This window comes from Cohnella soli, assembly GCF_042655525.1.
Classification (GTDB): domain Bacteria; phylum Bacillota; class Bacilli; order Paenibacillales; family Paenibacillaceae; genus Cohnella; species Cohnella soli.
The window spans coordinates 57,672-115,342 of sequence record NZ_JBHSMI010000005.1 but is presented as its reverse complement, the minus strand read 5'-3'; the positions used below and the strand labels follow the sequence as shown (position 1 = coordinate 115,342).

At 51.9% G+C, this 57,671-nt stretch carries 51 protein-coding genes and 1 riboswitch (2 of these 52 cut by a window edge); of the genes, 44 read left to right on the top strand and 7 right to left on the bottom strand.

Features of this window, described 5'->3' with window-relative positions; translation table 11 throughout:
* The 34 genes from ACFPOF_RS03245 to ACFPOF_RS03080 all read left to right on the top strand — a co-directional run.
* On the top strand, positions 1-217 hold the final stretch of the coding sequence (locus ACFPOF_RS03245; protein ID WP_378129579.1) for a pyridoxal phosphate-dependent aminotransferase. Its footprint begins 842 nt before the window's first position; 217 of the gene's 1,059 nt are visible here — the last part of the coding sequence; the start codon falls outside the window, past its left edge; the stop codon is at positions 215-217.
* A gap of 108 nt (positions 218-325) precedes the next feature.
* On the top strand, positions 326-1,282 hold the full coding sequence (locus tag ACFPOF_RS03240) for a glycosyltransferase family 2 protein (RefSeq protein ID WP_378129577.1): 957 nt from the start codon (positions 326-328) through the stop codon (positions 1,280-1,282).
* A 22-nt stretch (positions 1,283-1,304) separates the two neighbouring features.
* Entirely contained in the window at positions 1,305-2,765 is a 1,461-nt protein-coding gene (locus ACFPOF_RS03235; protein WP_378129575.1) for a hypothetical protein, read from the top strand.
* Positions 2,762-4,093 carry a glycosyltransferase family 2 protein gene (locus ACFPOF_RS03230; protein WP_378129573.1) on the top strand — a complete coding sequence of 444 codons (1,332 nt, stop codon included), beginning with the start codon at positions 2,762-2,764 and terminating at the stop codon, positions 4,091-4,093. Before ACFPOF_RS03235 ends, ACFPOF_RS03230 begins: the two co-directional genes overlap by 4 nt.
* Before the next feature lie 30 nt (positions 4,094-4,123).
* Complete coding sequence (locus ACFPOF_RS03225) at positions 4,124-5,572, top strand: hypothetical protein (protein WP_378129571.1); 1,449 nt, start codon at positions 4,124-4,126, stop codon at positions 5,570-5,572.
* Between the two features lie 5 nt (positions 5,573-5,577).
* Positions 5,578-6,087 carry an acyltransferase gene (locus ACFPOF_RS03220; RefSeq protein WP_378129569.1) on the top strand — a complete coding sequence of 170 codons (510 nt, stop codon included), beginning with the start codon at positions 5,578-5,580 and terminating at the stop codon, positions 6,085-6,087.
* 18 nt (positions 6,088-6,105) lie between these two features.
* Entirely contained in the window at positions 6,106-7,113 is a 1,008-nt protein-coding gene (locus ACFPOF_RS03215; protein ID WP_378129567.1) for an NAD-dependent 4,6-dehydratase LegB, read from the top strand.
* An 18-nt stretch (positions 7,114-7,131) separates the two neighbouring features.
* Positions 7,132-8,316 carry a LegC family aminotransferase gene (locus ACFPOF_RS03210; RefSeq protein WP_378129565.1) on the top strand — a complete coding sequence of 395 codons (1,185 nt, stop codon included), beginning with the start codon at positions 7,132-7,134 and terminating at the stop codon, positions 8,314-8,316.
* Complete coding sequence (neuC, locus tag ACFPOF_RS03205; protein WP_378129563.1) at positions 8,316-9,482, top strand: UDP-N-acetylglucosamine 2-epimerase; 1,167 nt, start codon at positions 8,316-8,318, stop codon at positions 9,480-9,482. Before ACFPOF_RS03210 ends, neuC begins: the two co-directional genes overlap by 1 nt.
* An 8-nt stretch (positions 9,483-9,490) precedes the next feature.
* Positions 9,491-10,570 carry an N-acetylneuraminate synthase gene (neuB, locus tag ACFPOF_RS03200; protein WP_378129561.1) on the top strand — a complete coding sequence of 360 codons (1,080 nt, stop codon included), beginning with the start codon at positions 9,491-9,493 and terminating at the stop codon, positions 10,568-10,570.
* Between the two features lie 32 nt (positions 10,571-10,602).
* Positions 10,603-11,229: an acetyltransferase gene (locus ACFPOF_RS03195; RefSeq protein ID WP_378129559.1), complete on the top strand. Its 627-nt coding sequence runs from the start codon at positions 10,603-10,605 to the stop codon at positions 11,227-11,229.
* Positions 11,226-12,275 carry a nucleotidyltransferase family protein gene (locus ACFPOF_RS03190; protein ID WP_378129557.1) on the top strand — a complete coding sequence of 350 codons (1,050 nt, stop codon included), beginning with the start codon at positions 11,226-11,228 and terminating at the stop codon, positions 12,273-12,275. Before ACFPOF_RS03195 ends, ACFPOF_RS03190 begins: the two co-directional genes overlap by 4 nt.
* Positions 12,276-12,301: 26 nt before the next feature.
* Entirely contained in the window at positions 12,302-13,456 is a 1,155-nt protein-coding gene (locus tag ACFPOF_RS03185; protein WP_378129555.1) for an N-acetyl sugar amidotransferase, read from the top strand.
* A gap of 27 nt (positions 13,457-13,483) precedes the next feature.
* Positions 13,484-14,263, top strand: a complete 780-nt coding sequence (gene hisF, locus ACFPOF_RS03180) for an imidazole glycerol phosphate synthase subunit HisF (protein WP_378129554.1) — start codon at positions 13,484-13,486, stop codon at positions 14,261-14,263.
* Positions 14,263-14,904 (top strand): imidazole glycerol phosphate synthase subunit HisH, encoded by a 642-nt coding sequence (gene hisH / locus ACFPOF_RS03175; RefSeq protein WP_378129552.1) that lies wholly within the window; start codon positions 14,263-14,265, stop codon positions 14,902-14,904. Before hisF ends, hisH begins: the two co-directional genes overlap by 1 nt.
* Before the next feature lie 20 nt (positions 14,905-14,924).
* Complete coding sequence (locus ACFPOF_RS03170) at positions 14,925-15,638, top strand: acylneuraminate cytidylyltransferase family protein (RefSeq protein WP_378129550.1); 714 nt, start codon at positions 14,925-14,927, stop codon at positions 15,636-15,638.
* Positions 15,639-16,053: 415 nt separating this feature from the next.
* Positions 16,054-17,145: a hypothetical protein gene (locus tag ACFPOF_RS03165; protein ID WP_378129548.1), complete on the top strand. Its 1,092-nt coding sequence runs from the start codon at positions 16,054-16,056 to the stop codon at positions 17,143-17,145.
* Positions 17,146-17,163: 18 nt separating this feature from the next.
* Positions 17,164-18,330: a nucleotide sugar dehydrogenase gene (locus ACFPOF_RS03160; RefSeq protein WP_378129546.1), complete on the top strand. Its 1,167-nt coding sequence runs from the start codon at positions 17,164-17,166 to the stop codon at positions 18,328-18,330.
* 158 nt (positions 18,331-18,488) lie between these two features.
* Positions 18,489-18,686: a cold shock domain-containing protein gene (locus ACFPOF_RS03155; protein ID WP_209745463.1), complete on the top strand. Its 198-nt coding sequence runs from the start codon at positions 18,489-18,491 to the stop codon at positions 18,684-18,686.
* Positions 18,687-18,918: 232 nt separating this feature from the next.
* Positions 18,919-19,479, top strand: coding sequence for a ribosome hibernation-promoting factor, HPF/YfiA family (gene hpf / locus ACFPOF_RS03150; RefSeq protein ID WP_378129544.1), 561 nt, complete (start codon positions 18,919-18,921; stop codon positions 19,477-19,479).
* A gap of 179 nt (positions 19,480-19,658) precedes the next feature.
* The gene (rfbG, locus tag ACFPOF_RS03145) at positions 19,659-20,738 is read left to right on the top strand and encodes a CDP-glucose 4,6-dehydratase (RefSeq protein ID WP_378129542.1); all 1,080 of its coding nucleotides are present in this window, start codon (positions 19,659-19,661) and stop codon (positions 20,736-20,738) included.
* Entirely contained in the window at positions 20,735-22,348 is a 1,614-nt protein-coding gene (gene rfbH / locus ACFPOF_RS03140; protein ID WP_378129540.1) for a lipopolysaccharide biosynthesis protein RfbH, read from the top strand. Before rfbG ends, rfbH begins: the two co-directional genes overlap by 4 nt.
* 134 nt (positions 22,349-22,482) lie before the next feature.
* Complete coding sequence (locus tag ACFPOF_RS03135; RefSeq protein ID WP_378129538.1) at positions 22,483-22,824, top strand: hypothetical protein; 342 nt, start codon at positions 22,483-22,485, stop codon at positions 22,822-22,824.
* A gap of 154 nt (positions 22,825-22,978) precedes the next feature.
* Positions 22,979-25,495 carry a preprotein translocase subunit SecA gene (gene secA, locus ACFPOF_RS03130; RefSeq protein WP_378129536.1) on the top strand — a complete coding sequence of 839 codons (2,517 nt, stop codon included), beginning with the start codon at positions 22,979-22,981 and terminating at the stop codon, positions 25,493-25,495.
* A 198-nt stretch (positions 25,496-25,693) separates the two neighbouring features.
* Positions 25,694-26,813 (top strand): peptide chain release factor 2 gene (gene prfB, locus ACFPOF_RS03125; RefSeq protein WP_378129534.1). Its coding sequence is split into 2 segments (ribosomal slippage): positions 25,694-25,771 and positions 25,773-26,813, totalling 1,119 coding nucleotides; the frame shifts between segments, so codons are not numbered across the junction.
* Positions 26,814-27,002: 189 nt separating this feature from the next.
* Positions 27,003-27,896 carry a YitT family protein gene (locus ACFPOF_RS03120; RefSeq protein ID WP_378129646.1) on the top strand — a complete coding sequence of 298 codons (894 nt, stop codon included), beginning with the start codon at positions 27,003-27,005 and terminating at the stop codon, positions 27,894-27,896.
* Between the two features lie 273 nt (positions 27,897-28,169).
* Positions 28,170-29,222 carry an N-acetyl-gamma-glutamyl-phosphate reductase gene (argC, locus tag ACFPOF_RS03115; RefSeq protein WP_378129532.1) on the top strand — a complete coding sequence of 351 codons (1,053 nt, stop codon included), beginning with the start codon at positions 28,170-28,172 and terminating at the stop codon, positions 29,220-29,222.
* 27 nt (positions 29,223-29,249) lie between these two features.
* Positions 29,250-30,479 (top strand): bifunctional glutamate N-acetyltransferase/amino-acid acetyltransferase ArgJ, encoded by a 1,230-nt coding sequence (gene argJ / locus ACFPOF_RS03110; RefSeq protein ID WP_378129530.1) that lies wholly within the window; start codon positions 29,250-29,252, stop codon positions 30,477-30,479.
* 12 nt (positions 30,480-30,491) lie between these two features.
* Positions 30,492-31,283 carry an acetylglutamate kinase gene (gene argB / locus ACFPOF_RS03105; protein ID WP_378129528.1) on the top strand — a complete coding sequence of 264 codons (792 nt, stop codon included), beginning with the start codon at positions 30,492-30,494 and terminating at the stop codon, positions 31,281-31,283.
* Between the two features lie 20 nt (positions 31,284-31,303).
* Positions 31,304-32,488, top strand: coding sequence for an acetylornithine transaminase (locus ACFPOF_RS03100; protein WP_378129526.1), 1,185 nt, complete (start codon positions 31,304-31,306; stop codon positions 32,486-32,488).
* Between the two features lie 220 nt (positions 32,489-32,708).
* On the top strand, positions 32,709-33,668 hold the full coding sequence (gene argF / locus ACFPOF_RS03095) for an ornithine carbamoyltransferase (RefSeq protein WP_378129524.1): 960 nt from the start codon (positions 32,709-32,711) through the stop codon (positions 33,666-33,668).
* 382 nt (positions 33,669-34,050) lie between these two features.
* On the top strand, positions 34,051-35,292 hold the full coding sequence (locus ACFPOF_RS03090) for an argininosuccinate synthase (protein WP_378129522.1): 1,242 nt from the start codon (positions 34,051-34,053) through the stop codon (positions 35,290-35,292).
* Positions 35,293-35,427: 135 nt separating this feature from the next.
* On the top strand, positions 35,428-36,849 hold the full coding sequence (gene argH / locus ACFPOF_RS03085) for an argininosuccinate lyase (RefSeq protein ID WP_378129520.1): 1,422 nt from the start codon (positions 35,428-35,430) through the stop codon (positions 36,847-36,849).
* 150 nt (positions 36,850-36,999) lie between these two features.
* Entirely contained in the window at positions 37,000-38,325 is a 1,326-nt protein-coding gene (locus ACFPOF_RS03080; protein ID WP_378129518.1) for an outer membrane protein assembly factor BamB family protein, read from the top strand.
* Between the two features lie 115 nt (positions 38,326-38,440).
* Here ACFPOF_RS03080 and ACFPOF_RS03075 read toward each other — a convergent pair whose 3' ends face one another.
* Entirely contained in the window at positions 38,441-39,973 is a 1,533-nt protein-coding gene (locus ACFPOF_RS03075; RefSeq protein WP_378129516.1) for a VanW family protein, read from the bottom strand.
* Positions 39,974-40,220: 247 nt separating this feature from the next.
* Here ACFPOF_RS03075 and ftsE point away from each other — a divergent pair, with 247 nt between their 5' ends.
* The 7 genes from ftsE (at position 40,221) to ACFPOF_RS03040 (ending at position 47,180) form a co-directional block, all read left to right on the top strand.
* Positions 40,221-40,907, top strand: coding sequence for a cell division ATP-binding protein FtsE (gene ftsE, locus ACFPOF_RS03070; RefSeq protein WP_378129515.1), 687 nt, complete (start codon positions 40,221-40,223; stop codon positions 40,905-40,907).
* Positions 40,897-41,814, top strand: a complete 918-nt coding sequence (gene ftsX / locus ACFPOF_RS03065) for a permease-like cell division protein FtsX (protein ID WP_378129513.1) — start codon at positions 40,897-40,899, stop codon at positions 41,812-41,814. The genes ftsE and ftsX overlap by 11 nt, the downstream gene beginning before the upstream one ends.
* 64 nt (positions 41,815-41,878) lie before the next feature.
* Entirely contained in the window at positions 41,879-43,060 is a 1,182-nt protein-coding gene (locus ACFPOF_RS03060; protein WP_378129511.1) for a murein hydrolase activator EnvC family protein, read from the top strand.
* Between the two features lie 102 nt (positions 43,061-43,162).
* A complete protein-coding gene (locus ACFPOF_RS03055) occupies positions 43,163-44,635 on the top strand; it encodes a S41 family peptidase (protein WP_378129509.1) in 1,473 nt (490 codons plus the stop codon).
* A gap of 147 nt (positions 44,636-44,782) precedes the next feature.
* Positions 44,783-46,210, top strand: coding sequence for a PDZ domain-containing protein (locus ACFPOF_RS03050; protein WP_378129507.1), 1,428 nt, complete (start codon positions 44,783-44,785; stop codon positions 46,208-46,210).
* Positions 46,211-46,268: 58 nt separating this feature from the next.
* A riboswitch (guanidine-I (ykkC/yxkD leader) is annotated at positions 46,269-46,377 on the top strand.
* A 3-nt stretch (positions 46,378-46,380) separates the two neighbouring features.
* On the top strand, positions 46,381-46,863 hold the full coding sequence (locus tag ACFPOF_RS03045; RefSeq protein WP_378129505.1) for a DMT family transporter: 483 nt from the start codon (positions 46,381-46,383) through the stop codon (positions 46,861-46,863).
* The gene (locus ACFPOF_RS03040) at positions 46,863-47,180 is read left to right on the top strand and encodes a DMT family transporter (protein WP_378129503.1); all 318 of its coding nucleotides are present in this window, start codon (positions 46,863-46,865) and stop codon (positions 47,178-47,180) included. The genes ACFPOF_RS03045 and ACFPOF_RS03040 overlap by 1 nt, the downstream gene beginning before the upstream one ends.
* 8 nt (positions 47,181-47,188) lie before the next feature.
* Here the strand turns inward: ACFPOF_RS03040 and ACFPOF_RS03035 are convergent, their stop codons facing one another.
* The 4 genes from ACFPOF_RS03035 to ACFPOF_RS03020 form a co-directional block, all read right to left on the bottom strand.
* The gene (locus tag ACFPOF_RS03035) at positions 47,189-47,899 is read right to left on the bottom strand and encodes an SdpI family protein (RefSeq protein ID WP_378129501.1); all 711 of its coding nucleotides are present in this window, start codon (positions 47,897-47,899) and stop codon (positions 47,189-47,191) included.
* Between the two features lie 4 nt (positions 47,900-47,903).
* Complete coding sequence (locus ACFPOF_RS03030) at positions 47,904-48,170, bottom strand: autorepressor SdpR family transcription factor (protein ID WP_378129499.1); 267 nt, start codon at positions 48,168-48,170, stop codon at positions 47,904-47,906.
* Between the two features lie 199 nt (positions 48,171-48,369).
* Complete coding sequence (locus tag ACFPOF_RS03025) at positions 48,370-49,488, bottom strand: TFIIB-type zinc ribbon-containing protein (protein ID WP_378129497.1); 1,119 nt, start codon at positions 49,486-49,488, stop codon at positions 48,370-48,372.
* A 17-nt stretch (positions 49,489-49,505) separates the two neighbouring features.
* Positions 49,506-50,531: an SPFH domain-containing protein gene (locus ACFPOF_RS03020; protein WP_378129495.1), complete on the bottom strand. Its 1,026-nt coding sequence runs from the start codon at positions 50,529-50,531 to the stop codon at positions 49,506-49,508.
* A 189-nt stretch (positions 50,532-50,720) separates the two neighbouring features.
* Between ACFPOF_RS03020 and uvrB the strand changes: the two genes are divergently transcribed.
* The 3 genes from uvrB to uvrA all read left to right on the top strand — a co-directional run bounded on the left by uvrB (position 50,721) and on the right by uvrA (position 56,932).
* Positions 50,721-52,724: an excinuclease ABC subunit UvrB gene (uvrB, locus tag ACFPOF_RS03015; protein WP_378129493.1), complete on the top strand. Its 2,004-nt coding sequence runs from the start codon at positions 50,721-50,723 to the stop codon at positions 52,722-52,724.
* 184 nt (positions 52,725-52,908) lie between these two features.
* On the top strand, positions 52,909-53,898 hold the full coding sequence (locus tag ACFPOF_RS03010; RefSeq protein WP_378129491.1) for a diaminopimelate dehydrogenase: 990 nt from the start codon (positions 52,909-52,911) through the stop codon (positions 53,896-53,898).
* 178 nt (positions 53,899-54,076) lie between these two features.
* Positions 54,077-56,932, top strand: a complete 2,856-nt coding sequence (gene uvrA / locus ACFPOF_RS03005; RefSeq protein WP_378129489.1) for an excinuclease ABC subunit UvrA — start codon at positions 54,077-54,079, stop codon at positions 56,930-56,932.
* Positions 56,933-56,998: 66 nt separating this feature from the next.
* Here uvrA and ilvN read toward each other — a convergent pair whose 3' ends face one another.
* The gene (gene ilvN / locus ACFPOF_RS03000) at positions 56,999-57,475 is read right to left on the bottom strand and encodes an acetolactate synthase small subunit (RefSeq protein WP_378129487.1); all 477 of its coding nucleotides are present in this window, start codon (positions 57,473-57,475) and stop codon (positions 56,999-57,001) included.
* Positions 57,468-57,671 carry the 3' end of a biosynthetic-type acetolactate synthase large subunit gene (ilvB, locus tag ACFPOF_RS02995; RefSeq protein ID WP_378129485.1) on the bottom strand. The gene runs 1,578 nt beyond the window's last position, so 204 of the gene's 1,782 nt are visible here — the last part of the coding sequence; the start codon falls outside the window, past its right edge; the stop codon is at positions 57,468-57,470. The genes ilvN and ilvB overlap by 8 nt, the downstream gene beginning before the upstream one ends.

Here is a 57,671-nt window from a genome sequence, read left to right as displayed (position 1 = left end):
TGGCTACGAAGTACTGGCTTTGGAGGGAAACTTCCTTCTATTCAGGCCGAGGAAACATTCGGCAGATGTGGTCGCGTCGTTGAAGGAGCAGGGAGTGTGGATTCGAGACTACCGCTCCGGAATCCTGGCAGGCTATTTGCGTGTGTCAACCGGCAACATAGAATCGATGCGCACATTCTGGAACGCCTTTTCGATTGTGGATCAGGAAGGAAAGTAAGGAGGGCGTATTCATTTTTTGTTGTCGATAATGACAAGTCCAAGTGGGGGTGTGTGTCCTAAGGAGGGCATGGTATCCCCGCTTGCACATTTGTAGGAGGGAGTCCCCGTGAAGAAGATTTCTGTTATTATGCCTGTCTATAACGTAGAAGCCTATATTTGCAAGAGTCTGGAGAGCGTGGTTCACCAGACGTATCCGAACCTTGAGATCATCTGCGTCAACGATGGTTCGACCGACCGGTCGGGAGAAATTTGTGATGAGTACGCGCGGAGAGATTCGCGGGTAAAGGTCGTTCATCAAGCAAATCGGGGCTGCTCTAGTGCGATTAATGCTGGGCTTGACATAATGACGGGAGACTACGTTGGGTTTGTCGATCCGGATGATTGGGTAGAGCTTCATTTCTTTGAAGAAATGGTGAAGTTACTTGAAGATCATGATGTGGATTTTGTTTGCTCAGGGCGGTTTATTGCGACAGATAAGCAAAGTTCTCGAGTTGATAATAAAGCTGATTTCGTACCGGGTATAATCAAGCGGCAAGAGATCATGAGATATACGTTTATGCGAGATTCATATCGTGCTTTCGGGGCGTACTATTGGAATAAACTTTTTCGTGTGAATCTGTTTAATCCGACTAACGGAATTGAGAAAATTCGCTTTTGGGAAGAAGTAAGTGGCGGCGATGTACTTATGTTTATTGATTATGTAATGAAAGCGAACACAGCTTACTATTTTGATACGCCATATTATCATTATTACCAGCGGGAAGGTTCACTTGATCATGCCAAAGATTTAAGCAGTCGAAGCGATATTTTAAAGGTATATACTCGTATTATTGAGAAACTCGAGAACAGCGTGATCGAATTGGATCTTATCCAATGGGTCAAACGGTTCTATGTCTACCACGCTAGCTTGTTAGCAGAATTAGCAATGGAACTTCAAGAACAAGATAAGTTGAGACAAATGCAGAATGAAATGAATCGGTATTTAGCTGTTTATATGGATACGAATAGGGAGTTCCCCGACAGGCTTGAGAGAATAAATCGGTTATTAACTGCACACATTTGACACGCTTAAAGGGGTTGTAGTCATGTTTCTAAGTATGAAAAACAAAATACTTGCACTATTCGGTACCATCTCGGAGATGCTTGCAGAACTCGGGAAAATGAGCAATAAGAGTGGCGCAATCGAGGAATGTTCAGCGGCGCTGGCGGCTATCCTGAATCAATTGGATAAGGAAGAGTCGTCGCCGCCGCAGTCTAAACAAATGTTATTGGAAATTCAAGCGGCATTCGCAGCATTGTATGCGGATGGTTCACTTATTAACGATATTGCAATAAAGACGCTGGACAAGCAAGTGAAGGTGCTTCGGGAGACCGTGGCAGCAGAAATCAAACCGAAATTGAATATCGTGTTTTTCCCCTATAAAGCGTCCATGTGGGACAGCTTAGAATCCATCTATGAGGCAGCCGCCAAAGACTCGAATTGCGTAGCGAAGGTCGTTCCGATTCCTTATTATCAGCTATCCAACGACAATGCCTTCGGAACGTATGAGGGGGATTTTTTTCCGTCACACATTCCGATTACACATTATAATGCGTATAGCTTGGAAAATGAACAGCCGGACATTATCTATGTACATAATATTTACGATGAATATAACACCCTTACGCGAGTACACGAAATGTACTTCACGTCCAATTTGAAACAATATACCGAAATGTTAGTCTACGTTCCCTATCATGTTTCTTCATTTGTATTGCCGGTTGAAGGGGATCGCAGCATGGCATATGACATCCCGACCATCAAGAACGTGGACAAGGTGATCATTGTCAATGAGCCGTTGAAGCAAATGGCCATTCGCAGCGGTGTTCCTGAAGGAAAATTACTCGCGATGGGTTCGCCTAAATTAGACGCATTAAATAAAGCATTGAATACGGAGATTGAATACCCTTTGGAGTGGAGGGAGAGAATTGCAGGTAAAACCGTTTATTTAATAAATACGGAGGTCATGTTTTTTGCTTCCAACGTACACTTCCGTTTAGAATGGCTAACCCATTTTTTTAACATTCCACGAATAGACAATGACAGTATCATTATTTGGCGTCCACATCCGCTAACTCAGATTTCAGTCATGAAGTATTCGCCGAACCTGACAGAATATTATGTGAACTTAACCGATTCTATTCGGAACAAAGATCCCCTATATAAACACATTATTTTAGACGAGTCGGCAGATTATATTCCTGCTTTGATGGCTGCGGATGTCATGATTACACATGTGGGCTCTCTATTAATTTCTTATTTATTGACAGAGAAAAAAGTGCTCTTTTGGGGAGACAAGATGCCGGAAAATTCATTGGTCCCTAGTAATGCATTTTATTATGCTTTTAATCCAAACGAACCTTGGTACGAGCTTGTTAAGAGTTTTTCGGCCGGAAATGATCCATTAGCAGAAAATCGTAAAGGATTGGCATCTAAGATTTATGTCAATTCCGATGGATCGAGCGGTGCAAAAATCTATCAGGAAATAAAGGATTGCGTATTATGATTAAAGTCTCCGTAATAATGCCTGTCTTTAATGTGGAGAGCTATTTGAGAGAGTGTTTGGATAGTCTCGTCAGTCAGACATTGACCGAAATTGAAGTCATTTGCATCAATGATTGTTCGACCGATAGATCGCTTGAGATTCTGAATGAATATGCGACAAAAGATAACAGAATCATTATTATTAATAATAAAGAAAATATAGGGGCTGCAAAGTCAAGGAATATCGGGTTGCTTGAAGCCAAAGGAGAGTATTTGGCAATCCTTGACTCGGACGATTTTTGTGATATTCGCATGCTGGAAATCGCATATGGCAGATGCGTGGAAGAAAACGCGGATTTGGGAACATATGATTATGCGAAGTTTAATCATTCAACGAAAAGTACGATGGACTTATCAATGCCCCTACATTTTGCCAAACGTATAAGCAACCGCACTTTCAGTTTTGATCAGATGAGCGACTATGTGTTTCAATTAATTAATTGTGCGCCTTGGAATAAATTATATAAGAGAAGTTTCGTATTAGAGAGTGGGCTTGAATATCAAGATCTGCAAAATTCAAATGATACTTATTTTGGCTACATGATTTTAACAAAGGCTAAGAGAATTATCTATATAGAGACCGACACCCCGTTATATTACTATCGCTTCAACCTTCCTAATCAAATTACGAGCAATGTACATCGCAATCCGAAGTGTGTTCTGGAGGCGCTCGTTGCCATCCAAAAATCGTTGATTGAACAAGGGGCGTTTGAGAAGTACAAACGAAGCTTTCACTCGTGTGCGGTTGAACATTTTTACTATATGTTCGACAAGTCTAAAGACGATTCTAAAAGTGAATTGTATGAATTGGTTCGTCATGAGGGATTAAAAGCCTTAAACATGATGCATTGCCAAGAATCGGATTTCATAAGCAAATATGAGTTTAGAAGGTATCAATATTTTCTGAAAGAGCAATATGAGGTATCTCAACTAGGTTCTTTAATGAGAATTAACGAGTTGTTTGATTGTTTGAAAAGCGCCGGATATCACTACGGTCTATGGGGCTATGGATTATTCGGGAAGGCCTTCTTTCAAGCATGCCAAGAGCATGGATTCGAGTTGCGCTGCATCATTGATGAGGATGCCGGAAAAGCGGGGTTGCAGGTAGCCGGACTAACGGTAGAGCCATTCGAGAAAGCACGTGACAAAGTGAGCGCTGTAATCGTGCCGAATAGCCAATACAGCAAGAGTATCCATCGCGTACTTCGTCAATCCGATCGAGAAATTAAGTTGTTCGATGTGGATAGTTATCTGCGCTTAGGCTTAAAAATGGAAGATTGTATCTATTGATATAAGTGTCGAGAGGATGACGATTTGAGCATGAAATTCAAACTACCTGTCGAGGCTTTCGCGAAGTCAGCATCTGTGGTCATTTATGGAACGGGCGATGTAGCCAATCAATATATGGATCAAATAGAGGAGATGGGTGCCCAGGATCAGGTTGCTTATTTTGCCGATTCCTACCCATCGGATGTAGGAGTATTTAAAGGGAGACCGGTTCTTAGCCTGAAGCAATTGCAGGATCACCCCGATCGGGCGCAATGGACCTATATCGTGGCTTCGTACTTAAATGCACACTGTGTTGTCGACGAGTTGCGGAATTGCGGGGTGGCAGAAGAAAATATTGTGATGCCTGCCCCGGCGAGTATAGAGAGGGATAAGGCCTACTTCCCTCTGCATCGCGATTCTATACAGCACATCGTAATGTATCCGTATATAGAAGAAGAAACCATTCGTAAAGATATCATGACGCGATTGAATTGGTATCTGCCTAATTTAGCGGATCTGAAGATATTTATGCCAGAGCATCAAGTGCAGATTCAAGCATGGCGTGGACAGTTGGAAGCATGTGACCTTGTATTGGTATGGGATAAAGAGCGTCTCGGCGATGATGATCTTCAATCATGCAAGGTGAAGACGGCTTGCGTAGATCCGAAGTATACGGATACGCAAGAAATCTATGTATACGTCAGTTTGTATTACAGGACTACTAGCTATAATCAGCGGAAAGAATTCTTATCACAATCGATCAGCAATTTTGCCAGAATGCAGGAGCAGTTTAAAAAGTACGATTTGGCATATGTGTTTGGTTCAGGACCTTCTCTTGAGAAGGTATGGGACATGGAGTTTGAACCATCCGTTAAGATTATCTGCAATTCCATCATTAAGAATGCAAAATTAATCAATCGGCTGAATGCGGATATTTTTGTTTTTTCGGATGGATTATGGTTCAGTCATACTTCATTCGGAGCAGAGTTTAGACAATGTCTTATTGCGTTTCTTCAAAATAAAAATAGGTATTGTATCGTCCCGGAAATGTATGCACCGCTTCTATTGGCACATTTCCCGGATATTCGTGATCAGTTAATCGGCATCCCGGTATCAAGTTCATCAATGAATATCCCAACAACACAATCTTTCTCTGTTAAGCAGACGTACAATGTAATGACCAGGCTCGGAATCACAACAGCATCGTCGCTTGCGAAGTCTGTTTACATCTTGGGTTGCGATGGCAGAAGTAACGTCAATGATCTAGAATGGAAACATAGTAAGTCTGCTACCCTAGTTGTTGTTGAGAATGAAGACTTGCAAAAAGTGCATTCTTCTTCGTTAGTATCTCATGATCCTCCTGTGCAATACTCCGAAAGGCATCATCGTTTCATGGAGGAATTACTTCAACATGGGGAGAGGCAGGGAATCACCTATCGGTCGCTAGCCCCATCTTATATTCCAGCGTTGGCGAAACGGCAATTGAAATCGGAGGAGTGATATATATGATGAAGTTTTATCGTCGTTTAAGGCGTACCCTTCGAAAGAAATGGTGGACGAGGAAAGTTGCGCAGCGAGCGAGTAAGGTAGGAACTGATTTGACAGTGAACAACAAATCTAGCGTTACCCGCAATACATACCTAGGTAATAATGTGAATTTTAATGGAATGAGAATTACAGGTGGGGGCAAGGTAGTAATAGGTGATAACTTTCATTCAGGCGAAGAATGTTTATTCATTACTCAAAGCCACAATTATGATAATGGTAAAGCCATTCCTTATGATGAAACGCAAGTTGTTAAAGATATCCACATCGAAGATAATGTATGGCTAGGTAGCAGAGTAATCGTCTTAGGCGGCGTAAGAATCGGGGAGGGTGCAATCATCCAGGCGGGTAGCGTAGTCGTTTCGGATGTTCCCAAATATGCCATCTTCGGTGGCCATCCAGCTAGGTATTTTAAAAGCAGAGATATTGAACATTATGAAACGTTAAAAGCACAAAAGAAGTTTTTATGATTTAAGGGTGGGGTGGATATGACTCGAATTCGCAAGGTATTGGTAACCGGAGCTGACGGTTTTATCGGTTCTCACCTAACGGAAGAGCTTGTGCGTCGCGGCTATGACGTTCGTGCATTCGTCATGTATAATTCCTTCAATTCGTGGGGCTGGTTGGATCATGCCGCAGCGGACGTTCAGGGGAAGTTCGAGGTGTTCGCTGGAGACATTAGAGATCCACATGGCGTAAGCGAAGCAATGAAGGGCTGCGATGCGGTCCTTCACTTGGCCGCGCTCATCGCGATCCCGTATTCGTATCATTCTCCCGATACATATGTGGATACGAATATTAAAGGTACGCTGAATGTACTGCAAGCCGCCAGAAATCAAGGCGTGCGTAAAGTCGTACATACCTCCACCAGCGAGGTTTACGGAACCGCATTATACGTGCCCATCGATGAGAAGCATCCATTGCAAGGCCAATCGCCGTATTCGGCTTCCAAAATCGGTGCCGACCAAATGGCGCTGTCCTTTTACCGTTCGTTTGAACTGCCGGTCGGCATCATTCGGCCCTTTAATACATACGGACCTCGCCAATCTGCGCGGGCGGTTATTCCGACCATCATCACGCAGCTTGCCGCGGGCAAAGAAAGCATCCGACTCGGGGCGATTCACCCTACTCGGGATTTTAACTACGTAAAAGACACCGTGCGGGGCTTTATCCACATGCTGGAGTCGGATCAATGCATCGGCGAAGTGATCAATATCGGCAGCAACTTTGAAGTCTCGATCGAAGATACAGTCGCTTTTCTTCAAGAAATCTTGGGAACGGATGCGGAAATCGTCAGCGACGACGTTCGAATTCGCCCTTCGCTCAGCGAAGTGGAACGGCTGTGGGCGGACAATCGGAAGGCGAGCGAGCTGCTTAGCTGGCAGCCGGAGTTCGCGGGAGTAGAAGGCTTCAAACGGGGACTTCGGGAAACAGCGGAGTGGTTCGTCGATCCGATCAATCGAAGCGGTTATAAAGCGGGCATATACAATATTTAAGCGAAGGGGGACAAAGGCATGCCGGTTGAATCCGTTCAGATTGCGGATGCCGTTGTCACAGCGATTCGAGCTGCTGTAGAGGGGAACCCGCAGCGGCTCGCCTTGCATCAACCCGAATTCAAGGGCAATGAATGGAATTACGTGAAAGAATGTTTGGATACCGGTTGGGTATCTTCGGTTGGTAAGTATGTCGATCGTTTCGAGGAACAATTGGCAACTGTTACGGGATCCCAATATGCGGTTGCTGTCTCGAACGGTACAGCCGCGCTGCATATTGCATTACTATTGGCGGGAGTCGAAGCCGGCGATGAGGTACTGATCCCTTCGCTAACCTTCGTTGCAACCGCCAACGCGGTCTCTTATTGCGGAGCCATGCCTCATTTTGCGGACATTGCCGAATCGACTTTGGGGCTCGACCCCGAAGCATTGAAAAGCTATTTGAGGGACATTGCGGTGACGCGTGACGGATGCACCTATAATCGGATGAGCGGTCGACGGATGAGAGCGCTAGTCCCGATGCACACGTTCGGTCATCCTGTGGATTTGGAACCCCTTATCGAAGTGTGTGAACGGTATAAGCTCGTTCTTGTAGAAGATGCGGCAGAGTCGATTGGATCTAAGTACAAAGGGCGGCACACTGGAACGTTCGGGAAACTCGCCTCGCTTAGCTTTAACGGCAACAAAATCCTTACAACTGGGGGTGGCGGCGCGATCTTAACCCAAGACGAGTCGCTGGCCAAGAGAGCCAAACATCTGACGACTACCGCCAAGATTCCGCATGCTTGGCAATTTGAACACGATCAAATCGGCTTCAACTATCGGATGCCGAATTTGAATGCTGCATTAGGCTGCGCTCAATTGGAGCGGTTACCTTCGTTTCTTCATCGAAAGAGATTGCTCACGGAGAACTATAGACAAGCCATAGCGGATGTACCTCACATGAAGCTGTATACTGAGCAAGCTTTCGCAGAAAGCAACTACTGGCTCCAAACGATCATTCTGAATTCCCCCAATCTTGAATTACGGAATGAAATTTTGCGTCGGACGAATGAAAACGGGCTGATGACCCGTCCGGTTTGGACGCCGATGCATCAAATGAAAATCTACGCTAATTGCCCTGCGATGCCGCTTCCTGTTACTGAACAAATGGCGCAACGTATCATCAATTTACCGAGCAGTCCTATCTGCGCGGGTGACGAGTGATGAGAACGATCTGCGTTATAACGGGCTCTCGGGCGGAATATGGACTTCTTCATGGATTGATGAAAGAAATTCAAACGGATGACGACTTGCATCTTCAGATTGTGGCAACCGGCATGCATTTGTCTCCGGAGTTCGGATATACCTATCGCCAAATCGAAAATGATGGATTCGTAATCGATGCCAAAGTGGAAATGTTGCTGTCGAGCGATACTCCAACCGCTATCACGAAATCGATGGGGTTGGGATTGATCGGTTTTGCTGATGCGTTGTCTTCCTTAAGACCGGATTTAATCGTCGTGCTTGGCGATCGATATGAAATCATGGTTGCAGTGCAAGCCGCGATGATCGCAAACATCCCGGTAGCTCACCTTCACGGCGGAGAAAGCACGGAAGGAGCTATTGATGAAGCTATTCGCCATTCGATTACTAAGATGTCCCATCTGCATTTCACAGCAGCAGAACCTTATCGGCAACGGGTCATCCAACTCGGAGAACAACCGCAACGCGTATTTAACGTCGGGGCGATTGGTTTGGACAACATTCGTAATCTTCCGTTGCTCGGCAGGGAAGATTTCGAGGCGGCTATCGACTTTAGCTTGGGGCAAGGCGTGCCGTCCTTTCTAGTTACGTATCACCCACTTACTTTGTCAAAGCGATCCTCAGCCGAAATGATCGATGAATTGCTTTGCGCGCTGGACCGCTTCTCGGATGCACGCATCATCTTTACTAAGCCTAACGCGGATACGGACGGACGGATGATCTGCCAACGGATCGATCGCTATGTATCCGAACGATCGGATCGATGTGTTTCTTTCGTGTCAATGGGTCAACTCAAGTATTTGAGCGCAATCCGACATGTTGATGCGGTAATCGGAAACTCTTCCAGCGGGATTATCGAAGTGCCTCTATTCAAGAAACCGACGGTTGATATCGGGGATAGGCAGAAGGGCAGGTTGAAATCTTCGTCTGTAATTTCATGTGGTGAATCCGCGGACGAGATCGAAGCCGCGATTGGTGTTGCGCTATCCTCGGCATTTCAAGCTGAATTGCCGTATACGGCTTCCTTATTCGGTTCCGGGAACGTGGCGCCGCAAATCAAGGAAGTGATCAAATGTGTCGAGCTAGATCATATTACGGTGAAAAAATTTTATGATGTGGAACTGTGAGGATCAAGATGACCAATCGCGTGTATGTCATTGCCGAGATCGGCGTTAACCATAACGGTTCGCTGGAGCTGGCCAAACAATTGATTGAAAGGGCTGTCGAAGCGGGCGCCGATGCCGTGAAATTCCAAACGTTCAAGGCGGACAAGCTTGTGACTCCGGAGGCATCGAAAGCTCAATATCAGCGCGAAACGACGGACCGAGAGCAATCTCAACTCGACATGCTGAAGAAGCTGGAGTTGTCTGAAGCGGATCATCATGTCCTCATGGCGCAATGCGCAGAGCTTGGCATCGATTTTTTATCGACGCCGTTCGATGAGGATAGTTTGCATTTCTTGGCGCAACGCTGCAAATTAAGTCGATTAAAATTGCCGTCCGGTGAAATTACGAACGGTCCTCTGCTGCTGGCAGCCGCCAAAAGCGGACTGCCCATTTTCTTATCTACGGGCATGAGCACAATAAGCGAAGTGGAGCAAGCTCTGCAAGTGCTGGCTTTTGGCTACTTAAACTCTAATCTTGCTCCGGGAAAAGCGCATTTCGAATCGGCCTACGCTTCTCCAGAAGGACGACGGTTGCTGCAGGAAAAGGTCGTATTACTGCATTGTACGACCGAGTACCCTTGTCCGTTCGAAGAAGTGAATCTCCGTTCGATGGATACTCTGAGAGATGCATTTCAGCTATCCGTAGGCTATTCCGATCATACGGAAGGCATTGCCGTTTCCGTAGCCGCAGCTGCTCGGGGGGCAAGCGTTATCGAGAAGCATTTTACGTTAGACCGCAACATGGAGGGGCCTGATCACCGCTCTTCGATAGAACCGCAACAATTTCGAGAGATGGTTCAATCCATACGACAAATAGAGATAGCGATGGGTTCTCCGTATAAAGGACCGACGACATCTGAGCTCAAAAACAAGCCGATCGTTCGCAAAAGCCTCGTTGCCTCGGCACCTATAGCAGAAGGAGAACGTTTCACAGAGCGCAATATAACGATGAAACGCCCTGGATTGGGAATATCTCCTATGGAATACTGGGATTTGTTGAACAGAATTGCGTCTAGAAACTATCACGTTAATGAGCAAATCAGTCGATAAATAGAGTAAGACTTTCAGGATAGGTGAGCAGCATGTTGCCTGTTATTTTGATTGGCGGCGGGGGTCATGCGAAAGTTTGCATGGATGTATTAAGTTTATTAAACATTCAGGTGCTTGGATACGTAACCCCAGATGCCGCCCCCCCATCGTTGCCATTCGTGAGAATCGGTGACGACGAGGCAGTGCTTCATTATCCGGCGTCTTCGATTGCTTTAGTAAACGGTATTGGATTTCATCCGGAACACGAACGGAGGAAAAAGGCATACAGCACTTTTAAAGATAAGGGGTATTCCTTTTTGTCCATCGTTCATCCGTCAGCCGTCGTTGCGGAAGGCGTGCATTTGTCTGAAGGGGTGCAGATTATGGCCGGCGCTATCCTTCAACCCGGAACTCATATCGAAGAGAACACGATTGTGAATACAAGGGCTTCGGTGGATCATGATTGCCGGATCGGTCCGCATGTTCATCTAGCCCCTGGGTCTCTGCTATGCGGTGGAGTGACCGTTCAACAAGATGCATACATCGGAGCGGGCGCGACAATCATACAAGGAATTCGAATCCATGAGAAAAGCTTGATCGGAGCGGGTTCTGTTGTCGTTCGAGAGGTTCGTCCACATACGAAAGTATACGGGGTACCTGCCAGGGAGGTCACGAAATGAGTACGCTACAAAGCGTAATGGTAAGGCCGGAATCGACAATCCTTGAGGCTCTACAAGTGATCGAATCCGGCACGCTTCAAATCGCGTTGGTCGTGGATGATCGCAAAGTACTGTTGGGTACGATTACGGACGGGGATATTCGTCGCGGATTGCTGCGGGGAGAAAGTCTCAATTCCTCGGTGACGACAATCTTGAATAACAATCCGATTACCGCCAAGATGTCGGATAGCCACGATTATATTTTTTCACTCATGAAAAGAAAGCAATTACGGCAAATTCCGGTCGTCGATTATGAGGGCAGAGTCGTGAAGCTCGAACTGCTGGATCGCATTATCAGTACAGATAAACGCGACAACTGGGTCGTGCTCATGGCCGGAGGGCTGGGTTCACGTTTAGGAGCGTTGACGAAGGATACTCCTAAACCGCTTTTGAGAATCAACAACAAACCGATTTTGGAAATTATTCTCGAGAACTTTATTGCTTCGGGCTTTCATCGTTTCTATATTTCTATCAATTATAAATGGGAAATGATCCAAGATTATTTCGGAGACGGCTCCCGTTGGGGCGTCGAAATTCGCTACTTGCACGAGAAGGAGCGTTTGGGAACCGCAGGCTCCTTAAGTCTGATAAAGGACAAGCCGCAAGAATCGCTGCTTGTCATCAACGGAGACTTGCTGACCAAGGTCGATTTCCAGCATCTCCTGGACTACCATAACGATATGAATGCGATTGCGACAATGTGCGTGCGCGATTATGAGCTTCAGGTGCCCTACGGCGTGATCAAAGTGGATAGCAACAAGCTGACGGGCATCGAAGAGAAGCCGATTCAACGCTATTTTATTAACGGAGGCATATACGTTATCGACCCATCGGTGCTAGAATATATCCCATCCAACACGTTTTTTGATATGCCGACATTATTCGAGCAATTAATAGAAAAGAAGAGAAATACGATCGTTTTTCCGATTCGGGAATATTGGATCGATATTGGCCGACTAGACGATTTTGAAAGGGCAGCCGGGGAATTTGCCCAAGTGTTTGCTTAATTCAGTTGCGATGGAGGAATAGATTCATGAAACATGACGTGCTTAATAAGTACAAACTACCCCAAGATATCCGGTTTTGTAAGGAATGCACGATTTCCAACCAGCGTCCGCGGATTACGTTCGACGAGAACGGCGTTTGCAGCGCGTGCAATTACGCTAAGTATAAAAGAGCTCAGGTAGACTGGAACGCCCGTGAGAAAGAGCTGATCGAGCTGCTCGATCGTCATCGTAAGAACGATGGTTCTTATGATGTGATCGTACCATGCAGCGGAGGGAAGGACGGCGGTTTCGTCGCTCACCAACTGAAGTACAAGTACGGGATGAATCCGTTGACCGTCACGTGGGCGCCTCATCTTCCGACGGAAATCGGGCGCAGGAATCTGGATCGGTTTATCCAATCGGGCTTCGATAACGTCCTGGGTACGCCGAACGGCAAAGTTCATCGGCTGATGACCAAACTTTCTTTTCTTCATTTGGGTGATCCGTTCCAACCGTTTATCTACGGTCAGACGAACTTTCCGCTGAAAGTAGCAGTGCAAAATAACGTTTCCTTGATTATGTACGGTGAGAATGGAGAAGTCGAATACGGCGGCGACATGAAGAACGCTTTCCGGCCGACGCGCGAAATTCAAGACCATGACAAACACTACTTTTCGGGATTGCCGCCTGAGTTTTGGACAGAACACGGCGTTTCGGAAAAGGATATATATCCGTACAAAGCGCCTAGCTTTGAGTCCGTTTTGAAAAACAACACGGAGATTCATTTCTTCGGCTACTACAAGTTCTGGGACCCGCAAGAAAACTATTACTATTGCTCGGAGAATACCGGTTTCTCCGCGAATACGGAACGTTCCGAAGGTACGTATTCCAAATACGCGAGTCTCGATGATCGAGTGGATGGTTTCCACTACTTTTTGGGCTTCATAAAGTTCGGTATCGGACGCACGACTTCCGATACGGCGCACGAGATCAGAGACCAGAAGATTACGCGTGAAGAGGGGATCGCTCTCGTCAAAAAATACGACGGAGAATTTCCGGCGAAGTACTATAAGGACTTCCTCGAATATTGCGATATTACCGAAGATCAGTTCTGGGAAGTAATCGACAGTTGGCGCTCCGATCACATCTGGATGCAACAAGGCGGTGAATGGAAACTTCGCCGTACAGTATGGCAGCCGTAAACTGTTGCTACGAAGGGAATTGGCTTTATGGGCAAATTGCGTTTGGTCGCTCGAATGGACATTAAGGGTCCGAATTTAATAAAAGGCGTGCACCTGGAAGGTTTGCGCGTTGTCGGAGACCCGCAACAATTCGCGCGGAGGTATTATGAAGCGGGAATCGATGAAATCATTTATATGGATGCTGTCGCGAGTTTGTACGAAAGAAACAGCTTGTCGGACATTGTTTCTTACACGGCTCAAAATGTTTTCATCCCGATTACGGTGGGTGGAGGCATTCGATCGACGGATGACGCCAAGTCGCTGCTTCGAGCAGGAGCGGACAAAGTTGCCGTTAATACGGCGGCAACTCGTAACCCGCAGCTCATAAGCGATATTGCAACAACTTTCGGATCTCAGTGTATGGTTCTATCGATTGAAGCTAAGAAGCTAGCAGACCATAAATGGGAAGTTTATATCGAGAACGGCAGGGAACGCACGGGCCTCGACGTGGTGGAATGGGCGAAGCTGGGCGTAGAGCGCGGAGCGGGAGAAATATTGCTCACTTCGGTCGATCAAGAAGGAACTCGCAAAGGCTTCGATGTCGAATTGATTCGCGCGGTCAGCACCGCCGTACCGATTCCAGTCGTGGCAAGCGGCGGCATGGGGACGTTGGAACATTTGAAAGAGGCGGTAACGACGGGCAAGGCGGATGCGGTTGTTATGGCCGATGTTCTTCACTATAACCGAATAAGCATACGGGAAATCCGAAACTATGCGAGATCGAATGACCTCGCGGTCCGCCATGACGGCTGGTTGGAGACGTTGTAATGAAAAAAATAATGATTATTGATTACGACGCTGGAAATCTGTTAAGCGTTAAGAGAGCTTTGGAACATTGCGGAGCGGAAGTTTCGGTATCGGGAGATCCGGAAAAGATTCTGAAAGCCGATCGCGTCCTCTTACCGGGCGTAGGCGCATTCGGTAGCGCGATGAGCGCTTTGCGTGAGCGGGAGCTTGTCCCGTGCATTCGAAAATTTGCGGCCAGCGGGAAGCCGTTTCTAGGCATCTGCCTTGGGATGCAGCTCATGTTTGATGAGAGCGAGGAGTTCGGGCATCACGAAGGCCTAGGACTGATTCCTGGCCGAATCGTTCATATTCCCGATACGACGTCGGCAGGGCTTGGACATAAAATTCCGCATGTCGGATGGAATGGCTTGAAACACCCGGAAGGTGAAGAGGCGTGGAGTGGAACGGCGTTCGAGAAGCTTTCTTCGGACAGCCACGTTTATTTCGTACACTCCTTTATGGCATGTCCTGAGAATGAGGCGCACATCCTTGCGACGACAAGCTATAACGGTAGAAAGGTGGTCGCAGCGGTTAAGGATCGAAACCTGTATGGCTGCCAGTTTCATCCTGAAAAAAGCGGTCCGGTAGGCATTCAAATCATTCGCGATTTTTTAATGATCTAAAATAACGAGGGGGCAGCGCCGTGATCCATGGCAAACAAGTGCTCGCAGTCATCCCGGCGCGCGGAGGATCCAAAGGAGTCCCGGGCAAAAACATCAAGCCGCTTTCCGGCAAGCCGTTAATCGCTTGGGCGATTGAATGTGCTGCCCGTTCCCAATACATAGATCGTTGCATCATAAGCACGGAGAGTGAGGAAATCGCCGAGATATCAAGGAATTGGGGAGGCGATGTTCCATTTCTTCGCCCGGCAGAGCTTGCGCTTGACGATACGCCAGGCATAGCTCCGGTTCTCCATGCCATAGACGAATTGCCGGACTACGATATTGTCGTGCTTTTACAGCCTACATCGCCACTTCGGCAAACGGAAGATATCGACGGGTGTATAGAGAAGCTGGTCTCATCCGGCGTGTCTTCATGCGTCACGGTTACGCTTGCGGATAAGACCCCGCTTTGGATGTATCATTTGGACGAGAAGGGATCCATGAGACCGGTTTTGGAATCGAATGACAGATCTCTACCAAGACAGCAGTTGCCTCCGGTGTACGTGCTTAACGGAGCTGTTTACGCTGCAGAGGTACCCTGGGTTAGACAAACTGGTAAGTTACTGGATAACGGGACTGTTTCTTTCATAATGCCTCGCGCACGATCGCTCGACATTGATACCGAAGAAGATTTTTGGATTGTGGAGTTTCAAATGAATCCGCATAAAAAAAATGATGGGGCATCAAGGGAGTGATAGATGCATGTCAATTCTAACGTTTCCAAAAATGAATGGAATTAATATAAAAATGGTCATTTGGGATTTAGATGACACTTTCTGGGCTGGAACTAGTTTTTATTGACGATAACCATGGAAATCGTGAAGAAGTAAAGTTTTACTTGCCGGAAGTCCATGTAATGGGTCCTGAACAAATACCGGAAATAATATGTCATCCTGCGTTTCAGGGGAAAGATGATGTCGACCATTCGCGGCTTAAACAATATAAGTTGTTAGAAATGCGGTTCAAAGAGCAGACGAAATATACTTCGAACGAGCAATTCCTGAGGAATCGAATATTCAGGTAAGACTAGAGTTTGATTGCGGGCGGCTGTTGGATCGAATTCATGAAATGATTCATCGTACAAATCAATTAAATTACACGAAGAATCGTATGGAAAAGAATGATCTGTCTGAGCTTATTCAAGATCCAATGGTTCAATCGGCGTGTATACAAGTCAAAGACAATTTCGGGGATTATGGTATTGTTGGCTTTTTTGCAATGAAGAACAATCATCTTATCCATTTTTTGTTCTCATGCAGGGTACTTAATATAGGCGTTGAGCAATGGCTATATGCAAAACTCGGGTATCCTCAAGTCGAAGTAGAAGCTCCAATTGCAACTCCATTGCGGAGTAATTATACGCCAAATTGGATATGTGAAGTTGAACGTTTCTCGGAAAGCAATGAACAAACAGGTCCGACTTTAAAACGGAAATGCTTTATGCGCGGGGGGTGCGATCTCGACTCCATCGTTCATTATTTAAATAGTGATTATGATGTTGCGACAGAGTTCAATTATGTTTCAGAGAAAGGGTTTAATGCGCACAGAGATCATACGATGATTCTCCGCCAAGCCTTTATGCTGCCGAAGCATAAGATTGATTTTCTAATTGAGCACGTGCCGCAATACGATAGCAACACGTTCCACACAGGCCTAATGAACAGTCAATACGATTTTCTAATATACAGCGTCTTAATGGATTATACATTGGCGGTGTATCGCTATAAAGAGGATCAGGATCTCAAATTCGTAACTGAAGATTATAGCTTTTTGTATACAGATTCGGCCAACTGGGAACAAACCATTCTGGATAATAAAGGTAGAATAACAAAGTCTCATCTCCAATGGTTGAGTGAGAACTTCATTGGTACTCCGTACTCAGAGGAAGAATTCCGGGAAGGTCTTACCTGGCTTAGGAATACTGTTCCGGAAAATGTTCCAATTATTTTTTTAAATGGAAGCGAAGTTCCTATGGAACACGAATGGGAAGTAGATAGATATCTTCACCACCGTAAAATGAATCGTGTGCTGGAGGAATTTTGTAGTAAACATAATAGAGTTCATATTGCGGATGTCCGGAAAGTGGTAAAAGAAAGAGAAGACGTTACAAATAACATAAGACATTATAAGCGAGAGAAATATAAAGATATATCTTATGAAATTTTGAATATTTTGGAGCAATATAAAGTGAGAGAGAATTAGGTCAGATGGAGGTGTCACGTGAAAATTGCAGTCGCTGGGACGGGGTATGTCGGGCTCTCGAATGCTATTCTTTTGGCGCAGCATCACGAGGTTGTAGCCTTGGACATCGTTCCGGAGAAGGTGGAACTGATCAATAATCGGCGTTCTCCGATAATGGATCCCGAAATTGAGAATTACCTGTCTACAATCGAATTAAATCTGACGGCGACGCTAGACAGCGGCATCGCATACCAAGATGCGGACTATGTCATCATCTCCACACCAACCAATTATGATCCGGTGCACAATCACTTCGACACGACGAGCTTAGAGTCGGTTATCGCCGACGTGCTGGCGATCAATCCCAATGCTGTCATGGTGATCAAATCTACCGTTCCTGTCGGTTACACAGAGTCGGTGAAGAGGCAATTTGCGACGGATCATATCCTGTTCTCACCGGAATTTCTCCGAGAGGGTAAGGCGCTTTACGATAATCTACATCCTTCGCGCATTATCGTGGGCGAACAGTCGGAGCGAGCACGCGTATTTGCGAGTTTGCTCGCTGAGGGAGCGATTCGGAAGGATCCGCCCATTCTATTCACGGACTCGACAGAAGCAGAAGCGATCAAGTTGTTCGCGAATACGTACTTGGCTATGCGGGTTGCTTTTTTTAACGAGCTCGATTCTTATGCCGAGATTCGGGGATTGAATACGCGACAAATCATTGAGGGCATCGGATTCGACCCTCGTATCGGCAGTCAATACAACAACCCGTCGTTCGGATACGGAGGGTACTGCTTGCCGAAGGATACGAAGCAGTTGCTCGCGAATTACAAGGACGTTCCGCAGAACATCATGTCGGCAATTGTGGACGCCAACCGTACTCGCAAAGATCATGTCGCAGAGATGATCATGAATAGGCAGCCCAAGGTAGTCGGCATATACCGGCTGACGATGAAATTGGACTCGGACAACTTCCGCCAATCGGCCATTCAAGGGGTCATGAAGCGCATTAAGGCTAAGGGCACCGAGGTTGTCGTTTACGAGCCTGCATTACAAGAGTCGGACTTTTTCAATTCTCGAGTGCTGCGAGATTTAGATGAATTCAAACGAGTGTCAGATGTGATAGTAACGAATCGTGTGGTCGACGATCTACACGATGTGCTGGATAAAGTTTATACACGAGACTTGTTTAGCAGGGATTGACGGAACAGAGTCGCGTAGAATCGATAAACACCACAACCATGACACCGCTTTCAAAAAACCATTGACACCAAATATTCACAAATGTTATATTCGTCTTGTGGGCTGGGCATTATTGCTTATGTCTAACGTCATTTGAATATGAAGGGAATGTTTAACACATGCAAGGTAAAGTTAAATGGTTCAACGCAGAAAAAGGTTACGGATTCATCGAAACAGAGCAAGGTGGCGACGTGTTCGTTCACTTCTCCGCTATTCAAATGGACGGTTACAAATCGCTTGAAGAAGGCCAATCGGTAGAATTCGACATCGTGCAAGGCGCACGCGGCCCTCAAGCAGCTAACGTTACTAAAGCGTAATCATCCCGGCGGTATGCCGCCGAACAATCATACAAGTTGTGGGTTACTCGTCAAGACGATATTGCCACGCACCCCGGATTTCGATTCGGGGTTTTTATTTATTTTTAGCGGATTTTTGCCTGCTTTAGGCATATTCGTAAAATATTCAGATAATTCAAAATTATTATCGGAATGTTTTGAATGGGCGCTTCGGATGTGGTATCATTGAAGTACGCAAAAGGAGGAATGCCAGATGAAATACAACATCCGTGGTCAGCGTATGGAAGTGACTGATGCTCTTCGCGAGTACGTGGAGAAGAAACTTGGTCGTCTGGAAAGGTATTTTGAAGCTCCTCCCCAATCTGATGTCAACGTAACCCTCAGCGTGACGAAAGGTCACCAAGCTATCGAAGTTACGATCCCCCTCCCCGGAGCGATTTTGCGGGCCGAAGAGAAAAGGGAAGACATGTACGCGTCGATTGATTTCGTAGTGGACAAACTTGAAAGGCAAATTCGCAAGCATAAGACGAAGATCAACCGCAATTTCCGTGAGCCCGGTTCCGCTCGGGCGTTGTTTAAGGAAGACTTTGGCGGCCACGGCGTCTCGACGATCGCGAGAGACGAAGAGGAAGATCTGGAACTCGTGAAATCCAAGAAATTTAATCTGAAGCCGATGGACGTGGAAGAAGCAATTTTGCAAATGAACCTCGTCGGCCATAACTTTTACGTATTTGTGAATACAGAGACGAAAGAAGTCAGCGTCGTTTACCGTCGCAATGACGGTAAATACGGATTGATCGAATCCGCAGAATAACCTGATAACGATAACCAACAAGCCTCGGCCATTGCGCCGGGGCTTTTATGTCGTTTACGCCGATTTCGATGACTACACAACACTCTTGCCTTCGACGATTACCACGTATGCACAGGCGTATGGACGAGAGACGCCATACGATAGTAGAGCGGGGATCACAGGGTGGAGGGGCGTGAGGAATGGACGATTTTTGGCTTGGCAAAAAAGTGTTCGTGACCGGTCACACTGGATTCAAAGGAAGCTGGTTGTCTATGTGGCTGACCAAGTTGGGGGCGAAGGTGACGGGGTACGCGCTGGAACCGGATGGCGATCCGTCACTATTCCGGCTGGCATCGGTAGGGGCGCATGTCGATCATGTTTTCGGGGACGTGAGGCATGCGGTTCGCCTACATGAAGCGATGGCGGCAAGTCGGCCGGATATCGTTTTCCATCTTGCGGCTCAACCACTCGTCAGGGAAGCCTACACAGACCCTGTGGGGACTTACATGACAAATGTGATGGGAACGGTGAACGTGCTGGAGGCGATCCGTGCCAGCGGTACTGCCCGCGCGGTGATCATCGTAACGACGGATAAAGTATATGGGAACAAGGAATGGATGTGGGGCTACAGGGAGGATGAGCGGCTTGGCGGCAGAGACCCGTATTCTTCGTCCAAAGCTTGCGCTGAGCTAATCGTTCATTCTTACTCGGAATCATTCCTAAAGGCAAACGGAGTAGCAGTGGCCACAACTCGAGCAGGCAACATTATTGGCGGCGGAGACTGGAGTGCCGACCGTCTTGTTCCGGATTTGTTAAAGGCGCTCGCGGCTAATCAGCCGATTCGATTACGATACCCAACGTCCGTCAGGCCGTGGCAGCATGTGCTGGCCCCGTTGCACGGATATTTGGCATTGGCGGCAAGGCTTCACACTTACGGTGAAGTCTATCATGGGGCCTGGAACTTCGGGCCTGCGGAGGAAGACCATCTGACCGTGCACAAATTGGCTGTTAGGCTGAGTGCCTTGTGGGGAACTGTAGCTATCACAGATCAGATCGGACCGAAACCTTCCCAGTCAATGCATGAAGCGATGACACTGAAGCTGGATAGCACGAAGGCGCGGACGAGACTGGGGTGGCATCCGCAATGGAAGCTGGACGAGGCGCTACATCGAACAGTCGAATGGCAAAAGGCGTATTTGAGGGGCGCGGATATCCGGTCCATCTGCCTCGAACAGATTAATGACTACGAGAATGCAGGCGGAGAGGGGGCTGCGATATGAATGCAACAGAGGCCCCAATGGTCGGTTCCTTGTACGAAGTCAGCTGGAGGGGGGCAACTCGCAAAGGGATCGTAGCTGCCTCAGCGGACATACAAGGAGATGTGCCATTTTTCTTAATGACAATCCCCGATGAGACAGCCGGAGATTTGTCTCTGACTGCTGACCGATTTCAATCTGATAAATTGTACCCCGTCCCCGTCGAACAGATCGGTGCGAAGCTGGCTGATGCGAACGAAGGCCTGCTAGAGAAATTGCTAAGAGACCACATTCTCGCTCAAACACGTCGGCATTATGATGTGAAACACGCGGAGCCGAAGCGCAAAGCCTTCTCGCCCGGACAGCCGATTCCGTATGGCGGACGTTACTTTGACGAGAATGAGCTGACCAATCTGATCGATTCTTCCCTCGATTTCTGGCTGACGAACGGACGGTATACCGAACGATTCGAACGGGAACTCGCGAAAACCCTCGGAGTGAAATACGCGAGCGTGACGAACTCCGGGTCGTCCGCTAACTTGCTCGCTTTTATGTCCCTGACATCCCGAACACTTAAAGAGCGCCGCATTCGCCCGGGAGACGAGGTGATCACGGTGGCCGCTTCTTTTCCGACGACGGTGAATCCGATTATTCAGTTCGGCGCGGTGCCGGTGTTCGTCGATATCGAATTGGAGACGTATAACATCGATGCTTCGATGCTCGAAGCTGCATTCAGTCCCCGAACCAAGGCGGTTATGGTCGCTCATACACTTGGCAATCCGTTCGACTTGAGGCGGGTGCGCGAATTTTGCGATCAACATGGGTTATGGCTCATTGAAGACAATTGCGACGCGCTCGGTTCTACTTATTTATATGAAGGCGAGTGGAGACTCACGGGGACGGTCGGGCATATCGGTACGTCCAGCTTCTATCCTCCGCACCATTTAACGATGGGAGAAGGAGGGGCGGTGTATACGAACAATCCGCTTCTGAAGCGGGCGATCGAGTCTTTTCGCGACTGGGGTAGGGACTGCTGGTGCGCCTCCGGCAAAGACAACACGTGCAAGCGCAGATTTTCCCAACAGTTCGGCGAATTGCCTGACGGCTACGATCATAAGTACGTTTACACCCATTTTGGCTACAATTTGAAAATTACCGACATGCAAGCCGCGATTGGTTGCGCCCAGCTCGAGAAGCTCCCAGCGATTGTCGCTGCCAGACGAGACAATTGGAAAAGGTTATACGATGGGCTGGCGATTCTGGAGCTGTTCTTCCATCTGCCCCGGCCGACGGCGAATGCGGATCCTAGTTGGTTCGGCTTTCTTCTGACGATCAAGGAGGATGTGCCGTTTACGCGGGAAAGCGTAGTCCGTCACTTAGAAAGCAAAGGCATTCAAACACGCATTTTGTTCGCAGGCAACCTCATCCGGCAGCCCCTCTTCGACGAGATGCGCGAAGCGGGTAAAGGTTATCGCGTTGTCGGCGAATTGACGAACACCGACATCGTCATGACGCGTTCGTTCTGGCTCGGCGTGTACCCGGGGCTGACCGAGACGATGATTGATTATGTGATTGAGGAAATAGTGGCTTTCACGAATCCGTACTCAGCTATTGCTCGTCAAAGCAAAAAATGATACATTGATGCTAATGAATCAGATACGGACGCGAAGCACGCGCCGCTCGTTCTCCAACCGGAGAACTGGGCGGTTTTTTCTGTTATTTTCGCCTATTCGATCTGGTATACTATCTATTAAAGGGAGCTGGTCCGATGAATGAAATGAAAGAATTCATGTTAGCGGTCAAACATTCTCTCGAAGTGTTGGATGCCAAGTTTACCGGGATGGACGCCAAGCTTACTGTCATTCAAGAAGATGTCGCGGTATTGAAAGCGGATGTCGCGGTATTGAAAGACGATGTTGAGGTATTGAAAGCGGATGTCGCAGTGCTGAAATCGGATGTCGCAGTGCTGAAATCGGATGTCGCTGTGCTCAAAAGTGACGTGTCCGAGCTGAAGTCCGGCCAGGGCAGGCATGATCGGATTTTGGAGACGCTGGCTCTCCATTCCCTGGAACAGGAAACAATCATTCGCGAATTAAAACGAATAAAATAACGATTCTTTTGCGATTCCGTGCCGTCTGGAGTAACCCTCCTAATGCGCGGCTTTTTTGTTTTGGCAGACATCCTGCCCTTCCTTGCTCCAATTTCGCCAAACTGATACAATGTTAAGATACGGTTAGACCCGCACTAGAGAGGGGTATGTCCACATGCTAGGACTTGTCAAAAAAATATTCGGAGATGCCAATGAACGCGAGGTAAAAAGGCTTCTCAAGACCGTCGACCAGATCAACGGGCTGGAAGCTTCCATTTCGCCGCTGAGCGACGAGGGGCTTCGCGCGAAGACGGACGAATTCCGCGGACGCATCGCCAAAGGCGAGTCCTTGGACGATATTCTTCCAGAAGCATTCGCCGTCATTCGGGAAGCGTCCAAACGCGTACTGAACAAACGGCATTACGACGTGCAATTAGTCGGCGGCATGGTGTTGCACAGCGGCAAAATCGCCGAGATGAGAACTGGCGAAGGCAAGACGCTCGTCGGCACGCTCGCCGTTTATTTGAACGCGCTCCAGGGAGAAGGCGTTCACGTCGTCACAGTCAATGATTATTTGGCCCAGCGCGATAGCGCAGAGATGGGGCAAATCTATACATTCCTGGGCATGACCGTCGGTTGCAACCTGCACGGCTTGACCCACGAAGAGAAGCAAGCCGCATACGCTTGCGATATTACTTATGGCACGAACAATGAGTTCGGGTTCGATTATTTACGCGACAATATGGTGCTATATAAGGAGCAGATGGTTCAGCGTCCGCTCCATTACGCCATCATCGACGAAGTCGACTCGATCCTTGTCGATGAAGCGCGCACGCCGCTTATCATTTCCGGCCAAGCGCAGAAGTCTACGGAGCTGTACTACGCTGCCGACCGCCTCGTCAGCAAGCTGAATGACACCGAAGACTTCACGATTGATGTGAAAATGCGGTCGGTTACGCTGACCGAAGCCGGCGTGTCGAAAGTTGAGCGCGCCTTTAACATCGAGAACTTGTTCGCACACGAGAACGTCACGCTGAACCATCACGTGAACCAGGCGTTGCGTGCGCGTTTTATTATGAAACGTGACGTCGACTATGTGGTGCAAGAAGACGAAGTTGTGATCGTGGACGAGTTCACGGGACGTCTGATGGCTGGCCGTCGATATAGCGAAGGTCTTCACCAGGCGATCGAAGCGAAAGAACAGCTGACTGTACAGAATGAAAGCATGACTCTTGCGACGATTACGTTCCAGAACTACTTCCGGATGTATCGGAAGCTTGCCGGCATGACCGGTACGGCGAAGACGGAAGAAGAAGAGTTCAAGCGTATTTACGGTCTGGATGTAATCCAAGTGCCGACGAACCGCCCGATGATCCGGACCGATTCTCCGGACGTCGTCTACAAGTCGGAGAACGGCAAATACAAAGCCGTTGTCGAGGAGATCGTTCGTCGTCATGCGACCGGACAACCGGTGCTTGTCGGTACGGTATCGATCGAGAACTCGGAGCGCATCTCCGAGATGCTGAAGAAGAAGGGCGTCAGCCACCAAGTGTTGAATGCCAAGTACCATGCCGAAGAAGCTGCGATCATTACGAACGCAGGCCAACGCGGCACGGTCACGATCGCGACGAACATGGCTGGCCGCGGTACGGACATTCTGCTCGGACAAGGCGTCGCCGACCTCGGCGGCTTGCACATCATCGGCACCGAGCGGCACGAGTCGCGTCGGATCGATAACCAGCTGCGCGGCCGCGCAGGCCGTCAAGGCGACCAGGGCTCGTCCCAGTTCTACTTATCGATGCAAGACGAATTGATGCGCCGTTTCGGCGCCGACAATATTATGGGCATGATGGAACGCCTTGGCTTCGACGAAGATTCGCCGATCGAGAGTCGCCTTATCACCAGAGCGATCGAATCCGCGCAGAAGAGAGTCGAAGGCAGCAACTTCGATGCTCGACGTATCGTATTGCAATACGACGACGTCATCAACTTGCAGCGTGAACGCATCTATGGCGACCGTCGTTCCATTCTCTCCTCCGAGAACATCCGCGAAGTCGTCGAAGGCATGATTCGTTCGGTCGTTACCCGTGCGGTCGAGAGCCACTGTTCTGACGAGGATGTACCGGAAGATTGGGATTTGGATAACTTGCTTACGTACGCTCATTCGCACTTCCTGCCGGAAGACCGTCTGAACAAAGACGATCTGTGGGGCAAAGAAAAGGATGAGCTGGTCGAGATGATTCTCGAGCGGGTTAATCAATTGTACAACGACCGTGAAGAGATGATCGGCGTCGATACGATGCGCGAATTCGAGAAAGTCGTTGTGCTCCGTGCCGTCGACAGCAAATGGATGGACCATATCGACGCGATGGATCACTTGCGCCAAGGTATTCACTTGCGGGCTTACGGCGGCAACGATCCGCTCCGCGAGTATCAATTCGAGGGTCATAACATGTTCCTCTCCATGATCGAACGCATCGAGGAAGAGATCACGATGTACGTCATGCGCGCAACGGTGCAGGCGACTCCTCCGAAGCGGGAAGCGGTCGCGGAAGGGCAGGCCGTCGATACGAAGGCGGAAGAAGGTCCGAAGAAGCCGAAGACGCGCGATGCAGCGGCGGTCGGCAGGAACGATCCGTGCCCATGCGGCAGCGGCAAGAAATACAAAATGTGTCATGGTCGCATAGACTAGGGTGAGTCTGCAACCTCCGAGGGAAGCAGATGTTGCCGAATTTTCGTTCCATGCAAGGCGCGCTTGTGCAGGCGTACCGGAGGTACGTCAAACAAGCGCAACGAAGCAGGGGGCGAAAAGGCGGTGATAGATGCTCCTGAGTGGGGTAGCAGACTCGCCCTAAAGCGGAAAGGCATTTCTATATGAGGTGAGTTCATCATGTTAGAACTTGATGTATCGGTAAAGCAAGATCTTCGCGAGAGCGCGAAGCGACTCCAGCAACTTAGGGGGTCACTTTGACTTAGATCTGAAGAAAGAACAGATCGAGAACTACGAAGTCAAAATGAGCGATCCAAATTTCTGGGACGATAACGACAAAGCGCAAGCGATCATCGGCGAGATGAACGCGATCAAGTCTGTTGTCGACCAGTACGAAGCGTTGGCGAATGAGTTGAAGGATCTCGAGGAAATGCTCGAGATCTTGGACGAGGAATTCGACGAAGAAATGGCCGTCGAATGGACGGACAGCGTGAAGGCGCTTGTCGCCAAAGTCGATGGCTTCGAGCTTCAGCTTCTGCTTAACCAGCCGTATGATAAGCTGGATGCGATTCTGGAGCTTCATCCGGGTGCAGGCGGCACCGAGTCGCAAGACTGGGCGTCGATGTTGTACCGGATGTATACGCGGTGGGCGGAGAAGCGCGGCTTCAAAGTCGAGCTGATCGACTACTTGCCCGGCGACGAGGCTGGTATCAAAAGTGTTACGATTCAGATTCGCGGGCACAACGCTTACGGTTATCTGAAAGCGGAGAAAGGCGTTCACCGACTTGTTCGGATTTCGCCGTTCGACGCTTCGGGCCGACGCCATACCTCTTTCGTATCATGCGATGTCATTCCGGAGATCAACGACGAAATTCACATCGAGATTCGTCCGGAGGATTTACGGGTCGATACGTATCGTGCTAGCGGCGCTGGTGGTCAACACATCAATAAGACGGACTCGGCTGTCCGTCTCACTCACTTGCCGACGGGCGTCGTAGTTGCGTCCCAGACGCAGCGCTCGCAGATCCAGAATAAGGATAAGGCGATGAAGATGCTCCAATCCAAGCTCTACGAGCTGCGCATCCAGGAGCAGCAGAAGGAACTCGCGGAAGTGCGCGGTGAGCAGATGGACATCGCGTGGGGAAGCCAAATCCGCTCTTACGTGTTTCATCCGTACAGCATGGTCAAAGACCATCGAACGTCCGTCGAGACGGGTAACATCGGAGCGGTCATGGACGGTGACCTTGACGCTTTCATCGACGGCTACTTGCGCAGCCAGATCAAGCAGGACGTTCAATAACGTTTAATCAATCGATAAGATGCATAGCGAATGAAGAAACTTCTTACACTTACAAGTGCAAGAAGTTTTCTTCGTATAGACGGCAATTATCCTAGTGCTTTAACGTGGGAAAGAGGAGAAACAATGTCCGATCAGGATCAAGATCACAATCAACATCAACACCATCAACACGATCAACATCATCCACGCATGCATTCCGTACCTGTTATTACGAACAAGAGGGCAAGGTCCCGTTTGTCTCCTCGTTTACGAGTCATATTTAGTTATTTATCCGTATTGGTCGGATCGTTCTTCATAGCGGCCAGCTTTAACTTATTCCTGCTGCCCAATCAGATCGCCTCGGGCGGCGTGTCCGGTATATCCGTTATTTTGCATTCGCTTGCCGGCATCGCCCCGGCTTACACGCAGTGGGCGCTTAATATTCCGCTTTTTATTGCGGGGGTCCTGGTGCTCGGACGCAACTTCGGTTTCAAAACGGCAGTAGGTACGATTATGCTGCCGTTATTCGTGCTGCTTACTTCCGGATGGGAACCGCCTACTCACGAGCCGCTTCTTGGCGCGCTATATGGCGGACTCGGCGTCGGGATCGGGCTTGGCATCGTTTTCCGGGGGAGAGGGTCGACCGGTGGGCTGGACGTTGCGGCCCAGATCATCCATCGGGTACTCGGCATTCGATTAGGTTTGGCTGTCGCAATGTTGGACGGGCTCGTCATTTTGTCCGCAGGATTATTCATTTCTCTTGAAAATGCGCTGTATGCACTGATCGGCTTATTCGCGACAAGCAAGACGATCGACCTCATTCAGACAGGATTGCAGACGTCGAAGGCAGCTTTTATTATTTCGAAAAACCCCGAGCGCGTATCGAGCGCGATTTTGCATGAGCTCGATCGGGGGCTGACGAGGCTGCAAGGCGTCGGGGGTTATACGGGCGACGATCGTCCGGTGCTGCTCGCCGTCGTGGGTCAGAACGAAGTCGTGCGGTTGAAACTGCTCGTGCGAGATGCGGACCCGGACGCGTTTATCATTATTACGAACGCGGCCGAAGTGCTCGGCGAAGGGTTCCATGATGAACGTTTGCTCTGAGAGAAGACGGACATTAGGACGCTAATTCATGAATTCAACCATTGAATAAATAATACTTTGAATGTATAATAATGCATAACGAGACGGAGAACGGCTTGCATCTACTTCCACGGGAAGCGATTAGAAGTGTTTGGCATTTGTCATACATCTTGCTTCAATTCAGCGCAGTAATCCGTTACAATTAGGAAGGTTTGCCATGCACGTGATTACGATCGCGTGCGCAATTTTTATTCCATTATTCGCGTCACGCACGCCATGCATGGGGGAATCATAATGAGTTCATCGAACATCCGCGCGGCCATCGTCGGCTCGACCGGCTACGGCGGCGTCGAATTGATCCGTTTGTTGCAGTCTCATCCGAAAGTGACGATTACGTCGGTTATTTCATCTTCTACGGCGGGTACGTCGATCGCCGAAGGATTTCCGCATTTGACGGAGATCCACACGGACTTGCTCGACGATCTGAACGTGGAGGCGATCAGCGCCAAAGCCGATGTCGTGTTTCTCGCGACGCCTCATGGCGTCAGTATGAAACTCGCGCCGCAGTTCCTGGACGCAGGGATGAAAGTGATCGATTTGTCCGGAGATTTCCGGCTCGAGTCCGGCGACGTCTACGAGAAATGGTATAAGCACGAGCCTGCGGATGCCGCTTACGTCGAACGCGCGGTCTACGGTCTTTCCGAAATATACGGCGATCAGGTAGCGAAGACGGATTTCGTTGCCAACCCGGGCTGCTTCACGACAACTTCGTTGCTCGGATTATATCCTGCAGTCAAGGCGGGGTGGATCGATCCGGACACCATTATCATTGACGCCAAGTCTGGCGTGTCCGGCGCAGGCCGCGGCGCGAGCCTCGGCACACACTATTCGGAAATTAACGAGAACTTCAAAGCGTACAAAATCAACAAACACCAACATACGCCGGAAATCGAGCAAGTGTTGTCGGAAGCGGCGGGGCGCCCGGTCGCCACCACGTTCACGACACATCTTGTGCCGATGACCCGGGGCATTATGGCTACGATGTACGCCAAAATAAACGGCAAACGCACCGACGCGGATTTCGTGGAGCTGTATCGCCAGTTTTACGAGGGACGCAAATTTGTCCGTGTCCGTCCGGAAGGCAAGTGGCCGGCGACGAAAGAAACGTACGGCACGAACTACTGCGACATCGGCTTTTCCGTTGACGAGAGAACAGGGCGCGTAACGATTATTTCCGTCACCGACAACTTGGTCAAAGGCGCTGCCGGTCAAGCGATCCAAAATTTGAACCTGCTTATGAACTGGGACGAAACGCTCGGCCTTCAGTTCACGCCGGTTTATCCATAATAGGACGAGAGGGACGGACGAATAACGATGGGAAAACAGTTATTTGAGATCGTTGAAGGCGGAGGCGTCACTACGCCCAAAGGTTTTCAAGCCGGCGGCCTTCATTGCGGATTAAAGAAAACGGATCGCCACGATCTGGGCGTTATCTTGTGCGAAGTGCCTGCGGCTGCTGCGGCTGTCTATACGACGAACCTGTTCCAGGCTGCTCCGCTTCAAGTCACGCGCGAAGCGTTGGCTGAAGGTGGAATACTGCGCGCGGTACTGGTGAACAGCGGCAATGCCAACGCTTGTACGGGAGCGCAAGGCGATGCCGACGCGCGTGCGATGCAAGCGAACGCGGCTGCGGCTCTTGGAGTCGGCGCCAGTCAGGTGGCGGTCGCTTCCACAGGCGTCATCGGGGAACTGCTCAAGATGGACCGTGTGAACACCGGCATCGAAAATCTGCCCGGACGGTTGCGAAGCGACGATCAAGGCTCCGACGATTTCTGCCAGGCGATTCTGACGACGGACCTCGTGAAGAAAGTCAGTTGCGTGTCGCTGACGATCGATGGGCAACAGGTGACGATCGCGGGAGCGGCCAAAGGTTCCGGCATGATCCACCCGAATATGGCGACGATGCTCGGCTTCGTTACGACGGACGCCAAGATTGGTTCGCCTTTGCTTCAGGAGCTGCTTCGCGAGATTACGAATGTCAGCTTTAACATGATTACCGTCGACGGCGACACGAGCACGAATGACATGTTGGTGGCGATGGCGAGCGGCTTGGCCGAAAATAACGAGTTGACCCGGAGCCATCCGGACTTCGCAGCGTTCGCGGCCGGTTTGCAGCACGTATGCGTCGAGCTGGCGAAAGCGATCGCCCGCGACGGCGAAGGCGCGACGAAGCTGATCGAGACGGTTGTCGTCGGCGCGGACAGCGATTTCGCCGCTCAAGCGATCGCCAAGACGATCATCGGCTCGAGTCTCGTGAAATCGGCCGTATACGGAGCGGACGCCAACTGGGGACGCATCATTGCAGCCGTTGGTCGCGCAGGCCAGCCGGTTAACGTCGGCACGGTCGACATTCGTCTGGGAGATATCGTCGTGCTGGAGCAGTCCCGCCCGATTCCTTTTGACGAAGAGAAAGCGCTCGAATACTTAAAAGGCGATACGGTCGCCATTCACGTGAATTTGAATATGGGAAGCGGGCAAGCGAAGGCGTGGGGCTGCGATCTGACTTACGATTACGTGCGCATCAACGCCGCTTACCGGACGTAAGGGGAGCGGAAGATGAGCAGCAGCAAATTTGTAATGAAGTGCGGGGGAAGCACGCTCGCGGCATTGCCCGACGCGTTTTTCCAGGACTTGCGCGACTTGCAGATGAACGGCACCCAGCCAGTTATCGTGCATGGAGGCGGTCCGGCGATCAACGAGACGCTCGGCAAACTCGGCATCGAAAGCCGATTCCTGAACGGTCTTCGCGTCACCGACGAAGCGACGCTTGACGTCGTTGAAATGGTACTCGCCGGGCGAATCAACAAGGAGATCGTGCGCAAGCTGCAAATCAACGGTGCGAAGTCGATCGGGCTTTCCGGCACGGACGGCAGGCTGATCGAAGCGAAACCGGTCGCGAACGCGGCCGAAGTCGGGCTCGTCGGCGACGTCACCGGCGTGAATGCGTCTCTTGTCGAAGGGGTAATCGCACTCGGATACTTACCCGTCATAGCGCCGATCGGCATCGATGCAGCGGGACAACGATACAACATTAATGCCGATACGGCGGCGGGCGCTGTCGCGTCCGAGCTTGGCGTCGATACGATGATCGTCGTAACAGATGTTCCGGGCATTATGCGCACAGTAGACGGCGAGAAAGTTGTGCTACCTCAAGTCACCTTCGCGGATATCGAAGAGATGATCGCAAGCGGAGAAATCTACGGCGGCATGATCCCTAAAGTGAGCGCGGCGATGAGCTGTCTGCACGGCAATGTCAAAGAAGTGCTAATCGTCGACGGCTCCGCGGAACGCGTATTGAGCCGCGCGGTAAACGATGGCAATATCGGAACCCGGATCGTCCGGGAATAAGTGAGCGAGGAGAGATGGGAATGAGCGACAGCGCGTTGTTTTCGACTTATGCGAGATTTCCGATCACACTGGTGAAAGGCAAAGGCAGCCGTCTGTGGGACGATCAAGGCAAAGAATATATCGACTTCATGAGCGGGCTTGCGGTCACCAACCTCGGCCACGTGCCGGATGCGGTTAAGAACGCAATTGTGCAGCAGCTTGATCAGTTGTGGCACGTTTCGAACTTGTTCCATACCCCGAACGGGGAAAAGGCCGCGAAGCTGCTCGTCGACAATAGCTGTGCGGATGCGGTATTTTTCTGCAACAGCGGCGCAGAGGCGAACGAAGCGGCAATCAAGCTCGCACGTCGTTACCACCAGAAGCTGAAAGGCACCGACCGTTACGAGGTCATTACGTTTACGCAGTCGTTCCACGGACGCACGATCGCGACGTTGACCGCCACCGGCCAAGACAAAGTCAAAGAAGGATTCTTGCCTTTGCCGCAAGGTTTCGTCCATGTGCCATTGCACGATCTGCCAGCGCTTGAAGCGGCTGTCAACGACAAGACGGCGGCGATCATGCTTGAGCTTGTGCAAGCGGAAGGCGGAGTTATCCCGGTTGATGCGGATTTCTTGAGAGACGTGCGGGCGCTGTGCGATCGCCACGGCATTCTGCTTATCGTCGATGAGATCCAGACCGGTATGGGACGCACGGGCAAGCTGTTCGCATACGAGCACTATGGCGTTGAGCCGGATATTTTCACATTGGCCAAAGGTCTTGGCAGCGGGGTTCCTGTAGGCGCGATGCTTGCGAAAGCGCATGTGAAAGACGCGTTCGTCCCCGGCGCTCACGCGACGACGTTTGGCGCGACACCGCTGATTATGGCATCCGTCATCGCAACGATCGAGACGATGCTCGCGGAGAAAGTAGCCGACAAAGCGGCGGCGGCGGCGGATTACTTGATGGCTCAATTGCACGAGAAACTTGCGGGCCTGCCCCAGGTTGTCGGCATTCGTGGCAAAGGTTTGCTTATCGGCATTTTGTGCGACGCTCCGGCATCGGAAGCGATCGCCGAACTGCATAAGCGTGGTTTACTCGTTGTGCCGGCCGGTCCTAACGTCATTCGTTTGCTGCCGAACTTGCTCGTAAGCAATGAAGATATCGACGCGGCGGTTGCTTTGATCGCAGCCGTGCTGACGGAACAAGCGGTGGCAGGGCGTGCCTGAATACTCCGAGGGGAGTAGATTTGGCCGAATTTTCGTTCCATGCAAGGAACGTTTGTGAAAGCGTACCGGGGGTACGTCGAGCAAACGCGACGAAGCAGGGGGCGAAAAGGCGGTGAAAGATGCCCCTGAGCGGGTTTTCAGACACGCCCCAGAACCGCCAACGCTTGAATGAGCGGAGAAGCCGCTGACGCATGTTTTCTATAGAGAAGGAGTGTTTGCTATGACGACGGCTATTGACGCCGAAAGAATCGCCGCGCAACTGAAAGGCCGCGATTTCCTCGGTCTCGTCGATTTTACGCCGGAAGAGATCCGGTATCTGCTTGACCTCGCCATCGAGCTGAAGCGCAAGCAGAAAGCCGGTGAAGAATATCATCCACTGAAGGGCAAGTCTCTCGGCATGATTTTCGAGAAATCGTCCACGCGTACGCGCGTATCGTTCGAAGTGGGCATGTATCAGTTGGGAGGCCAGGCGTTATTCCTGAGCCGCAACGACATTCAGATGGGCCGAGGCGAGACGATTCGCGATACGGCGCAAGTGATGTCCCGATATCTCGACGGCATGATTTTGCGGACGTTTGGACACCGCAATGTGGTTGAGTTGGCGCGCGGTGCAACGATTCCGGTCATCAACGCCTTGTCCGACCAGTCCCACCCGTGCCAGGCGATGGCCGACTACCAGACGGCGCTTGAACATAAAGGCAAGCTCGAAGGGCTCAAAGTCGCTTATATCGGCGACGGCAACAACGTGCTTCACTCGCTCATGATGGGCGCGGCGAAGCTGGGCATGCATTTCGCCAGCGCGTCTCCGGAAGGGTACGATCCTAGCGAGACTGCCGTGCAGCAGTCCAAAGACGCAGCCCAAGAAACGGGCTCCCGCATCGACATTTTGCGCGACCCACGCGAGGCGATCGAAGGCGCGGACATCGTCTACACCGACGTATGGGCAAGCATGGGCTTCGAAGAAGAACAGAAGGAACGCGAGAAAGCGTTCAAGAACTACCAAGTGAACGAGGCGCTCGTACAATATGCGAAGCCGGACTATTTGTTCATGCACTGCCTGCCTGCGCATCGCGGCGAGGAAGTGAGCGAAGGCGTCATCGACGGCAAAAACTCCGTTATTTTCGACGAAGCCGAGAATCGTCTGCACGCGCAGAAAGCGATTATGGCTGCGATTATGTAAGGAAGGGACGAGGACTGGCGGTCCGCGAGAAGTTGTAACTGGGTTAAACCGACTTACAGCGCCGAAAGGTTCGCTGAACATGTTTGTAGGTGGGTTAAACCGACTTACAGCGCCGAAAAGCCTGTTGAACGTGCCTGTAAGTGGGTTAAACCGACTTACAGCGCCGAAAAGCCTGTTGAACGTGCCTGTAAGTGGGTTAAACCGACTTACGTCGCCGGAAAGTCAGTCCAACGTGCCTGTAAGTGGGTTAAACCGACTTACAGCGTCGTAAAGTCCGCCGAACGCGTCTGTAAGTGGGTTAAACCGACTTACAGCGCCATCTCGCTCGTTAACTGATATTTTTTCCGCAACGCAATTTGATCTAAAGGAGCTTATCTATCCCATGGCTAAAAACAAAATCGTGCTCGCCTACTCCGGCGGCCTCGATACTTCCGTCATTCTGACTTGGTTAAAAGAAACATACGACGCCGAGATCATCACCTTTACCGCCGACATCGGCCAGAAGGACGAACTAGACGGCCTCGAAGAGAAGGCGCTCAAAACCGGCGCTTCCAAAGTGTACATCGACGACCTGCGCGCCGAATTCGCGAAAGATTTCATCTATCCGATGTTCCAAGCCGGCGCTCTGTACGAAGGTCAATATTTGCTCGGCACCTCGATCGCTCGCCCGCTCATCGCGAAGCGTATGGTCGAGATCGCGCTAGCAGAAGGCGCTACGGCGATCGCCCACGGCGCAACGGGCAAAGGCAATGACCAAGTCCGTTTCGAATTGACGGCTGCTGCTCTTGCTCCGAACATCGAAGTCATCGCTCCTTGGCGCGATGAGGCGTTCCGCGAAGCGTTCCCGGGACGTGCGGAGATGATCGCATACGCCGAGAAACACGGCATTCCGGTTCAAGCGTCTGCGTCGAAGCCGTATTCGACCGACCGTAACTTGCTGCACATCAGCTTCGAGAGCGGCATGCTCGAAGATCCTTGGTTCGATTCAAGCGCGGCAGATGTCGAAGAAATGTACGTGCTAAGCGTCTCCCCGGAGAAAGCGCCGGACCAAGCCGAGTACATCGAGCTTGATTTTGAAGCCGGCGACTGCGTCGCGATCAACGGCGAGAAGCTGAGCCCGCTCGATGTCATGGATAAGCTGAACGAGATCGGCGGCAAACACGGCATCGGCCGCGTCGACATGGTAGAGAACCGCTTCGTCGGCATGAAGAGCCGCGGCGTGTACGAGACGCCGGGCGGCAGCATTCTTTTTACCGCGCACCGCAAGATCGAATCTCTTACCATGGACCGTGATGTGATGCACCTTCGCGACTCCTTGATTTCCAAATACAGCTCCCTCGTCTACAACGGCTTCTGGTTTGCTCCTGAGCGTCTGGCGATCCAAGCTCTTGTCAACGAAAGCCAGAAAAACGTAACAGGCACTGTCCGTCTGAAGCTGTACAAAGGCAACGTGATGGCAGCCGGTCTCAAGAGCCCGGTCAGCCTGTACAACCCGCACATCGCCACGATGGAAGCGGACCCTACCAAGGCGTACGATCAAGGCGACGCCACCGGCTTTATCCGCCTGAACGCGCTTCGCTTGAAGGTATCTTCGGGCGTAAACGGCGCTTCCGGCATTAACTGATAAAGGACAAAAAGGGAGCAGCGAACGGGAAGCCTGCCAAACCATCCCCCGCCGAACGGCGAGGCTATGCGGGCGGCACCTTCCTTGTGCGCTCTCCCCTTTTGCCTATTTACCGAAGAGAGAGGGTTACCGAGCATGAGCAAGCTGTGGGGCGGTCGTTTTACGAAAAAAACCGACCAACTGGTTGAAGAATATACCGCGTCGATTTCGTTCGACAAGGAACTTGCCTTCGAGGACATTCAAGGCAGTCTCGCACACGTCACGATGCTGGGCAAATGCGGCATTCTGCCGGATGAGGACGTCGAGAAAATCAAAGACGGCCTGCTTAAAGTTCGGCAAAGCATCGCAAAAGGCGAGCATGAGTTCCTCGTAGCCGACGAAGACATTCACATGAGCGTCGAGAAGGCACTTATCGAGGAGATTGGCCCAGTCGGCGGCAAGCTCCATACCGGACGCAGCCGCAACGACCAAGTGGCGACGGACATGCACTTGTATCTTCGCAAGCGCGTCGTCGAATTCGTCGCCATGCTGCAGAAGCTGCAAACCGCACTCGTTGGGCAAGCGAAAGCGAACCTCGACACGATCGTACCGGGTTATACGCACTTGCAGCGCGCGCAGCCAATTCTGTTCGCCCATCATCTGATGGCGTACGTATCGATGTTTGGACGCGACATCGAACGTCTGCAAGACAGCTACAAGCGTATCGACGCGCTGCCGCTTGGCGCTGGTGCGCTCGCGGGTACGACTTTCGCGATCGACCGCCATTTTACGGCTCAGCAATTAAACTTCGGCCGCGTGTACGAGAACAGCCTCGACGCCGTCAGCGACCGCGACTTCATCGTCGAGTTTCTGAGCGGTGCGGCGCTGATTATGACGCATCTGTCGCGTCTGAGCGAAGAGCTGATCCTCTGGTCGAGCACCGAGTTCCAGTTCGTCGAGCTTGACGATGCATTCTGCACCGGATCGAGCATTATGCCGCAGAAGAAAAACCCGGACGTGCCTGAGCTTGTTCGCGGCAAGACAGGCCGTGTGTACGGCAATCTGATCGGGCTGCTGACCGTGCTGAAGTCGCTGCCACTCGCGTACAACAAAGACATGCAAGAAGACAAAGAAGGCATGTTCGACACGGTGAAGACGCTGCAAGGCGCTCTTCAGCTATTCGCACCGATGATCGAGACGATGAAAGTGCGCAAAGAGAAAATGCGCAAAGCCGTCGACCAGGACTTCTCGAACGCGACCGACATCGCCGACTTCCTTGTGGGCAAAGGATTGCCGTTCCGCCAAGCGCATGAAGTCATCGGCAAGACGGTGCTGTACTGCATTCAACAAAACAAGTTCCTGCTCGACTTGACGTTGGACGAGTTCAAGCAATTCTCGCCGCTGTTCGACGACCGGATCTACGCTGTGTTGCAGCCGGAAGCGGTTGTGAATGCCCGCAACGTGTACGGCGGTACCGCCACGCCGCAAGTAACGGCCGCGATCGAACGCGCCGAAGCCGAGCTTTCCCGCACCGCCGCATGGGTAACCGAGTACGAGGCGAAGTCGGGGCTACTGTAAGAAGGGACTAGCATACGAAAATAAGAACGCCTCGATTTGACTCTTTCGGTCAATCGGGGCGTTTTTTATTGGTAAATGAAGGATTATACCGAATTTCGACGAATATGAATTTCTAGCCAGATTAGGAAAGAGACGGAGGAGCTCGGAAAGATGATCAAGAAAAGTTTTTTGTTAATCGCCGCCTGTGCGATCGCGATTCCCTCGGCGGCATCGGCCGCAGCGCCGAAAGGCCCAGCCAAACCTGCTGCACAGATGCAGGCCAAACAGACCGCCAAACCGCAAGTCAAGCCGTCTCAAGGACCGACGCGCTTACCGGCGAACTTAGATAAGTCGCTGGGCATTTTTTTATATGATGGCTCCGGGAACAAGAGAAACATTATACCGAAATTCCGAAGCAACGGAAAGTATGCGTTCAAGCTGATCGACAAAAATCAGAGTGCTTACCGTTTCGAATCGGATCGAAACGAAGAAACGTTTTATTATTACGATATCGACGAGAAGATTCATGCTCTCGACCAGAACGGAGCGGTCAAGTGGACGACTGCCCCGACGGACGAGCCAATTCAGTCAATCGACGCGCTCGACAATGGGGTTTTGGCCATTCATACGGACAACAACGAATCGCGGGTTAATGTTGAGGATGAGGAAAATCGGGAGACGTCGTCCGGTTCCTTGATTTTGTTGGACGGGAACGGCGAAAAGATGCTGGAGACGCCGATTTTGTACGCGCTTCAGTTTGCTTCCCCCTCGTTTATCGATAACTTGATCGTCGTATTGCAGGAAAAGGGGATTTCGGCTTACCAGAAGGACGGAACATTGTTGTGGACCTACAGCGAAGGGATCGAGAATGCTAAAGACAAGTTCGGGCGCTTCGTGACCAACGTTGACGGGTTGAGGTCCGACGGAGAAAGCATCACTTTCGAAACAAAGGAAGGCGTTGCGGCTTCCTTGGACGCTAACGGCAAAGTTCGGTGGAATTACAAAGTTACCCAAAAATCGGTTAAGCTAAAGAACGGATACACGACGCTCATGTACGTGCTCGACAACGGGCGGATACTATGGGTAGATGGCGAAACCGTTAACGAGGAAACGTTCCTGAAAAAATCGGAGGAGCAGTTAAAATACTGGTTGAACTACGAAAACTCGATAGCTTGGGCGGGAGGGAGTTACACCGCAGGGAAGAATAAAGAGCTGATCGCGAAGGACACGAAAGGTAAAGTGTTGTGGACTTACAAAAAGCCAAGCCCTGAATGGGGAGCTCCGCAAAATATGGTAGTCGACTCCAAAGGTAACGTATTCTTCTCGGACAACGGCGGAAGTATTTTCGGTTTGGACGCGAAAGGAAACGAGATTGTCCGATTCACGCTGAACGATCCAAGTGCTCCTACTGTGCATCTGGGGATGAGTAAAACCGGCAAAGTTGTCGGAGTCATTAACGGGTTAGGGTTGTTTACGATCGTTCCGGTAATCAAATAGCAGCGATTCAACTAAAAGAAAAAGCCCCAAGTCACCTTCACGGGTGGTTGGGACTTTTCAATTTTATGCGACCATACATAATTCGAATAAGTGATTCGTTGCATTGTGTAATCTCTCACAGCGGCTCGACCGGCGCTTCGCCGCCTTTGCTGCCGTCACCATCGCCGTCACCTCCGCCGCTCCCGCCATTTCCGGCGCTCCCGCCAGGCGATGCCGGATCGGCAGGGTTCTCGCCGGGGGCCGCCGTCTTCGAACCGTTGCCCGCAGCCAAACGAGCGTCCGCCGGATTAACCGCGATCATGCGGTCTTGCGTCCGATACGTATCCTTCGACAGCTTCCTGCGATCGGTGATCGTTCCGTCGACAGACTTGATCAAGTAGGACTGAACGACGTATCCGGCTTCGCCTTTTTGCAGCACGGATTCTTTGCCCGCGGCGATTTTGGCATCGGCGACGTACACCGTCTTCGGAGGGATGACTTGAAGAACCTCCGACTCCGCGCGGTAAGCGGTGTTGTCCGGCATCGTGCCGAATAGTTTAACGGTAATCGTCTTGTCCTTAACAACAGTTCGGATCAATAATTGCTTGCCGGTCGAGTTGCGGAACTTGAAGTTGACGAAGCCGTCCGCGAATGTCGCGTCCAGTCCTTTTGGCAAGTAGTGGACGACGAGAGAATGGTTGCGCCGCTCAACGATATCTAGCCCAACGAGAAGCGCTGCATTGTATAGTGTGCTGGACACTTGGCAAATACCGCCGCCGATGCCTGGCGTAAGTTTGCCCTTCGAGATAACGGGTGCTTCTTTATAACCGTATTCTTTCTCTGCTTTGGCGACAATTTTCCCGTATTCGAACACTTCGCCCGGCGCGAGCAGCGTATCATTTAGAGCTTTGGCGGCGGCCGTCACGTTATGCGACCGGCCTTCTCCGCTAGTCGAGAACGATGTCGTGAACTCGGCGGTTTTGCGCTCGAGGCCGTCATCCTTCAGCATGGACAACGTGATCTCTGGCTGTGTTTCTTCAACTTTCGCCTGCAGTGTCAGATTAGCTTTATCCCCGGTAGCAGCTCCCAGCGAATCAGGCTTTAGCGATTGCGCTTGCGAGAGGAGTTCGGCGATATCTATTCGGCGTCCCGGCTTCCCTTCCGTATAGACGACTTGATCCAAATCATCGATCGTTCGGGTCGCGTTCTCGGGGCTGCCGGATACAAGATCGCTCCACGCAGAACCGGCCGTTTTCATAAAAACAGCTTCATCCCATTTCGCTGTCCAGCCGTAGTCGGAATCCAAGCTCCCCGCGTAACGTACGCGCGCACGTTCCCACCACGAGTAGTCGCGATAACGCTCGATTGCGGCGGTCGCCTCCCCCACTTCGATCCGCAAGCCAAGCTGTTTGGAAGTGAGCGGCTTCGTCCCGCTATCGTCGTTACCTACCCCGCCCAGGACGATGTTTGTCGATTCCAGCTCAGCCACGCGGGAACGGAGCTTGGCCAGCGCTTCGTCGATCGTCAGGCCTCCAAGCTGCAAGCCGGCTACCTGAAATCGTCTCGGCAGCGTGTCATCTTCACCATAGCGGATTGCCGCACCGACACCCGTACCGATGCCAACGAGCAGCACTGCCGTTATCCCCGTAATCCATAATCCTTTTCCCATTCGAACAACCACTCCGCTCTCCATGTTGGCTTGTAACGTAATGCTGCTACTTAATGAAACGTATTTGCCGGAATTTGGTTATGGTGAAACATTAGAAAATTTTTAAAATTTACCTAAAATCCCTTTAGAGCCTAGTCTCAAAGGGGGATAAACCGACACGTTTCCCCATTATGCCTTCGAATGATAAAGGATAATCGCGCTTGCTGTCGAAGTATCTAAAGTCTGAATCTTAACAGGAAGTGATATCGTGATTGAAATGCAAGACATATGGAAGACATACGCCGACGGCACGACTGCCCTGCAAGGGATCAACGTTGTCATCGACCGCAACGAATTCGTGTACATTGTTGGTCCGTCCGGCGCGGGAAAATCTACATTTATGAAGCTGATTTATCGCGAAGAATTTCCAACCAAAGGTCAAATTTCCGTCAACGGGTTTAATATAGGCAAGCTGAAGCATCGCAAAATTCCGTATGTCCGCCGCAATATCGGGGTTATTTTCCAGGACTACAAGCTGTTGCCGAAGCTGAGCGCATACGAGAACATCGCGTTCGCGATGGAAGTGATCGAGACGCCTCGCCGCCTGATACGCCGCCGTACGATGGAAGTGCTTGAGCTTGTCGGGCTGAAGCACAAGGCAAACAGTTTGCCGGCTCAATTGTCCGGGGGAGAACAGCAGCGTGTAGCTATCGCGCGAGCTATCGTCAATAACCCCGCGGTCATCGTCGCAGACGAGCCAACAGGCAACTTAGACCCCGAGACGTCGTGGGGCATTATGAACCTTCTGGAAGAGATTAATTTCCGTGGAACGACGATCGTCATGGCCACCCATAACAAGGAAATCGTGAACACGCTGCGTAAGCGGGTCATCGCCATCGAGCGCGGCTCGATCGTTCGCGACCAGTTGAGAGGGGATTACGGCTATGAGAGTTAGCACGATCTCCCGTCATGCTCGCGAAGGCGTCAAAAACGTTGGCCGCAACGGCTGGATGACGTTCGCCTCTATGAGCTCGATTGCCGTGTCGCTTTTTATCCTCGGGGTCTTCATGCTGCTGGCGCTTAACGTGAACAAGCTCGCGGATCAGTTGGACAGCCAGGTGCAAATTAGCGTCTACTTGCAGGACGGTACGCAGAAAGCGAAGGAAGAGGAACTCGAACGGTCGATCAAGCGCATTCCGGAAGTGAAAAGCGTCACTTTCATTTCTAAGGAAGAAGGGCTGCAGCGTTTCCGAGACAGCATGGGGGATGACGGCAAGGAAGCGTTGGAAGGGTATGAGAAGGAAAACAATCCGCTGCCCGACGCATTCGAGATCGAAGTGTTCGACCCGCAGAAGATCGGCTTTGTTGCCAAGCAGATCGAGGCGCTGAACGTGACCGATCCCGAGAAGTCGATCGACAAGGTTAAATACGGCAAGGACACGATCGAGAAGCTGTTCCGCATCACGAATGCCGTGCGCAATATCGGTATTTTCATCGTGCTCGGTCTGGCGATCATGGCGATGTTCCTCATCTCGACGACGATTAAGATGACGATTATCGCGCGCCGCCGGGAGATTTCGATAATGAAACTCGTCGGCGCGACGAACAGCTTTATCCGCTGGCCGTTCTTTATCGAAGGGGCGATTATCGGTTTCGGCGGATCGGTGCTCAGTGCGATTGGTTTGCTGTACGGCTATTCCGAACTAGTACATAACACGAGGGCGACTGTAGGGTTGTACATGATTGAATTCGCCTCAATGTCGGATGTGCGCATGTTGGTTGGCGGCACAATCATCGTGCTGGGTACTTTGCTTGGCGTATGGGGAAGCACGATATCTGTTCGACGTTACTTGAAAGTATAGAGCCTACACAATTGACCCCGATATGCGGGGGCGGGCGACACGCCGCTCCTGAAGGAGGATAATGGTGAGAAGGAAAATCACGTTAGTGTTCGCCTTGCTGTTGACGATGGCGATGGTGCTGCGCCCCTATGACGGACAAGCTTTATCAGAGCTCGAGAAGATCGATCGCGACCTGAAGAAGCTGCAAGAGGAAATGGACAAAGCGCAGAGGAATCAAAAACAGGCCGAGAGAACGGTCAAAGATTTGACGGGCAAGAAGGAAGCAACGAAAGATGACATTCAGAAGCTTCTCGGCAAAATCGACGACATGTCGAAGAAGATGCAGGAGACGAACGATAAAATTCAGTCTGCGGAAGAGAAGCTTTATGAGACGGGCAAACAGCTCGAAGACGCGATCAAGCAGCGCGACAACCGATTGCAGTTGATGGACGCCCGCGTTCGGATGGCGTATACGACAGGTCCGGTTTCGTTTCTGGACGTGCTCCTGAATGCGAAAAGCTTTTCCGATTTCCTCGGGCGCATGGATGTCGTTGAATCAATTGCGTCGCAGGATCGGAACATCGTCGAGGAGAAGAAGAAATACACCGAGGAAGTTACGAACATGAAGGCGCTGCGCGAGCAAGAACTGGTTGACGTTCAGAAGCTGTACAAGCAGTTGGAGTCCCAGCATGCAGAGCTTCGTCAGAATGAAGCGGATAAGGAAGTGCTCATGTCCAAGCTCGATAAGCAGATCGAAGACAATGAGGACATCAGCGAAGAAGCGGAACAACAGCTCAAGGAATTCGCGAAGAAATCGGCCGCCTTGCAGGCTAAAAAGAATAAGATCAAGACGTATTACACGGGCGGGAAGCTGGGAATGCCGCTCAAGTCGGATTGGCGAGAATCTTCGCCGTTCGGTTATCGGATTCATCCCGTAACCGGAAAGCGGAAGCTTCACGCCGGTCTCGACATGGCTGCGCCGAAAGGAACGCCGATCTATGCGGCGGAGACCGGTGTCGTCATCGTCGCCCAATCGATGAGCGGATACGGTAACTGCGTTATTATTGATCACGGCGGCGGTCTATGGACGGTATACGGGCATATTATGGCAGGAGGCATCCTCGTCGACAAAGGGGAAACGGTCAAACGCGGACAAAAAATCGCCCTCGTCGGTTCAACTGGCGTATCGACCGGATATCACTTGCACTTCGAGGTTCGCAAAAACTCCGAACCGGTTGATCCTAAGCCGTATTTGAACTTAAAATAAAGGAATGAACAGGAAGCAGCCGGTTGGCCGACTTTGGGGTCGGCCGACCGGCTGCTTTTTTGAACGATCTTATTAAAGTGCACGGTAAAGGGCGTGACGAAGTTGTGGTTTCGAGGTCGCGCGGTCGTCGCGATCGCCGTGTTGGCTGCGCTTGGCGCCGGCATGGCGACATATGGCTTTTTCGAATATTCCGGTTGGGGGATTCGTCCACCGGCGATGCAACCCGGACTGGCATCTGGCAGTAAGACGGAAGGGTTGACCCGGGCCGAGCTTGATAAACTGAATAAGGCGCTAGGTCTCATCGAGGATCGGTTCATCGCTTGGACCGATCGGTCCAAGCTAGTGGATGGCGCCGTGCAAGGGATGGTCGAGTCGCTTGACGATCCTTTCTCCGCCTATTTGTCCGGGGACGAGGCTGAGAAATACAACGAATCGTTACAGGGGGCATTCTCTGGCATCGGCGCGGTGCTTCATCTCACGGGTGGCGCTGTCGTCGTAGAGTCTCTAATGACGGGGTCCCCTGCTGAGAGAGCGGGATTGCGTCCTCTTGACGTGCTGCTTTCGGTAAACGGCGAAAGCTTGAACGGATTGTCGCTGAACGAGGCCGTTTCCAAAATTCGCGGCCCGAAAGGGACGAAAGCGAAGCTGAAAGTACAGCGCAAAGGTGCATCGTCGCCTCTCGATCTGGAACTCGTTCGCGACCGGATTGATCTGGAATCGGTGAGCGCAAGCATGGAAGACAACGGAATTGGTATTCTGACCATTAACCAGTTTTCTGCCGATACGTCGGCGCAAGTCGCCGAAGCGCTTCGGCGGATGGTAGCGGGAGGCCTAAAGGCGCTTGTCGTTGATGTGAGGGATAATCCTGGCGGCATGCTTCAAGCCGTTGTTGACGTGGCCGACCAATTACTTCAGCAAGGCAAACCGATCGTGCAATTCGAATATAGGGACGGCAAACGTAAAGTCGACGAAGCGAAACACGGAGCGGCGGAAGGCCGGACGTATCCGCTTGTCGTGCTTCTGAACAAGGGCAGCGCCAGTTCGGCCGAGATTATGGCGGGAGCATTGAAGCAATCCGCCGGCGCGATTCTCGTTGGTGAGACGAGTTACGGCAAAGGGACGGTACAAGTTCCGTTTAACGACGATCTAGGTGATCACAGCATGCTCAAGTTGACCGTGTACAAGTGGCTGCTGCCGGACGGCTCATGGATTCATGGAAAAGGCATTGAACCGGATGTCATTGTGCATCAGCCGGCTTATTTTCTTGCTTCACGGCTCCCCCGGGACAGGGTGTTGAGGGCGGACGAGACAGGAGATGCGGTAAGAAACCTGCAGAGCATTCTGAACGGCGTCGGCATGACCGTCGACAGAAGCGATGGCTACTTCAGCGCGGGAACGAAGGAAGCGGTGAAGGCGTTTCAGAAGCGGGAAAATTTGCCCGAGACCGGCGAAGTGGACACGGAAACGGCCGAGAGGCTGGAAGAAGCGTTGTACGAGAAGCTCAAGGACCAGGCAAATGATCGACAGTTGCAGAAGGGACTCGAATTGGCAAAGGAACGGGCTGTAGGACACTAATGATAGGCGACGATTTCCAATGTACCCAGGAGAAAGCAAGATCGCCGGGCAGGATTTTGCGGTCGTCCGTCGAAAGAGTAGAAGTTGATCCTGCGACCAGCATGATGAACGTTTTTGAACGGTTTGAATGATAGGGGGAGAGGTTGAGTGGACGTAGCGCTCGATCTATTGCGGGAAGCGGGACAGGCGGCCATCAGGCTGTTCTCCCTCCCTTACTTGTATATAGCGATACTGCTCGTCTGGTGGCAGGCGGCCCAAAGTGTAACGTTGCAGCGAAAATTGTTTCACGTACGGCTATACAGCGCTGCGTACTTGACGTTGACACGGGTCGCCTTCGGACTCGCGGCCGGATTCGTCTTGTCGATTGTCGGTGTAGGGATCGGAGCCGGAGCCGGACTGACGACGGAGACGCTCGCCTGCTTATGGATCGTGATGGCAGTGCTGGCACTGTTGCAGTTACGCTATGTATGTCTGGCTTACGCGGCGGGGGCGCTTGGACTGTTGCAGGCGGTGCTCGGCTGGATCGGCGCCGATTTCTCCGGCAGCGCTGCGGCGGAAGCCGTTCGCGCCGTGAATGCCGTCGACGTACCGGCGTTGCTCGTCATTGCGGGTTTGCTGCATGTAGCGGAAGGCGTGCTTGTGCGCGTTCAGAATGCCAAGCTGTCAATCCCGTTATTCCTGCAAGGGAAAAGGGGCAAGCCGATGGGCGCATATTCGCTCACAGGCGTATGGCCGATTCCGCTCTTATGGCTCGTACCAGCGACGGGGGACAATGGTTTGTCGTTGCCGTGGGCGCCTTTGTTCGGCGGAGACACGGCGGCGTGGGCGATGCTCGCCTTCCCGGTATTGATCGGCTTTAGCGACAGAACGACGACGCGCTGGCCGGAAGAGAAAGCTCGCTCATCGGGCAATGCGCTTATCGTCTATGGCCTTGTGATCGCAGGTTTGGCGGCAGGTGCAGTTTATTGGAGCCCGTTGACGGCGGTTGCCGCCATTGCGGCATTCGTGCTGCACGAAGGGCTGCTGCTTTGGAGCCGTGTGCAGGAGGCCGGACGAGCGCCGCGTTTCTCGCAGGATGGCACAGGCGTCCTGGTGCTTGCCGTGCTGCCGAATACGCCGGCGGCGGAGCTTGGCTTCCAGGCCGGGGAAACCATTCGTAAAGCGAACGGAGTCGTTGTTCGCAACAAAGAGGAACTGCATGCCGCCCTTCAGCGGCAATCGGCATTTTGTAAGCTGGAAGTGCTTAACCGCGATGGCAATTTGAAGTTTCTGCAGCGAGCGAGATACGAAGGCGAGCATTATCAACTGGGGCTTATTCTCGCCCCGGATGAAGATGTCGAATTCGTAGCGGCGCCGCGGTCCGCCTCGATCTGGCGCAGCTTGCGGGCAGCAGGAGCTCGGCGGCTCGAAAGCTCGCCGACGATGCAAGCGCGCCGGGAAGTGAAGCGGGCGGAGGCGGAACTGGCGGCGGCGCGGCAAGCGGAGATCGAAGCGGCCGAAGCAGCAGCGCGTTTGCCCGACGAGAACGGAGGACTTCCTCCCCGTAGCGTCCATTCGGCGAATCGGAAACATTGACTTCAGTTAAGGTTTGACGTCGAGCCTAGAATGCTGTATGGTAATAAGACTTCAATCGGAATAGGGTCCCTAGGGTTCCACGATGCGCTCGCGTATCGGCTCGGTCCGAGAGGGAGCGCATCCGGCGTTATGCCGGATGGACACGGCGGGATAAAAACCCGGGAGTATCGATGAAGGCTCAAAGCGACGTTGCCGCGTTGCCGAAGCCTGCGATGCTCTCGGGTTTTTTGTGCGCGGCGAGGAGACAATACGGCAACGGCAGCTATTTCGTTACACAAGAGAGAGAAGGGGAGGGAGACAAGATGAAGGCAAAAGAAAATCGGTTTTGGCTGATTCTGCTTGGAGCGGGATTATGCGAAATCGGATGGGTGTCAGGCTTGAAACACGCGGATACGGTGTGGGAGTGGGCGTTGACGGCGCTTGGAATCGCGCTTAGTTTTGCGGGATTGCTCACCGTGTCACGCGTACTTGAGGTCGGGACAACGTATGCGGTATTTACGGGAATCGGGGCTGCGGGCACTGTGCTGGCGGAGACGGTCATTTTCGGAGCGGAGCTGGACGGGATTAAACTGGTACTTGTTCTCGTACTCATCATCGGCATCGGCGGGTTGAAAAAAACGGCCGGACATCCTCGGAAGGAGGCGGAGCAATAATGGCATGGATTGCGCTTGTGTGCGCTGGTTTGTTCGAAGTGGTCGGAGTGCTCGGTATGAACCGGCTGAATGAACGCAAAGATGCGTGGAGTTGGTTGCTGCTGGCCGGAGGTTTCGCCGCGAGTTTCCTTCTGCTATCGATTGCGATGAAATCGATAACGATGGGGACGGCCTACGCGGTCTGGACAGCAATCGGCACGGTCGGCGGGACGCTCGTCGGAATGCTTTTTTATGGAGAGTCCCGTCGGCCGAGCCGCATTTTTTTCCTCAGTGTCGTTGTTGCCGCTGTCGTCGGACTAAAGGTGCTTGAGCGTTAAGCGGCTGATTATGAAGCCGATTTGCCTCGGAACAGCAAGTAAGAGTACAAAGTCGGAATTCCTGCGCAGACGGCGACTGCGGCGATTACGATGCCGGCGAGCCACGGAGCGGGCGCGAACCAGGCGGCGATGAACAGGATCAGCCCGCACAACACCCACATCCGCGCGCCCAGCCGGTGCGTTTTACGCCAATTGTCCTCGTCCATGAGCGCCCAAGGTGTCCGGATTCCGACGAAGAAGTTGCTGCGCAATTGCCCCATCCGATTGCCGATCACGATCAGCAGTACGCCGATACCGCCCATCACGAGGTTGAGCGCAGGAAGCTTATGCCCCGTATTGTCCAGAATCACGATCAGGAAAATCGCTTGCAGGAACAGGCTGATCGCCCATCTCATCAAGTCGAAGTAACCTTGGAAGCGCGTGTAGTTGTTTTTGCGCGGGTCTATCAGGCGGGATACGGAGATAATCGCCGGGAGCAGCACGCCTATGAGGCCGTACATTAGCCAGAAGCTCCATTTTGCCATCATCCGATCCTGATCGCCGTTGATATTGTAATGGGAAGCGACTTGTTCCGGAAGTTGGTGGTTGAAAATGAGGAACATCGCCATAAAAATGAGCGCGTTTGCTCCAATCAGTATCCAGTCCTGAGTCGACCAGACGGGTTTGGGCGTTTCGTTCGACAGATTCGAGTTGTTCGGGTGGTTGGCGTAGTTGCTCATCCGGTTACTCTCCTTTGGTCCCGAGCATGCCGAGAAACCAGCCCATGGCTTCCTGCACGACGGTCATGTTAATGGAATAGACGATTGTCTGTCCTTGTCGCTCGTCTTGCACGAGCTTTGCTTGCTTCAGTATGTTCAAATGATGGGAAATGCTCGGCTTGGAAATATCGAATTTGTCGGCGATGTCGCCAGCGGTCATGTCCCTTTCTTTGAGCAACTGTAGAATGGCGCGCCTCGTCGGATCGGAGAGCGCTTTGAAGGCGTCGTTCATGGGAAAGCCTCCGCTTTCAATAGAGATTTCGATTCGATATTTAGTCAAATATCTAAATATTATATTTAGATAATAAGCTAAATGTTAAAATGGGTCAAGAGGCTTGAACGGAGGAGGCCAACGAGGTTCGGCATGCGTTGCTACTATAATGCCAATGGCGGAGCCAGGAACGCTTTCCTTGGCTCCGCCATCTTTATAGCTAATTTGTCGCCGTCTGCTGGCTGAGATAAAACAGCACGAAGGCTCCAGCGATTGCCAGACATAGTAACGTGAATAGCGTGATTTTGACCGCGCTGCGGGGGACGTGGCCGGATACGGTTCCGGTCTGCCCGTTGACCATGTAATAATAAGGCCGGGATTTGTACGTATAACTGGCATTCCAGACGGGCAGGAGCAAGTGCTTGTAAGTAATGTCGTCGTAAGTCGTCCGAATTCTCAAGTTGCGGATCTCGTCGCCGCCGATGATGTCGCGAATCTCATCGTTGAGCGTGCCGTCAGCGACTTCTTGCGCTTGTTCCCAGCCTTCCTCGCGAGTGATGTTGTATCTCTCGGAGATGAAGCCGCTCAGAAATTCCGGAGCATAGCTGTGTAACTGGGTGAGATCGAAATCGCCGAGTTTATCGAGAAGTTTGCCGTCATAATGGCCGGAGGCAGGGATGAGAATGTCGTCGAACGATCGGTCGTAATCGCCGCTCGTATGATGCCATACCGTATAGCGTTCAGTCTCGGTGTATGTCTCAGTTTTACCATTTACGACACGCGTCCGAGTGACGGTGCGGTAATGGTAAACGCCGACTTCCGCGGAATAGTCCGAATACGTCTCCGTGTCGTACGTCCAATAGGGAATGTAAATGCCGTGCAGTTCGGAACGGACGTCTTGCTTCTTGAACGCGTTCGGCAGAAACCAGCGCTTCTTCTTCCATTTGGCGAAGGAACCAAGCGCTTCGTCATGAGACAATTGGAAAGGGATGACCGATTCTGGTCGGATGCTGCGGACTTCCTCGTCAAGCAGTACTTTAGGCGACCCGCAAAAAACGCATGTCGACGTCGTCTGATCCGAAGGGATAAGCGTCTCGCCGCCGCACGCTTCGCAATGGACGGCTCGCTGCGATGTCCCCCAGTCGTGCAGCGCAGCGAGATCTTCGTCCGAGTCGTCGAAGGTATGCTCCGTCTGTTCGCCGACGGAGCTGTCGATCTCTTGTTCGGCACCGCAATATTGGCATTTCAAGCTTTGGCTTTCCGTATCGAAGGCCATCGCTCCCCCGCAAGCCGCGCAAGGAAAACGAAGGGCCGCCGCTGAGCCGGTCTCGTTCGTCATGGGATCGGACTCCTCCGTTAAATTTTACTGCCGCACTCGGAGCAGAACTTCACGTTTTCCGCGAGTTTGCTGCCGCATTCGGAGCAAAATTTCTTGCCGGTCGAAGGCTGCGATCCGCCAGCAGGCGGAGCAGGAGGCTGCTGTTGTGCCGGCTGCGGCTGTCCGGCTTCCGCCGCACGGGCTGCCGTCTGGTTCAACATTTGAGCCATCATTTGTCCCATTGCCATGCCAGCTCCGAGCCCCGCCCCAGTCCCCGCGATGCCGCCGTCCGGTTGGTTTGCAGCGTCGCGAATCGCTTCGGCAGTCTGGAACTTCATGTATTGATCGAGATTGCCTGCAATGTTCATCGATGACCTTTTGTCGATCATTTTCTCCACTTCGTCGGGGAGGGAGATGTTCTCGATCGTGACGCCCGATAGCGTCAGACCGAGCGCGGCGAAACGCGGTTGCAGCTTGTCGATCGCCAGCTTGCCAAGCTCGTCATAGGAACTAGCCAAGTCGGCGACCGAAACTTTCGCTTCGCCGATCAAGTCGCTTAAGCTCGACACGATCATCGACTTCAAGTAACCGGTAATCGCAGCCGTCGTCAGTTCCTGCTTCGTGCCGAAGATTTCTTTCAGGAACAGCGCAGGATCCCCGACTTTGACCGCGTAGGTGCCGAAACCGCGAACGCGGATCATACCGAATTCGGGGTCGCGTATAATGACCGGGTTCATCGTGCCCCATTTCAGATCGGTAAAGTTCGCCGTACTCACGAAATAGACGTCGGACTTGAACGGGGAGTTAAACCCGTATTTCCATGAATTCAACGTCGTAAGAACAGGCAAGTTTTGCGTACTTAGCGTATGAGTGCCCGGTCCGAACACGTCGGTGAGCTGGCCTTCGTTTACGAAAAGCGCTGCTTGCGATTCGCGGACGATCAGCTTTGCGCCCATCTTGATCGCGTTGTCATGCGCGGGGAATCGGTAGACCATAATGCCCCGGTCGTCCAGCCATTCGATGACCTCGATTAATTGGCCTTTAATGAAGTCGAACAAACCCATGTGCCACACTCCCGATGGTTTCCGTTTTCCCCATCATACCAGAAAACGGAGGCGCCATGTCGGCGGACTTTTTTTGACGATCAGGAAGGAAAAAGCTATAATATTCGAGATGGGAACACATATTCGGATATCCGCAAAATGTTGACGATAGAGCCACAATGAAAGTACAAATCGGGAGGGCATCGGAATATGGCGGCAGTGATGGAACCGGAAGATATTAAATTCAAACTCGTCTCGGAATACACGCCTTCGGGGGATCAACCGACGGCAATCGGCCAGTTGGCGGAAGGCATCGTGAACGGCAAGAGATTTCAGACGCTGCTCGGGGCTACAGGGACGGGCAAGACGTTCACGATCGCGCAGACGATCGCGAAGGTGAATCGGCCGACGTTGATTATTGCTCATAACAAGACGCTGGCGATGCAGCTGTGCAGCGAATTCAAGGAGTTTTTCCCGGAGAACGCGGTGGAATATTTCGTCAGCTACTACGATTACTATCAGCCGGAAGCATATATTCCTTCGACGGACACGTATATCGAGAAGGATTCCAGCATCAATGACGAGATCGATAAGATGCGCCACTCCTCTACCGCATCCTTGTTCGAGCGGCGCGATGTTATTATCGTGGCGAGCGTCTCGTGCATCTACGGTCTCGGTTCTCCCGAGGAATACCGCGATTTGCGGCTCAGCCTCCGTGTCGGCATGGAGAAGTCGCGTAACGAGATCTTGCATAAGTTGATCGACATTCAATACGAACGCAATGACTTGAACTTCGTGCGTGGTACATTCCGTGTACGCGGAGATGTTATCGAGATTTTCCCCGTGTCGCGAGGGGACTCCGCAATCCGCGTCGAGATGTTCGGCGACGAGATCGAGCGGATTACGGAGATCGATGTGCTTACGGGCGAGATTACCGGCGTTCGCGAACACGTCGTCATTTTCCCGGGCTCTCACTTCGTGACGGGCGAGGAGAAGATGAAGCGGGCGCTCGTCAATATCGAGCGCGAGTTGGAAGAGCGCCTCGTCGAATTGCGCGACGCTGGCAAATTGCTCGAAGCGCAGCGGCTGGAACAGCGGACGCGGTACGATCTCGAGATGATGGCGGAGATGGGATTCTGCTCCGGCATCGAGAACTACTCAGGCCCGATGACATTCCGGGAGCGCGGCGCGACGCCATATACGCTCATGGACTTTTTCCCCGATGACTATTTGATCGTAATCGACGAGTCCCACGTAACATTGCCGCAACTGCGGGCGATGTACAACGGAGACCAAGCGCGGAAGACGGTACTCGTCGAACATGGCTTCCGTTTGCCTTCCGCCAAGGACAATCGGCCGCTTCGTTTTGAAGAATTCGAAGAGAAGGCGAAGCAGCTCGTGTTTGTTTCGGCCACTCCAGGCCCTTACGAACTGGAACAATGCCCGACCGTCGTCGAGCAGATCATCCGTCCGACGGGACTCATCGATCCGATTATCGAGGTGCGGCCAACGAAAGGACAGATCGACGATTTGCTCGGCGAGATTCGCGACCGGATCGCGAAAGACGAGCGGGTGCTCGTCACGACGCTGACGAAGAAGATGTCCGAGGACTTGACCGATTATATGAAGGAAGTCGGCATTAAGGTGCGTTATCTTCACTCCGATATCAAGACGTTGGAGCGCATGGCCATCTTGCGCGACTTGCGGCTGGGCACGTTCGACGTGCTGATCGGGATCAACTTGCTCCGAGAAGGACTCGACTTGCCGGAAGTATCTCTTGTCGCCATCCTCGACGCCGATAAGGAAGGCTTTCTCCGTTCCGAACGTTCGCTCATTCAGACGATCGGGCGCGCGGCGCGGAACGCGGGCGGTCGGGTCATCATGTACGGTGATCGTATCACCGATTCGATGGAGCGGGCGATTGGCGAGACCGAGCGGAGGCGCGGCATTCAACTGGCCTACAATGAAGCGAACGGCATTACGCCTCAGACCGTCGTCAAGAAAGTTCGCGATCTGATCGAAGCGACCAAAGCAGCCGAGACGAAAAGCTCGTTCCTTACAGGCGCGGAAGATTTGAGCAAGCTGTCGAAGAAAGAGCGTGCGTCGATGGTCGAGCGGCTCGAGTTCGAGATGAAGGAAGCGGCGAAGAGCTTGCAGTTCGAGCGGGCAGCAGAACTTCGTGATGCGCTGATGGAACTGAAAGCGAGTTTGTGAGAATCCACTACGCTAAAAGTCTAAACTTTTAGCGGATTTTCACAAAAAAAATTCGTCAAAGTTCGCGTGCAATCAGGTAATATGGGATGAGTGTATGTCTATTTTCACTATATAACTAATCAGCAGCTTTCTGTCGCACGCTATTCCGGATGTGACAGATCGTGCATGTCCAGGAGGAACAACTATGAGCAAAACGATCTCGGTCGGCATTGTAGGTTACGGCAATTTGGGACGGGGAGTGGAAGCGGCAATTCGCCAAAATCCAGACCTCGAGCTGAAGGCGATTTTCACGCGTCGGAACGCGCAATCGGTCGTCGCGGGAACGGCAACGCCGATGGTGTCGATCTCCGACATCGAGCAATATAAAGGAAAAATCGACGTCATGATTTTGTGCGGCGGTTCCGCTAAGGACTTGCCGGAGCAAGGTCCGGCGCTCGCGAAGCATTTCCACACAGTGGACAGCTTCGACACGCATGCGCTTATTCCCGAGTATTTCGAGCAAGTGAATGACGCGGCGACGACGAACGGCCACGTTAGCGTCATCTCTACCGGCTGGGATCCAGGTTTGTTTTCCCTGAATCGTCTGCTGGCGGAAGCTATTCTGCCTGAGGGCAAAGAGTACACGTTCTGGGGCAAAGGCGTGAGCCAAGGACATTCCGACGCGATTCGCCGGGTGCCGGGCGTCAAGAACGGCATTCAATACACGATTCCGATCGAGAAGGCAGTCGAAAGCGTACGCAGCGGCAGCGAGCCGAAGCTGAGCACGCGCGAGAAGCACCTTCGCGAATGCTACGTGGCACTTGAAGAGGGCGCGGATGCAGAAGCGGTCGCGAACGAAATCAAAAACATGCCGAACTATTTCGCGGATTACGATACGATTGTGCACATTGTGAGCGAAGAGACGCTGAAGGCCGAACATTCCCGCATGCCGCACGGCGGCAATGTTATCCGCAGCGGACGCACGGGTCCGAACAAGGAGAGCACGCAAGTGATCGAGTTTGGACTGAAGCTGGACAGCAACCCGGAATTCACTGCCAGCGTTCTCGTCGCTTATGCGCGCGCCGCTTATCGGTTGGCTCAAGCGGGAGATAAAGGCGCCAAATCGGTGTTCGACATCCCGTTCGGCTTGTTGTCGCCGAAATCCCCTGCAGAGCTTCGCAAAGAGCTGCTGTAAGAGAAGTTCGTGATCAAAATCGGACTTTTTGAACCTCTTCTATAAAATTACAAAAGATTTGCATGCCTGTCGGCAGTCCGTTATAATAAACGGGAACACACATTCCTATTGGAGTGCGACTGAGGCAGGCATGATTCAAGAAGCCCCGCGCAGTCGCGAAAGGGGCTTTTTTTCGTTCATGGCTAACGAGAAAATCATCATTAAGGGCGCGCGCGCCCACAACTTGAAAAATATCGACGTTACGATTCCCCGCGACAAGTTCGTCGTTCTGACGGGGTTGTCCGGCTCAGGCAAATCTTCTCTTGCTTTCGACACGATCTATGCCGAAGGCCAGCGCCGTTACGTGGAATCGCTGTCCGCATATGCCCGCCAGTTCCTCGGTCAGATGGATAAGCCCGATGTGGACTCGATCGAAGGGTTGTCCCCGGCGATCTCCATCGACCAGAAGACGACAAGCCGTAACCCTCGGTCGACGGTCGGCACCGTAACGGAAATTTACGATTACTTGCGGTTGATGTTTGCCCGTGTCGGAAGACCTCACTGTCCGGATCACGGCATAGAGATTACGTCGCAGACGATCGAGCAGATGGTCGACCGGATCATGGAATACCCGGAGCGGACGCGACTGCAGATTCTCGCGCCGGTCGTGTCCGGCCGGAAGGGCGAGCATAGCAAGCTTCTGACGGACATTCAGAAGCAGGGCTTCGTGCGGGTACGCGTAAACGGCGAGATACGCGACTTGTCCGAGAAGATCGAGCTGGAGAAAAACAAGAAGCATTCGATCGAAGTTGTCGTCGACCGTATCGTCGTGAAGGACGACGTAGCGACGCGGCTGGCCGACTCGCTTGAGACGGCGCTTAAGCTTTCCGGAGGCCAAATTCTTGTCGACATTATCGACAAGGAAGAGCTTATGTTTAACGCGAACTTGGCATGCCCCTCCTGCGGATTCTCGATGGATGAACTGGCTCCGCGTATGTTCTCGTTTAACTCCCCGTTCGGTGCATGCCCGGAGTGTGACGGCCTTGGCGTGAAGATGGTCATCGATCCGGACTTGCTTATTCCGAACCGCAATCTGAGCATCGAAGAAGGCGCGTTCGAAGCATGGGCGGGTAGCACGTCCAATTATTATCCGCAGTTTCTCGCAGCTGTCTGTGCGCATTACGGCATTCCGACGGATGTGCCGGTTGAACAGATCAGCGAGAAGCATATGCAGACGATTCTTTACGGAACCGGGGGCGAACGCATTCGTTTCCGTTACGAGAACGAATTCGGCCATACGAGAGACGCCCAAGTTCCGTTCGAGGGCATCGTCCATAACTTGGAGCGTCGTTATCGGGAGACGGGTTCCGAAGGCATTCGCGAATTCATCGAGGCCTACATGAGTGCGAAACCTTGCGGCAAGTGCAAAGGCCAACGCCTGAAGCGTGAGACGCTTGCCGTTACGGTCGGCAACGAAAATATCGCTTATGTGACTTCTCTCTCTATTGGAGAAGCACAACGTTTCTTTGACAACCTGGAACTGAACGAGAAGGAGCGGACGATCGCCCAACTGATCTTGAAGGAGATCAACAACCGGCTCGGCTTCCTAGTGAATGTCGGTCTGGATTACTTGTCGCTGTCCCGCGCGGCGGGTACGTTGTCCGGGGGAGAAGCGCAGCGCATTCGTCTTGCAACGCAGATCGGCTCGAGCTTGATGGGCGTTCTGTACATTCTCGACGAACCGAGCATCGGGCTTCATCAGCGGGACAACGACCGACTCATTCAGACGTTGAATCATATGCGCGACCTGGGCAACACGCTGATTGTCGTCGAGCATGACGAAGACACGATGATGGCTGCTGACTGGATTATCGATATTGGTCCGGGTGCAGGCAAACACGGAGGAAACGTCATTGCTGAAGGAACGCCCAAGCAGATTATGGCGGACGAGAACTCGCTCACTGGAGCCTACTTGAGCGGTCGCAAATTCATTCCGATTCCGCGAGAACGACGGAAGACGAACGGCAAATGGCTGGAAATCAAGGGCGCCAAAGAGAACAATTTAAAGGGACTTAACGCGAAGTTCCCGCTCGGCGTTTTCACTGCGGTTACGGGTGTGTCCGGCTCCGGGAAATCGACGCTCGTGAACGAGCTTCTGTACAAGACGCTCGCGCGTGACCTGAATAAGGCGAAGACTCGCCCCGGCAATTATAAGGAGTTTCTTGGACTCGAGCATCTGGAGAAAGTCATCGACATCGACCAATCTCCGATCGGGAGAACGCCTCGTTCCAACCCGGCGACGTATACTGGCGTATTTGACGACATTCGCGACGTGTTCGCGATTACGAATGAATCCAAAGTGCGCGGATACAAGAAGGGGCGCTTCAGTTTTAACATCAAGGGCGGGCGCTGCGAAGCGTGTAAAGGCGATGGCATCATCAAGATCGAGATGCACTTCCTCCCGGACGTGTACGTTCCTTGCGAAGTATGCAAAGGCAAGCGCTACAACCGCGAGACGCTTGAAGTGAAATATAAAGGCAAGAACATTGCCGAAGTGCTGGAAATGACCATTGAAGATGCGACGGAGTTTTTCGTCAATATTCCGAAAATCCATCGCAAAATGCAAACGCTGATGGACGTCGGCCTCGGATATATGGATCTCGGCCAACCGGCGACAACGCTCTCGGGCGGCGAAGCGCAGCGCGTAAAGCTAGCCGCAGAATTGTATCGCCGCAGCACAGGCAAAACGCTATATATCCTCGACGAACCGACGACAGGTCTTCATGTCGACGATATCGATCGGCTGCTGCAAGTCTTGCACCGCTTGGTCGACTCGGGTGAAAGCGTGCTTGTCATCGAGCATAATCTGGACGTTATCAAGACGGCGGATTATCTCGTCGATCTTGGGCCGGAAGGCGGCAGCGGCGGCGGTACGATCGTCGCTACGGGTACTCCTGAAGAGGTTGCCAAAGTGAAAGGCTCCTACACCGGTAAATATCTCGCACCGATCCTTGAGCGGGATCGCGCCCGTACGGAAGCGGCATTAACGGTGTAAGTGCAAAATCAAAGGCCGAACTAGCTCGCGCAAGCGAACGGGTTCGGCCTTTGTTTACTGCTAAATTCACCCCCTGGCCATCGCTGTCTCCCCGGTTCTAGTGATTTCGATAATTCCGTAGGGCGCGAGAAGCTTTAGGAAGGCTTCGTTTTTATCACGGTCGCCAACGGCTTGAACGATCAGGGAGCTCGGCCCGACATCCACTATGGAGCAGCGGAAAGTGTGGATGAGCTCGTTCAGCCCCGCACGTGCCACCGGATCGGAATTGAGTTTCACCAGCAGTAGTTCTCTGCTGATAAAGGGTGTCTCCCCGAGCGGCTCAGCCGAGACGACGTCGATCAGCTTGCGCAACTGGTTGCACAGTTGGCCGACCAACACGCCGTCACCGTTAGCAACAACTGTCATGCGCGAAAGCGACTCTTGCTCGGATACGCCGACCGTAATGCTATCGATATTGTAGCCGCGGCGGGAAAATAATCCGGATACCCGTTGCAGCACGCCCGGAGCGTTCCCCACGAGGACGGACACATACTGTTTAGCCATCGTATTTCGCCTCCCCCGACGTTCCGAGAATCATATCCGGCAGCCCCGACCCTTGCGGTACCATCGGAAAGACAAGTTCATCCTTCGAGACAACGAAGTCGATCAAATAGGGTCCGTCCGTCTCCATGGCGATGCGCCATTGCCGCTCGGCTTCCGCCTTGTCGGCCGCTCTGCCTGCAGGAACGCCGTACGCTTC

Bases quoted from the DNA above. Each gene is read 5' to 3' on its own strand.
- ACFPOF_RS03235 (WP_378129575.1), top strand. From the start codon at position 1,305: ATGTTTCTAAGTATGAAAAACAAAATACTTGCACTATTCGGTACCATC.
- ACFPOF_RS03230 (WP_378129573.1), top strand. From the start codon at position 2,762: ATGATTAAAGTCTCCGTAATAATGCCTGTCTTTAATGTGGAGAGCTAT.
- ACFPOF_RS03225 (WP_378129571.1), top strand. From the start codon at position 4,124: ATGAAATTCAAACTACCTGTCGAGGCTTTCGCGAAGTCAGCATCTGTG.
- ACFPOF_RS03220 (WP_378129569.1), top strand. From the start codon at position 5,578: ATGATGAAGTTTTATCGTCGTTTAAGGCGTACCCTTCGAAAGAAATGG.
- ACFPOF_RS03215 (WP_378129567.1), top strand. From the start codon at position 6,106: ATGACTCGAATTCGCAAGGTATTGGTAACCGGAGCTGACGGTTTTATC.
- ACFPOF_RS03210 (WP_378129565.1), top strand. From the start codon at position 7,132: ATGCCGGTTGAATCCGTTCAGATTGCGGATGCCGTTGTCACAGCGATT.
- neuC (WP_378129563.1), top strand. From the start codon at position 8,316: ATGAGAACGATCTGCGTTATAACGGGCTCTCGGGCGGAATATGGACTT.
- neuB (WP_378129561.1), top strand. From the start codon at position 9,491: ATGACCAATCGCGTGTATGTCATTGCCGAGATCGGCGTTAACCATAAC.
- ACFPOF_RS03195 (WP_378129559.1), top strand. From the start codon at position 10,603: ATGTTGCCTGTTATTTTGATTGGCGGCGGGGGTCATGCGAAAGTTTGC.
- ACFPOF_RS03190 (WP_378129557.1), top strand. From the start codon at position 11,226: ATGAGTACGCTACAAAGCGTAATGGTAAGGCCGGAATCGACAATCCTT.
- ACFPOF_RS03185 (WP_378129555.1), top strand. From the start codon at position 12,302: ATGAAACATGACGTGCTTAATAAGTACAAACTACCCCAAGATATCCGG.
- hisF (WP_378129554.1), top strand. From the start codon at position 13,484: ATGGGCAAATTGCGTTTGGTCGCTCGAATGGACATTAAGGGTCCGAAT.
- hisH (WP_378129552.1), top strand. From the start codon at position 14,263: ATGAAAAAAATAATGATTATTGATTACGACGCTGGAAATCTGTTAAGC.
- ACFPOF_RS03165 (WP_378129548.1), top strand. From the start codon at position 16,054: ATGGAAAAGAATGATCTGTCTGAGCTTATTCAAGATCCAATGGTTCAA.
- ACFPOF_RS03155 (WP_209745463.1), top strand. From the start codon at position 18,489: ATGCAAGGTAAAGTTAAATGGTTCAACGCAGAAAAAGGTTACGGATTC.
- hpf (WP_378129544.1), top strand. From the start codon at position 18,919: ATGAAATACAACATCCGTGGTCAGCGTATGGAAGTGACTGATGCTCTT.
- rfbG (WP_378129542.1), top strand. From the start codon at position 19,659: ATGGACGATTTTTGGCTTGGCAAAAAAGTGTTCGTGACCGGTCACACT.
- rfbH (WP_378129540.1), top strand. From the start codon at position 20,735: ATGAATGCAACAGAGGCCCCAATGGTCGGTTCCTTGTACGAAGTCAGC.
- ACFPOF_RS03135 (WP_378129538.1), top strand. From the start codon at position 22,483: ATGAATGAAATGAAAGAATTCATGTTAGCGGTCAAACATTCTCTCGAA.
- secA (WP_378129536.1), top strand. From the start codon at position 22,979: ATGCTAGGACTTGTCAAAAAAATATTCGGAGATGCCAATGAACGCGAG.
- ACFPOF_RS03120 (WP_378129646.1), top strand. From the start codon at position 27,003: ATGCATTCCGTACCTGTTATTACGAACAAGAGGGCAAGGTCCCGTTTG.
- argC (WP_378129532.1), top strand. From the start codon at position 28,170: ATGAGTTCATCGAACATCCGCGCGGCCATCGTCGGCTCGACCGGCTAC.
- argJ (WP_378129530.1), top strand. From the start codon at position 29,250: ATGGGAAAACAGTTATTTGAGATCGTTGAAGGCGGAGGCGTCACTACG.
- argB (WP_378129528.1), top strand. From the start codon at position 30,492: ATGAGCAGCAGCAAATTTGTAATGAAGTGCGGGGGAAGCACGCTCGCG.
- ACFPOF_RS03100 (WP_378129526.1), top strand. From the start codon at position 31,304: ATGAGCGACAGCGCGTTGTTTTCGACTTATGCGAGATTTCCGATCACA.
- argF (WP_378129524.1), top strand. From the start codon at position 32,709: ATGACGACGGCTATTGACGCCGAAAGAATCGCCGCGCAACTGAAAGGC.
- ACFPOF_RS03090 (WP_378129522.1), top strand. From the start codon at position 34,051: ATGGCTAAAAACAAAATCGTGCTCGCCTACTCCGGCGGCCTCGATACT.
- argH (WP_378129520.1), top strand. From the start codon at position 35,428: ATGAGCAAGCTGTGGGGCGGTCGTTTTACGAAAAAAACCGACCAACTG.
- ACFPOF_RS03080 (WP_378129518.1), top strand. From the start codon at position 37,000: ATGATCAAGAAAAGTTTTTTGTTAATCGCCGCCTGTGCGATCGCGATT.
- ACFPOF_RS03075 (WP_378129516.1), bottom strand. From the start codon at position 39,973: ATGGGAAAAGGATTATGGATTACGGGGATAACGGCAGTGCTGCTCGTT.
- ftsX (WP_378129513.1), top strand. From the start codon at position 40,897: ATGAGAGTTAGCACGATCTCCCGTCATGCTCGCGAAGGCGTCAAAAAC.
- ACFPOF_RS03045 (WP_378129505.1), top strand. From the start codon at position 46,381: ATGAAGGCTCAAAGCGACGTTGCCGCGTTGCCGAAGCCTGCGATGCTC.
- ACFPOF_RS03040 (WP_378129503.1), top strand. From the start codon at position 46,863: ATGGCATGGATTGCGCTTGTGTGCGCTGGTTTGTTCGAAGTGGTCGGA.
- ACFPOF_RS03035 (WP_378129501.1), bottom strand. From the start codon at position 47,899: ATGAGCAACTACGCCAACCACCCGAACAACTCGAATCTGTCGAACGAA.
- ACFPOF_RS03030 (WP_378129499.1), bottom strand. From the start codon at position 48,170: ATGAACGACGCCTTCAAAGCGCTCTCCGATCCGACGAGGCGCGCCATT.
- ACFPOF_RS03025 (WP_378129497.1), bottom strand. From the start codon at position 49,488: ATGACGAACGAGACCGGCTCAGCGGCGGCCCTTCGTTTTCCTTGCGCG.
- ACFPOF_RS03020 (WP_378129495.1), bottom strand. From the start codon at position 50,531: ATGGGTTTGTTCGACTTCATTAAAGGCCAATTAATCGAGGTCATCGAA.
- uvrB (WP_378129493.1), top strand. From the start codon at position 50,721: ATGGCGGCAGTGATGGAACCGGAAGATATTAAATTCAAACTCGTCTCG.
- ACFPOF_RS03010 (WP_378129491.1), top strand. From the start codon at position 52,909: ATGAGCAAAACGATCTCGGTCGGCATTGTAGGTTACGGCAATTTGGGA.
- uvrA (WP_378129489.1), top strand. From the start codon at position 54,077: ATGGCTAACGAGAAAATCATCATTAAGGGCGCGCGCGCCCACAACTTG.
- ilvN (WP_378129487.1), bottom strand. From the start codon at position 57,475: ATGGCTAAACAGTATGTGTCCGTCCTCGTGGGGAACGCTCCGGGCGTG.